Raw genomic sequence first — 57,671 nt, 5'->3', positions numbered from 1 at the left:
TCTTTTGCTACGACCATTGACCTAACATCAGTCCAATCCACGATTCCCTTTGTCAATAGAATATCCAGAGACTCCAGATCAGTCTCTTCATAGATATCCAATAGTTCCGCAATGACAAGAAGTTCACTTTTGACTATTTCAACGGTATTTTTTGACCACTTTGAGACTAGCTTGGTAAGCATCCAGTATCTCCATACCGTATCCTCAGTTAATAAAATTGTTTTCACATAAGGAGCTACTTCCACATCATGCTTATTCAAAAATTCAACGATACGATATGCATTAGGCCAGTTGATATCTTGGATTCCTTCCAGCAATTCAGGGAGGTATGGCAGATATTCTTTTGAACTCAATATGAAATTAAGCCTTGCATCGTTTATCATAAATACTCCTTTCGAAAACAGTGATCTGATACTTATGTCGTTAAATACTTGCTACTCCTTTTTATAGTGCATCACAATCTGTTTGGTCTTTTTAAATCCGGTCTCCTCGTAAAAGCCAGCCAAATCTTCACTGCAAAATAAACTAATGACATCAATATCCTTCAATTCATCCAGAAGCCTTTCAATCATTAGTTTACCTATCCCTTTATTTCGGTAACTGCTTAATACAACAACATCTTCTATATATGCTCGGAATACTCCATCGGAAATAGCTCTAGAGAAACCAACTAAGACATCACCTTCCCAAGCTCCTACCGCTATACCAGACGAAAGTAATTTTAATATCCCGTCATTGTCCCGATCAGGCCACCAACCAGCATCGTGATAAAGACTCATTATTTCGGATGGTGAGATCGGTTTCTCTGTATGTAGTTTTACCGTTACCATAGTAAACCTCCAAAATTAAAGTTGGTATACCCCTTTACACATTTTTCTTAATATAGCTCATCGAAATGAACTCTAATTCCTTCTCTTCATACTTGCTCATAAAATGTGTTTCTTTCACAAAACCAATCCGCTCATACACCTTGATAGCTCTCTCATTAAATGCTGCAACGACTAATTGATACTCTCGACCACTAAATTGATTGTTCAAAAAGGAAAGGACCTCTGATAGAAACCCCTGACCTTTGCCGTTTCCCGTCATGTCGGGCTTCAATCCTAACCCAATATCTAACTTCCTCAGATCTGTATAGATGCCCGCTGCATATCCGCCTGGTACCCGTGCTGATCCGCCTACGCATATAAAACCGATTAGATCATCGTGTTCGTCTAACGCGTAATAATATTCTCCATTCATCAACTCCAAAATGCTGTCCTCACTACTATCCATGTCATACAGCGAGTACGGATATTCGTACTGCCACTTTGAAATCTGTATGGCTCTATCCTTGGTCATGGGGTAAAAATGGTAACGTGACACTTTTCAACTCACCTTCCTTTAGTAAATATTTAATACAATTCTGAAAAATCACTTCAATTCCTTAGCAAATACGAATTCATCCTCCCGGTCATAACCTGCTTTTTCATATGTTTTTATCGCCTTAGCATTCTTATTTCCTGTCAAAATTTTGATGTGCTTCACTCCCGAATGATTAAAAATCCCTTCCAGTCGTTCAATCATCATTCCGGCCAATCCATTCCTGCGTGCGGATTCTTGTATGTACATTTCAGTGATCTCAGCCTGATGCTCTGCATAGCAAAACGATTTATAGATCTGTCCGCATGCAAATCCAACGACTTGCTCTTCCATTACAGCTACTATAATAACTTCTCTTCCATTTAAAAGGTCCGTTTCCACCTCTCCCCGGCTTCGACGAACTCTATTAAATTGATCATTCAATTCGATCAAAAATGGTACATCTTCCTTCACAGCTTCACGAACGAGTAAATTAGGAATGGACAATGTAATACCTCCTTAATTGGGGCTAAACCTCAAACTCGAAGCACAAACTCGAATCATCTCAATCTGTACTTATCGTTATTAATAATTTCATGAACGATCTCAGGTAGCTGTTCTTCCGTATAATTGCTCGTATATAATTTATTCTCTTCTTTTAGATTGGAGTTGTTTTCAAATTCATTGAGCAGTATTATGCTTCTTTCTTTCATTTGATTTGCAGCTGCTCTTAAACTGTCTCTATACATAATCGTTTGACGATCTACCATTAGTACCACATAGACTATTCTCACATCATAATTTGCTAATTCTTTTATCAATCCATCGATGTCTTCTGGAAAAGCCACATAGTCAACAACTACATCATAACCATAATCTATTAAATTCGTTGTCAAAGAGGATATGTTTTTCCATGTTAAGTCGTTTGTTTCTTTGTCTAACCAGGGTTTACCCCGTCCTTTCACTGGGATATGACTAACCTCATCTCCAGAAATATACGCACTTTTAATTAAAGTTTGAACTAGCATTTTTGACGTTGTGGATTTCCCAACTCCTGCGGGTCCAGATATGATGTATAGACTTTTACTCATTTTTTAATCTCCCAATTTTTCAGCTTAATGTCTTTCGTTATTCTTTATCTCATTTTAAGTCAGAACACGAACGACTTCACCGTCAATTAACTCTTCACTTACTCTTTTAAATCCCAGAGATTCATATAAATGACCTGCAACAGCATTTTCAGCTCTATGTCCTATCATAATTTTCTGGCAGTTCAATGATTCTCTCATTAATGCGATCAATTGTTTCATCGATTCTTTTCCATAACCTTTTCCCTGATATTGCCCATCAATCATTAGAGCTGGTATCCAGTAGTCTCCTTCATGATCCGGTATTGTACAATACACAAGAAATCCAATGATACTTGCACCGAGATATATCGCCATGGGTTGAAATTCAGGGACAAACTTGGATTCAGCAATCCAGTATACGACCGGGGCCGGGAATACTCGTTTTTGATCCTCCGCTACTTCCAATTGGGTGCAACTATACCAGTTGTGAACGGTTACAGGCTTCAGACTAATTTCCATATTAGATTCCTCCTACCCAAATTACGCAGAGGAATCACTTCATCATTCCCCTGTGTTAAATCCAAACACCTCTTAGATCACTGTCCATGCTGCTCGAATTCATGTTTTTCATACCACATCACTCCTTTCGAATCATTTGACCATAATACTGATTATCTAAGTACTCCCTGGCTAAGATCGGATCAGGAACATTCAAACACTTGAAAATAGGTGCCTTCCCCATACCCGTCCTTCACTTCATGCAAATGAATATGTTGAAATCCATTTGCTCTAAGAATGTCTTCAAACTCCTTCATATCATACAAACGAAGAGGGAAGTTCATGACTTCTGTCTTTTCAATTTTGTCGTCTTTGACTAACTCATATTTCAGCTCCGTTACGAGCATGGATTGCTCTTTGCGATACTGAACTTTTTTGGATAAAACAATTAATTCATCGTTTACAACCTTCCGATCCGTTTCTCTCCATTCTGGAATCTCTTCCACGTCGTTCCCTTTTAACATAATCGTCAATAGAAATTTCCCATCAGCCTTAAGCGCAGATTGCAGATTGGCCAGGCTTTGGTTCACTAATTCACTGGGAAGCAGCGAGAACGATCCAAATGGAATCATAATCAAATCGAATTGGTCGGAGCTTACGAAATCTTCAATCTTTTGATAATATACATGAGGCTTCAGATTTAATCGGTCACCTTTTTCTCTACATACCTTCAGCATATCTTCGGATATATCGAAACCCTCTATCTGTATTCCACGCTGCATAAAAGGGATCAGCATTCTTCCGTTTCCACACATGGGTTCAAGCACACGCATATCTTTTCTGTCAGCAAACAAAAGGTAAAAATCAAGCTCTCTGCCTTCGGCTAACGATTTATCGCTTTCATATATCTTCGTACAAAGTTCTCCATAATAACTGTTCACTGGTGTTCCTCCTTCATTAGATCATCCATCGCCTGGACAGCCAGTTCCAATGCTTGGATTCTCCTTATTAGAAGAGTTCTCTGAGGACTGCCTTCCTTAGCCTTAGCAAGTGAGTTGTCAATGGATGGCATTAAACCCGTAAGAACACTGCGAGCTTCAATCACATCTCCCCGAGTATATGGATGAGGTTTGTGATTCCACACATTCTCCAGCATAGATAAGCCAATACGAAGAGCCTTGAGTCTCTTTTCTATTAAAGTCGTATTTGCCCCTTTCTTAGTCATCTGAGCCAGGGCATTTTCGAGTTTAAGGATGGTTGATTTGAGGGATTGTATGGATTGCAATTGAATTCGTTCTGATACGTTTTCCATAATAGGGCTGTCCTCCTTTCGCCACTGTCTATACCCTTGTATGATTCTGTAGATCAACTTTCAGAATTATAGATCTCGGGCGCATTTGTTAACTAGATTTCCAAATGTTTTGATATCCTCTAGATAATCATATCCTGCTGGATTGGATCCGGTTTGATTATACATTCTAACCGCTACTGTTCTATACTTCGGAATGACAAGGCAGGCACAGCCGGTGATGCCCAAGGATTGAAAAGAACCGGATGGAAGCTCATTCCCGAGTTCCGTCATAGCACGCGGCTCATCCTGCACAAACCAAAAGAAACCGTTTCTCGGTAATTGGTGTTCGAGATCTGGAGGACTAATGATTGTTGTCGCTTGCTCAAAAACTTCTCTCGGCAGTATTTGCTGCCCATGCATGGCGCCCCTTTTCAAATGCAAATAACCCCAGTAGGCCAATTCCTTGGTACTCACAAATAAGTTGGCTTCATCGCCTTGATTATCGTTATATTGTTCATTGAGCCAAACTAACTTTTCATTCGGTTCCTTTCTCCAACCGGTATGACTAAAACCCATGGGCGTAAATACACGTTCTTCAAGTAGTTGAGATAGTGGCATCTGATATAATTTTCGGATGATCCTAATGAGCAGATTGACTCCAACATTATTGTATTTCCAGTCCGTCCCTGGCAAAAACAATCGATGATGGAGATCACCCAAACCATGGGTGTGTGTTAGCAGATGTCTTATCGTTGTGTTTCCCACTACCACTGTATCCATATCATCCAAATAGTCGGCAACATCAACATCTATGCTGCAAATCTTCCCTTCATATAAGGCAAGACTGATGGCAAGTCCTAAATATGTCTTTCGAACCGATGCCACATGAAATTGAGATTCCTCATCAACTAATCGACTGCCTGTGGATTCGGTATGTACTCCTGAGTACCATTCATTCACGATTCGGTCATGATGAATAATGCAGGTTGCAGCTGCTGTAGCAGATAGCTCGTTTTTAACCCGTAAAACATAATCATTCAGTTCATTGAATGATTTATCCTCCGTTTTCTGTAAGTTGAGCAAGGAGACTCACACCACCATTCTTCACTTTTATCTATTAGTTAGCTAGGTATGATTATGATGTTGGTCTATCTTCCTCAATATGATATCTACAACCTCACTAGTCTCAAGATGATCCGTTATCAGGTGTATTCCAAACTTATCATCCTTCAGAGCATCAACAACCTTCGGCGCTTGTTGATACTGCCAGCCTCCAAATTCATCTCCGCGTTTAGCTAACCGCTTGTATATCGTTTCTTCAGTAGCCACAAGCGAAAAATGATATAACTCTTCGTCAATGGCTTTGAATCCGTTATAGATGTGGTTAAAGTTCTCTTCTTTATAAATAGTCATGGGAACGATTAGGTGCTTGTTATATTTCCGCCTTACTTCTACGGCCGTCTTCACGGTTAGAACTCTCCATAGTTCAATATCCTGAAAATCATCCGTACGCTCATTCTCTTCCCGGTATTCCTCCGGAATGAGTTTTCTGATCATATAACCTATTTCTTCAGGGTCGTATATCATACTATTGTTGATTAAGGGTTGGAGCATCTTTGCTGCCGACGTTTTGCCGGAACCGAACGCTCCATTAATCATAACGATCATAGGATCACTCCGTTTCTAGAAGAGTTTAACTGCATTACTTTCTCCCTTGGTCATAATAAGGAATCTCATTTCCTTCGACTAGACTCCGTATGCCATCCTTATAATACGGCATTAGCTCACCAGCCTTGTCCACATCCATCCAGGCAATTTCGGATATTTCATGAGGCCTTACAAGCTCTAAGCTTCCTCCAATAACCTCAGCTCTAAACGTGAAGAAGATGGCATGCTCCTGCTTTTTCTCAAATATACATTCATTGATGGCAATGATCCCTTGGACTTTTACATCAAGACCAGTTTCTTCTTTGGCTTCTCTGATGGCTGCTTGATCCAACGTTTCCTCCTTTTCCACCGCGCCACCAGGCAGCGACCAACTGGCATTGCCTTTGTTCTTGACCATTAGAATTTTGGATGAGGTATCATCCAGGATTAATGCATAGGCTACGTCAACTCGTCTCATTGAGCTATCTCCTTCCGAGATTTATTCAATCGCAGTAGCTGGTCTAGTATGACGGCTTCTGCTTCTTCAAAAACACTTAATAACGCTCTTCAAATCTCTTCATCCACCAATCCCTGTTCAATAAATAATCAATTTTAACTGGCATGATCATATATTGTTCATTCACTTCAATGGGTTCTCTTAAACCTGTGTACACTAGATCAATATCTAACTTAAAAGGTTTGATTTTTCTTCCAATCTGACTTTCAAATTCCTGTACATAAGACAAAAGATTCGGCGCACCTTCCCAGTAGTTCATCGCCGCTTGGCCGCCTGCAGGCATGTTCCACCATTTAATAAAAGATGGCCACATATTGATTAGAACAGCCCTCACGTTCTTGTCTGTAATCATTGAAAATTCAGGGGGATCCAAAATCAAACTTCGCTCGATTCCACTTTTAATTAGTCCTTTTTTATAGATACATTGTTCCCATAACTCATTCCACTGCCCTTTGAACTTTTCATTACTTCGTCCACCATTAGAAAATTGACTCCAAGGCCACGTACCTTCTCCGAATTCATCCGTCAACAGTCCATGTGAACTTGCCACAAACATAAGAAAATTCAAATCATAATCTCCTGATATGCAAATGGTCCATGTATTGTTCATTCTGGTTTTTCCTCTCATTCAAAGTTTTCTGGCCTTAATAACAAAAGTTACGGGAAACACCTTCGCCCTGTTTGCGAGATTAATATACAAGCTGTTTGTCTCATAAACACTATGCTTGTTCATTCGGTGACCTCCTCTAATATCATGATACCTGGTAGTTCATTGACTATTCGTTGTGCACGAGGTTGTCCGTAACATAACAAATCATTGGTAGTAAAAAAGAGAAACCATAAATTGTAATGACTACGCTTACAAATTTCAGGAACTGCACAACGAATGTAACTTTTCGCTCAAATATGTGTGCAGCTGCTCGGTTTAGGTTTAATTCTTGATTGAAGCGTATACTTTTTTAATTTGGGATGAGAATTTAGCTGCGCCTGGAATTCGCGTACGTTTGAAATATCCGGTTAACAGTTTGGGATGATTTTTGACCAGATCATATTCAATAACGGTGTCAGCGATGACTGATCTTGTAAAACCCAAAATCTCGACTACTTCAGATTTATCCCCCTCATTAAGCTCCTCGCCTTCCCGAAATTCCCCGTCCGGGTCATCTTCCAGCTGCTCACTGAATGTTAGACGAGCAACAACATAAGACATAATATTTTCCTTGTCCTGGGCCAATTGCTCCATGATCCACTGAACGCATTCTTCCTCTGTTGGAGACGAGATACCGAAGCCGTGCAGAGTATACATCCGTTCTCTATAGGAATCCATTAATAACTCTGCTTCATAATTGGCATGTTCAACAAACTTGATATCTGGTTTAAGCTGAACAAGTTCAGCCGTAACCTTTTTGTACCAATCGCTTGTTAGGAATTCTTCTATTGTTTTCATTACTTCATTCTCCTTTCCTGTCCCCAGCTCGTATTTAACTCTTCAATACACCGGAGATTCAAAAATCCTCCAACACTTTGGACTTATCCCCGTACACCTTGTCCAGATGCTCTTCCCCCCAGTAACACAAATGGTCCAGAGCGGGTTTTAATCCCCAACCGTAGTCTGTTAACTCATATTCCACTCTAGGGGGAACCTCCGAATAGACTTTTCTTTGCACAATTTCGTCTTTTTCCAAGCCTCTTAGCTGCGTCGTCAGCATCTTTTGCGTAATTTCAGGTATCAGCTTCCTAAGCTCTGACGAACGTTTTCTCCCTGTCATCAAATGGTAAATAATCAGAGGCTTCCATTTTCCGCCCATTACTTCCAAGGCCGCCTCCACACCTACTTTATACTTTTTGGGAGCGCCAGTTTTATGGTCTTCTGTCAACGTATATCTCTCCTTCATCAAACTATATCCAAAGACTACATCCAAGATAAAAACATAGCCAGTTCCTTCTTTTACGTGTATTATTTCAGCCCACAATAAGGCACAATTTCAGGGTCTATTTAGGGTACTTTCAAGTTCCTATAGCACTCTAATCTTCCTATAGAACTTCAAAGTACGTTCTTCCAGAATATATCATCCCTGTTTATAATAGCATCAGCCATGAAGTGTGGCTACCAAACAAGCGCTGTAGAAAGGTAGTGAAATATAATCATGAACGTATTAGTTGTTGTGTCTCATCCAAGAAAAGATTCCCTTACATTTCAGGCCGCTGATCGGTTTATGCAAGGTCTTACTGAGGCTGGTCATGATGTTGAGATATTGGATTTACACGGGATTGGCTTCGATCCTATTCTGCGAGGCATGGATGAACCTGATTACACTCAACCGAATCAAATATTTTCCCCTGAGGTTAAAACGGAGATGGAGCGATTGAAGAAGCATGATGCTGTGGCTTTTGTGTTTCCTCTGTGGTGGTGGCATCTGCCAGCCATGCTGAAAGGGTATGTGGATCGTGTCATGAACAACGGATTTGCCTACGGTTCGAACAAGCTTCACCATCAGAAGATCATGTGGATCGCGCTTGCAGGCGTGACCGAAGAACAGATGACGAAGCGAAACTACGATGAATCGATCACGAACCTGCTCAACGTGGGGATTGCAGATTACTGCGGCGTTTCTAACTCCAGTGTTGAATTTCTATACGAGACGTTGGATGCCAAGCCCGAGCACTATGAGAACCTGCTTAACCACGCGTATCAATTGGGACTGAAATATGACAAGGACATACGCTAACCATACGCAAGTCGGGTAATCGAAATGAGACGCACACGCATAATCAACCCAAAAAGGTCGCTCCGAAGAGCGACCTTTTCTGTTCCAAGACTTATTTTACTGTCGAAAGAAGAAACTTCTCCAGCATGGTGACGTCAGTGATGCTATGGTTGCAAGCCGTGCTATCCATGCATACGTACTGGCCAATGGAAGCCAAGTTATCTGGCGAATGGCCCTTCGTCTTCACGTTGAAGAATCCGAGCTCCTGATGCCGATTACAGAACATGCAGTACCCTTTTTTGTTCGTAGCTGTAATCCGTCCCTCGATGCCGAGAAACTTCTCTTCGTACGGGTACACTACGAACAGGCGATTGGTAGCAATATCCGTCCATCTCAGATAGGTCGTACGTGCGTTATCGACCGTTTCCAGATCAGGCAGCTTGAGCTTCTTCGCCTTCGGAAACAGCTTCTGAATCTGCTTCGCCGACACTTGCGGGAATGGAATCAGGAATCCTTCCAACCGGTCCAGATAATCCTGCAGCTCGTGCGCAGCCTCGTAGGTAGATAACTGCTCCAACAGCTGCTTCTGTTCGGCAGTCAGCTCATCGAAGACTTCTATAGCATTCGTTACGGCCGTATAACGGACGGTTTCCAGGACTTTTCGATCCGCGACTGTACGCAGCGCTTTGAGCAGGAAATTGGCTTGTTTTGTAATCACATTGAATTGATGATTTTGAATAAATGGTGTTTGCATGGCTTTCAGCCCCTTATTTTTATTGGTAAAACAAATAAGGTGCAAAGCCTGCGGGATGATACGTTATGCTTCACTCAGGGCGATCGATGTTCTTCTCGTCGCGCCCTACACAAAGTCCGCCCCTAACAGGCTTTGCGTAAGGCCTTTCTAGCGAACGAGCAATCCGGCGCTGCCAATATTGCCACGGTATAACCCCCAATGCAATAGATATACCGGAATTATAACAGGACTGGGACTGTATGGGCAACGGAGTTTGCGCCGATTCTTCGCAATTTGTATCGCTCACTGCTGATTTTTCGTAGTTATTCGGATCCCACTCTGACCGTTACTGGATTCCCAATGGATCTCTTTGCCATATGCTTCACTAACGGCTCTTAACGGTAAATAAACTCTCCCCTTCACCATTACGATTTTACTCTTTAATTTAATTTGCTTGTCAAACTCGGTAAAATGGCTTTCTCCCACCTTGAAGGTTAACCTTGGCTTGGGGTAATCATCTATGTCTACATATGCAAAAGTTACACTTTTAGCTTTGTTATCCCACCAGATCCCTTTACCAGGGACAGTGAAATCCAGCACACTAATGATATAGACTGGCGAAACTAGGATATGACCCTCAGAGATGATATAATCAGTTCCTTCTACTAACTGGAATGCCTGTTCGTCAATCTTTACCTCGATTGATTTTTGGTGAGCTTCGGCACCTGCTTGAGTCTTTATTTCTTTTTCATTAAGTATAATATCGATCTTTTTTGGTGCACTTGTAGCTGTAAAAGCCATGGATCCGCTTAATAATACACAAGCAAGAGTAACAACCAGCATCTTCTTCACTTTCTTACTCATCCCCTCATGGTCAAAATGCTAACGCTCAGAACCCCACATATAATACCATTTAATTCAAATTAAGGTAATTAAATCTTTTTCACAGTAAAAAAGAGCCACCTCCCTGGCTTCAGGCCAGTTCAGCAACTCCTTTTCACAACCCTATTCCATCCGCTCCACGCGGCTACTCCTTCACAGCCCCCACCACAATCCCCGTTACAAAGTACCGTTGCAGGAACGGATATACGAGCAGGATTGGCAGCGCGCTAATAAAAATCTGGGACGCCCGAATCGTTCGCTGCGACAGGTTCGCAATTGCTTCCGGATCAAGCTTCGTCATGTCGGCCTGCACGATAATCGTCTGCATAAACGTCGCGAGTGGCAGCTTTTCTGAATCGCGGATATAGATGATGCCGTCAAAATATGCGTTCCAATGACCAACCATCATGAACAGAGACACGGTGGCGATCACGGGCACGGAGACGGGCAGATAGATTTTGATAAACGACTGAAAGTGCCCTGCACCATCGATAAAAGCCGCCTCCTCCAGATCCTTCGGCACCGTGCGGAAGAAATTCAGCAGCAGGATAATATTGAACACGGCGACGAGTCCTGGCAGAATGAGTGCCCATAATGTGTTCATCAGCCCGAGCTTCAGAATCAGGATATACCCCGGAATGAGGCCCCCGCTGAAAAGCATCGTGACAACAAAATACCACAGATAAAGGTTGCGTGCGCGGAACACACGTGTCTCCTTGGAGAGCGCATAGGCAGCAATCGTATTCACGATGAGTGCAAGCCCGGTTCCCAGCACCGTCCGCTCCACGGACACCCACAGGGAGGACAGGAAATTGGCGTTATCGAACGTCTTCGCATATGCTTCGAGCGTAAAACCAATCGGCCAGAACGTCACCAGACCGGCATTCGCAGGTGCGGACGCGCTAAGCGATACCATCAGTAAGTGATACAGAGGCAGCAGGCAGAGCAGCGAAAGGATGGTCAGGAACACATTATTGAAGATGCTGAATATGCGATAGGGTAGCGTTTTATGATACATGGCTCGTCATCATCCTTTCTAGAAAATTCGGTATCCGGCGAACCGGTAGGCCAGTCGGTAGGAGATCACAATGAGGATCAGACTGATGACCGATTTGAACAGATTCACCGCGGTAGCGAAACTGAACTGCCCACTCAGCAGACCTTCACGATACACGAACGTATCGATAATATCCGCTTGCTGGTAGATTAATGGACTATATAAGTTGAAGATTTGGTCGAAGTTGGCGTTGAGCACATTCCCCAGTGCCAGGGTGGCGATTACGATTCCGATAGGAATCAGCGCCGGGATGGTGATATAGATCGTCTGCTTCCAGCGTCCCGCCCCATCCACTTCAGCTGCTTCGTACAGTGACGGGTTAATGCCGGACAATGCCGCAAGGAAGATAATCGTGTTAAAACCAAACTCTTTCCAGACATCACTTGCAATGATCGTAAATCGGAACCAGTTACCGTCCCCCAGGAAGAAAATCGGCTTGATGCCGAACACCGAGACAAGGAACTGATTGAGAATGCCCGTCTGTGCCAGAATGTCAATCAGGATACCGGACAGCGTTACCCAGGACAAGAAGTGTGGCAGATATACGAGTGTCTGAATGGTTCTTTTGAGCGCCATCTTCCGTACCTCATTCAGCAATAGCGCGAAGACAAACGGTATGATCAGATTCATGATGATTTTGGAGCAGGCAAAGAACAACGTGTTCCACGTAATCTGCAGGAAATAATCATTTTCCCACATATACCTGAAGTGCTTCAGTCCCACCCATTCCGAACCCGCGAACCCAAGTGCAGGCTTGTAATCCTGAAATGCCATCAATATACCCGACATCGGAATATACGAAAAAATAAAAACCATAATGGCCGCCGGCAGCACCATGAAGTGCAGTACCCACGGCTGTTTGTAGCGTTTCTTTCTCTTCTGTTCTAGCTTGTTCCCCACATTCGCCTGTGGGACCCGTTGACCCTCCATTTTAGCCTCCATAGTGCCCTTCTCCTGTTCCCAAAAAAAGTTTTGTGTGTTAATGGGGTTCTCTGCTATAAATAGTATCAGGCCATTCTGAGCTCTGACTATATAACATTGTTAGGCCGGATAGGGTTTTGTTAGGAATCTGGTGAATACCAGCCTCTACGAACACGAATACGAAGGAGACTTTTTATGCATATATGGAAGCGCTTTATATTATTCGAAAAAAGGACCCGTTCCCGCTTCAGCCTCTTTGCCAAAATCAACTGCTTGATCGTGTTGCTGTTCATCCCGATTATTATCATGTACACCTACTCGAACAACGTCACCTATAACGTGGTCAGCAAAGAACTGCAGATTTCGAATACGAAACAGCTCACGTTTCTGGCCAGTCAGATCGATTCCCGCATTAATCAGATGATGGATTTCAGTCTGATCCTTTCAAGAGATCCCAATGTCCGCGCATTTAACGGTCTGAACATATGGGCTGATCGGTATGATCAGATGCAGACCCGCTATGCCATTCAGGAGAAGATGGTGCTCCAATCTGGCGTCACGGATATATGGAACACCCGATATGCCGTATACTCGCAACAGAATCAGGATTTTATCGCCAACTACAATCGTTCATCCGGGTATGATGAGGATTACTTGAAACGCAATATGAGCGGACAATGGACATACGGGGATCAAGGGGCAGAATCGCAGGAGGGCATGCAGTCCTTTTACTGGTTTTACACCGATTCCTTGGCCCAACCGGGCATGTTGACCGGCAGCAATCTTGTCATTGAAGCCAGCTTCAGTTACGAGAACATTCAGAACATGCTCGATACGTACAAGGCAGGTGGGCAGGGAGATCCCTTCCTTTATCATAAGGGCAATGACCCCATTCTGAATCGCAGTGCAGACAAGCAGTTATCGGAGGAACTTATTCAATATCTGGATACACACTCCCTGGAGGATACTACACAGGACGTTGTGCAACTGAATGGGAAAAAGTATCTGGTTAGCGCAGTCAAATCTTCCTATCTGGATTGGCATTTGGTCGACGTGGTCCCGCTGTATCAGATTTTGCAGCCGATCTCGCTCAGCCGAAATTTGTTCTATCTCTTTATGACGCTGCTGTTTGTCGTGGGCATATCTGCTTCGATTCTGCTGTACAGAAACATTCAATCTCCGATCAAAAAGTTGATCCAGGGCCTTCGCCGCGTGCAGCGCGGTGACTATTCCGTACGGCTGCATAGCAAGGATCAGAATGAGTTCTCCTTCCTGTTTCATCGATTCAATGATATGTCTCACCAGATTCAAGACCTGATCGAGAATGTATTCCAGGAGAAAATCAGAGCCAAAGAAGCAACGCTGAAGCAGCTGCAGGCGCAGATTAACCCCCATTTTCTATATAACTGTCTTGGCTACATCATCAACATGGCCCAGATGAAGGACGAGCAGGCTGTCGTGTCCATGGCGCATAATCTGAGTGCATATTATCGGTACACCACCCGCATGGAACGGGAGACGTCCTCGCTTCGGGACGAGATCAAGCTGCTCATCAACTATCTGGATATTCAGAAGCTGCGCAATGGACGAATTGAGTATCATATCGATATCCCTGAGGACATGCTCGCCCAGTCTGTACCGCGCTTAATGCTTCAGCCGATGGTCGAGAACTCCGTCATACACGGCGTGGCGAAGTCCTATTCATCCGGGGAGATTCGCATTACCGGCGAGAGCGTGGATGGTTTCGGCAAGATCTATATCGACGACGACGGCCCCGGCTTAAGCCCGGAACAGTACGATGCGCTGAACCTGAAAATGCAGGAGCCACTACAGGAAGAAATGGGCTGCGGCCTCTGGAATACGAACCAACGAATTATGCATCTGTTCGGCAGCCAGTCCCACCTTCAATTCGGCCCATCCCCACTTGGCGGATTCCGCACCGAGATCGTCTGGGAGATGCCGAAGGAGGATACAGATTCTGAGTGAGATACCGACATTAATTTAAGTTGAGTCATTTTATTTGAAACGAAATATCTACACGTGAACGTAGAGGACAGAAAAAAACTGAAGAAGCGAAGCAAAAAGTTTTCTACAGAAAAGCCTCATTGGAAGGAAGCTACGCTGCACTTTTAATACAATTCCATCTTTATATAAAGCCTGGTTTAAAATAAAGGGTTAGCCGTTATGTGAACCAAAGCGAAGGATTGAAGGGATTCTGTAGAAACGAAGTGTTCGCCTTTCAAGCCCCATTTCAACCTTACCATCATCTAATCCGGAAATGGGGCTTGAACAGCGATCGAAAGAACCCTTCGAATCCGCAGCGACTTCGTTCACAAGAAGTATCCATTTTTTCATTCTAGGCCTTATATTTACACCACCAAGGGAGACGAAAGAATATGCAGATGATCATCGTAGACGACGAAGCACACTGGGTGGATAACCTGTCCATGACCAAGCCCTGGCACACATTGGGGATCGAGCAGGTTCATAGAGCGTACTCCGCGCATGAAGCCTTACAACTGATCGACACCCACCCCATCGATATCGTGATCTCGGACATTCAGATGCCGGAAATGACAGGCATAGAACTGATCGAACGCATCCGGATCCGGGACAAAAAAATAAAATGCATTCTGTTATCGGGTTATTCCGAATTCGATTACGCCAAAAAAGCCATCCAGTACGAGGCCGTGGACTACCTGCTCAAACCGCCGACAGACGATGAATTAATGGGCGCCGTGCAGAAGGCCATCGATCAATTAAATCATGAATGGGAACTCGTCAGTTCACTTAGTCGAACTCAGTTTACTTTACGGGAGAATTTGCCACACTTGCGCGGACGACTGCTTTTGGAGGCATTGCAGGGGCACCGGTTTTCATCCGGCGAATGGGAGCGGAAACTCACCAATTATGATCTGCCCTTTCACGCCGGGGACGCCGCACTCATGCTCGTTCGGTTGGATGAAGAATTCGGACACTATGACAGTCATGATCAGACCCTGATCGAATATGCCATCATCAACATGGCCGAGGAAATTATGGGCGAGTTTATGCACGTGTGGGGTGTGAAGGAGGAGCACGGATATGTGGTGTTTTTGCTGCAGCTGAAGGAACGAAATGACGATATTGGAAAAGAGACCATTCTGGAGAAACTGTCCATTCAGCTTCAATCCAAAGTAAAACAGTTTCTCAAAGGCTCCCTCTCCATTGTCATGACCGAGTGGTTCATCTTTCCGGATCAGCTCTACGATCGCTTCCGTCAGGCCTCCGCATATTTCCGGCAGATCGTCGGAGACGAGCGCGAATTTGTCATGCGCGTCAGCGATGTGGAGACACCTTCAGCTCAAGGTCCGCTGGACGTGCTGTACACTCCGCCCACCTTCATCCATCTGCTGGAAAGCGGACAATGGGATGCCGCCGAAGAGAAAATACTCGCCGTCTGCGCAGAGCTGGATGAGAAATGGTCCGAATCGTGGGAGCATTGCATGGAGGCTGGTTTTCTCATTACCGCTTCATTCACCAACCTCGCCCACCGGAACAAGCTGACCCTGACGAGCCTCATGGGCAGTGATATTGAATATCTTCAGAGCGGGGAGGCCTTCTCCACCATCGGCAAACTGCGCAAATGGTCGCTCGGCGTCCTCGCCAAGCTGAAGGAAGGTACATCCAACGAAATCAAGGATATCCGGTCCGAGTATGTGAAGAAGGTTCAAGAGTTTACGGATAAAAATCTGCATCTGGATGTCTCTTTGCGTGTGCTCGCCGATCATGTCAATCTGCATCCGACCCATTTGTCCAAGATTTACAAGATCGAAACGGGCGAAGGCATCAGTGAATATATCTCGCGCCTGCGCATGGATCGGGCCTGCCACAAGCTGGTCACGACCACCAAAAAAGTATATGAAATCAGCATGGAGATTGGCTATATGGACCCGGCGTATTTTATCAAAGTGTTCAAGCGCCAGTTCGGCGTCACCCCGCAGGAATATCGAGACCAGCATTAAACAGCATATAGAGGTTGTTCAAAAAGTCCGCTTTTGATTACGAATCATGCCTAACGGCATCATCTGCATCGAATATGGAATTCAGCCGAAATGTCCGTTGCTCACGTAGCTTCCTACGCTCCGCTACTCCATTTCTAGCTTTATCCCATCTTCTCGGTACTGAAAACCGATCTTTTTGAACTTTCACTAATAGAGTCCTATCGAAACTAACAAACTCATATAGATGCCCTCCCGCCCGACTTGGTACAGTTACACTTGTAAAGATCATACACCGTAGGGGGATTGAACAATGATCAAATTCAAAACATGGTGGTCCTTGCTCATGGTCATCGCACTCATCACCATCACTGCGTGCGGCAGTGGCGATTCAGCCAGCGAGAATGGTACAGACGATACAACGGCGACGGTCGGCTCAGCCGAAGCTGAAGCTGCTTTTGCCAAAGGAAAATACGACCCACCCATTGAGTTCAGTTCGGTTCGTATGCCGAAGAAATATGTGCAAGGTGACACCAAAGAGAACAACGTTCACGATCGCTGGATGCTCGAAACGCTGGGCATGAAGCATAAGGATTCATGGTATCCGGCTAATGACGATCAATACAGACAGAAGCTGCAGCTGGCTATCGCTTCAGGCGAGAAATTGCCTGATTTCGTATCCGTTCCAACGAACGCGGTACTCACCAATCAGCTGATCGACTCCGGTCAATTCATCGCCATCGATGAACTGTTCGACAAGTACGCCAACCAAATCCTGAAGGATCACGTTGCAGCGCATCCCGAGCTGTGGTACCCGTTCACCAAGGATGGCAAGAGATACAACATGCCGATCCTGGAGTACACCGATAACGACGATACCCTGCTCTGGCTCAGAGAAGACTGGATGGAGAAGCTGAACCTGAAAGCACCTAAGACCATCGCAGATCTTGAGAACATCATGGACAAATTCAAAAACGAGAACCCGGACGGCCTGTCTCCGGATAAAGTATTCCCACTGGCGATCTCGCTGAAAAATAACACCAACACCTGGATGGGCTCGCTCGACTGGTTATTCGGCGCTTACGGCACGATCCAGGAACAATGGAACAAGGACGCGAACGGCAATCTGGAGTACGGCTCCATTAATCCCGGTGCCAAACAAGCCCTTGCGAAGCTGAATGAATGGATGAACAAAGGGTATATCCATACCGACTCCGCGCTGTGGGACGAAGGCAAGTCTGCTGAAAGCTGGACTGCTGGTACGGCAGGCATCCTGCCTGGCGCAAACTGGGTACCCGACTGGCCAGCACCGGACCTGCTCAAGAATGTACCTGGCGCGAAATACAAAGCCTACCCTATTCCGGCTGGACCAGACGGCAAGATCGGCACGAAGTGGCAGAACTCTGGCGTCAACGCCAGTATCATGATCAACAAGGATGCCAAGCATCCGGAAGCCATTTTCCTATACTACAACTACCTGCTCGATAACCTGGCCAACCCGGCAGCGGGCAGTCCATATGAGTACGGCTTTGCCAAAGGTTACGACTGGGATATCGTAGACGGTCAACCGACCAGTGACAAAGAGAAGATCAAAGACTTCTCCAACGAGTTCCCGTTCCTGACGGGTCCGGCTCGTATTCCAGATCTGTATATGAAAACCCTCGTGAAGCTGGCTGACGGCGAGAAACCAGAAACCCCATACGAGAAACAAATGGCCGAGTTCCGCAAACCCGAAAACTGGGCCGCTGCCAAAGTCGTGATGTCGCAGCTCGACATTCGTAAACAAAACTACTTCACCGGCGCAGCCACACCAACCATGGTCTCCAAATGGAACCTGCTTCGCCAGTCCGAGATGGAAACCTTCAACAAAATCATCTACGGCAAACTGCCGATCGATGCCTTTGATCAATTCGTCGCCAACTGGAAATCCAATGGCGGAGATCAGATCACGCAAGAAGTGAATGATTGGTTTAAGTCGGTGAGTGCGAAGTAAGATTTGGATTTTTTGAAAAATAAAGAGTAAACAAAACAAGCCGAAGCGGTAAGATACACGCTTCGGCTTGTTTTTCTATATCTAGTTAACCCAGCTTTATTCTAAGCTTCGTTTTGGAAAGCTTTCCTTTGAGCATTTATAGCTCCTGAATCCTCTTCATTTAAGGATTGCACCTTGTTTAAGAGTTCTTTCAATTTCATTATTTTGATCGTATGTTTCTCAATAATAGCCTGATCCTCTTCCTGGAGAACTTCGTTAGTTGAGAAGGCTTCTACAATTTTTGAACTTCTTTCCAAGCTTTGATTTATTTCTTGAATTAAATCAGTTTTAGACGACGAAGTGGCCGCAAGCTCAGGTTGGCTTACTTCATATTCCTTAAAATCATGTGCGTAATAAAAAACGTCTTCATCTGAATTCGTAAATTCCTCAATACTTCTGGAAGAGATATTCAGTTCCTTTGCTCTTTTATCAAACTGCTCTCTTGGAATTTCTTCAATTCCATACTCTTCTTTTTCCGTAGCCGACATCATTCCCGGGTTCCATTCCTCATTCGTTTTAGCTGCTAAACTCCTTCCTGCACTACCAGCTTCAAGATTCCGGTATCTTACACCCGCAGATAAGAGTTCATAACCCGGACCAAAAATCATATATTCAGTTGATATTTGGGCGGTCTGGTTAGGCTCCACATCAGCGATGAACCAGAAGTACTGACCGGTATCTGAAATATCCGATGACCAATCCCACTTCCTCCATAAACGATTATCTGTCGAAATAACGTCATCCACTGTACTACGCATTGCATCAATTAATCCAACAACTGACCATGCATATCCAGCACTTAAATTGTTAATAGCTGTAATTGCAAAACCAATAACAGCGCCTGCAAGAGAGCTATAGCCTGGTTTTGAACCTGAAGATTCTGGCGCAGAGCCAATATACTTACTGTCTGCGCTAGACCATAAAGCTAATTTGCTTGTATTCGAGGTTCCTTCTATTTCAAATGCTGCTATTCTTATTCTACTCGTCGCTTTATCGTTGTATCTGCTTGCTCCTGTTCCAACCAATCTATAGTTGAATCCCCACGCTCGGCGAGCACTTGACCATTCCGCACCCATAAACCCAATCGAATAAGCGCTGTAGATATCATAATGATTATTTCCAGCTTACTTCCAAGTCAGAGAATTACTTGCCTATGTATGATTGACAGGTTGATCCGCTGCAAAAGCATAGTTTCCAAACAATATTGTCGAAAAAATACTTGTAATTAGCAGTGCGCTTACTGCTTTTTTAAAAGGCTTTCTTAATAATGAATTCATTTAGGTCAACTCCCTTTGTATTCGTTTCTCAAAACAAAAGAATCACAATTAAGTACTTTAAAATACAGGAACTTCAACAGAATCTGTACCCATAACTCTTTTTCCATTTTTCTCTTCTGACCCAACCTCAATACCAATTTTTAATGACTCAGAGGGGGACATACCCTTTTGATCCGGACTTAAATCGATCACAATCGTTCCAGTTCCTCCGCCATTTGCTGTAAAATTCCGTTCTCTCCCAATTTCGATCATCGTGCGCCAAGAAGAGTCATCAGAAGAATTCATCCAGGTTGATACATACTCAGCGGGCTTTAACTTTGGTTGATGTTCAGGATAACTACTGGTGATGCTGGAGACACTCCATTGATCAGGGATATAAAATGCAACACCACCCCAGTCAACGGGGTCAATCTCTACATGTGCTACTATTTTGATATGATCAATATGCTCCTTTTCACCCTCAACGAATATCGACCCTTCTGTCATTGTCTTTAAATTTGTTGATTTAGCATCCAGATCAAAGTTTTTAACTTGAATAATATTTCCATTCACAACTGGCTCATTGGCTTCCTTTTTGTTAAAATTCAAAAAAAACAGAATAGATACAATCACAATAAACATAAAAAGCAAGATTAAGTATTTAGATCTTTTTTTCATCATATATCCATACCTCACTTCTGCCTTTGTTTCTTTAAGCTTAACACATAATTAACGCCCTCCTTTCCTTATCAGCTCCTCCCAAGCCTTCGCAGAATTAAATTCATGGTGTAAAGGTGCATACATATATAACGTTACAATCTGCATTATCTAACGAAAAAAGTATGAATATGTAAAATTTAAAAGTCAATTGAATTATTAGTGATATGAATCAACGAAATTAAATAACTTATTATTCCATATAAGATGTATAATTAACAATGAAGAGATTGTTCTGTTTCGTGTTAATTACATAAAAATTTATGGAGGACACGTATGGTTCAATGGTTTGATTTTTTTAGAGACCCACTAGACAGTGTTGATTCAACAATTCAGGAAAAGGTGTATAGCTCTTTTTACAAGTTCGTATATCCGAGCGTTTATTCCATGATACTTGATCATTCTTTAACAGAAGATATTATTCAGGATGCTTTCATTAAAGCAATCACAAAGGGTCCATATATTAGATCAGATGCAAATATCCCAGCCTGGATTAAACGATTGACCTATAATACTACTTTAGATTACTTAAGAAAATTGAATAGAGAACGCCGCTTTTTGGCACACCCCTGCAGTTACAATACTGAAACTCTCAGTGATGCACTTACTGTGGAACGAGAAGTAGAGAGAACAGAGACTAATGAAGAACTTTACAGGGCAATTGGCGAGTTGAAATTAGACTATCAAGTAGCTCTTCTATTATTTTATGTGGAGGGAAAAACGTATCGTGATATCTGTCAAGAACTTCATTTAACAGAGTCTGTATTTACACAAAGATTAGCTAGAGCCCGAAAAAAAATTACTTCACAATCTCCAAAAAAACTGATTTGATAACGTCGACCTATGCCGGGCACGCGGGCATCCTGCCAGGCTTCAACTGGGTTCTAGACTTGCCTGCATCCGATCTGATCAAGAACGTACCTGGCGCGAAAATCAAAGCCTATCCCGTTCCAGCAGGTCCTGACGGCAAGATCGGTACGAAGTGGCAGAACTCTGGTGTCAACGCAAGTATCATGATCAACAAGGATGCCAAGCATCCAGAAGCCATCTTCCTGTACTACAATTACTTGCTCGATAACCTGGCTAACCCGGCTGCTGGCAGTAAGTATGAATACGGCTTCGCCAAAGGATACGACTGGGATATCGTAGACGGTCAACCGACCAGTGACAAAGAGAAGATCAAAGACTTCTCCAACGAGTTCCCGTTCCTGACGGGTCCGGCTCGTATTCCAGATCTGTACATGAAAACCCTCGTGAAGCTGGCTGACGGTGAGAAACCCGAAACCCCTTACGAGAAACAAATGGCCGAGTTCCGCAAACCTGAAAACTGGGCCGCTGCCAAAGTCGTGATGTCGCAGCTCGACATTCGCAAACAGAACTACTTCTCCGGCGCAGCCACACCAACCATGGTCTCCAAATGGAACCTGCTTCGCCAGTCCGAGATGGAAACCTTCAACAAAATCATCTACGGCAAACTGCCGATTGATGCCTTTGACCAATTCGTCGCCAATTGGAAATCCAATGGCGGTGATCAGATCACGCAAGAAGTGAATGATTGGTTTGAGTCGGTAAGTGCGAAGTAAGATTGGGTTAGATTTGAGTTGAACAGTAAACAAACCAAAACAAGCCGAAGCGTATATTTCTGCCGCTTCGGCTTGTTTTTCGCTCAAGATTAGGATAACCACCCCTTGTTTATGAGAACCTCTGAGTGGTTTTAAAAAGGATACATACCCAATTCTATTCTTCGGTCAACTCATACCACGTCTCGTACCCCTCAATGTTTGTATCTGAGTGGTCACTGGCGTCGGATGTCTTGAAATACCTAGCATAATATGCATGTTCAATTGTCTCTTTATTTTGATCCGTGTTGATATCCAGATAGATATTGGATATTTCCAAGCCCCATTTGACACTTTGAGCAATTTCGTTGATGTTATCTACAGTTGAAAATTCGTCCATTTCCATAAGAATGAATTCCAGTTCCTCTTTACTCGGTACCTCGCTCATATCTATTCTGCAAGAAAGGTTTGGACGAGTAAATGTAAATTGGACTTTTTCGATTGACGGAGAAAGTTCTTTCAATTTTTTTGTTAATTCTTTCGTTGTATCGGTGTTGATTCTGTATGTAGTACTGCAACCTGTTGCAAATAGAAGGAAACAAATTAAGAGTACGATCCATTTATTCATTTCGCACCTTCTCAAAGATTTCATACAACGTTCTTGTACTGACGACGCTCAAGCGACTTATACGACAATGGATATGATTTTAGTATATGTCCCCTGCAATCCAGATTAACTTTCAGCAGTTCTTTACCTGCTCCGTTATATACAATCCTTCTTGGAAAATTAAACAATTCAGCTGCATTCCATATGCACACCCGCCATCAATTCCGATCTTATCATCACTAAACCAAATATCGGATGTGCCATGGATATCCATCGTTCGTGTATGTCCAAAGATAACTTTTTTGTTTAGATTCTCAAAAGTATGTCGAATGAATTCATCTTTAATATACATAAAATCATGCTCTGACTGGTTCTTCCAGTCCATAACACTCGGATTCAACCCCGCATGAACATAAATGTGATGATCGTCTTCGTGATATAAAGGCAATTTACTTAAAAAATCGATGTGGTGACCATAAGAAGTCATCATTGTAGCCTTCAATTGATTAAATATCTCATTAGACACTTCGCTATCTATGATATTCATATCACAATAACTTTGAAGGGTTGGTATTCCCCCATGTTCAATAAATTTAGATCTAACCAATTCGCTATCATTATTTATTAAATCAACCAATCGTTGGTCATGATTACCCCGTAAAGCAATGGCATGATGCTCAGTTACTAATTCGATGACTTTATCAACTACTGCTTTGATGTTTGGCCCTCTATCTACATAATCCCCCAGCAAAATCAACTGATCATCTATCGAATTAAATTGGTTCAGATGCAGCATTTGATTCAATTGATCAATGCATCCATGTATATCGCTAATCATAATTGTTCGCTTCATAGAGGCTCCTAACTGTAATTTTATGATTATTTATCGTTTTGAAATAAGGATGTAATAATAATTTTCGCACATTCTTCTGGCGTATTTAAACTTGTATCGACTGAGCAGCTATAGCGAATGTTATGCGACATTATTTTGTTTTGCTCATCAGATTGATCTTCTCTTCTGTCACCACGTTCTACATTTCTCTTACGACAGATATCCAAAGGACAATACACTTCAACAATATCCAAAGGATACCCATTAAAAATTTCTATGACCTTATCGTAATGTGGCTTTAACTCAGGTCTTTCAACAAGGATCCCATCGATTAAAATATTCTTTCCATGATCCGAAAATAATGTTGCTGTGTGATACATCATCATTATGGCTTCACTTAGATGCTTCCAGTAATTATCCTGTAGATGCTTATCACCAATCGTATTTTCAAAAAGATCATTGGCCACAACATAAAAAAACGGTTCAGAGTAAGTTTGCATAGCCTCTACTATTGAGGTTTTACCTGAACTTGTTACACCATTCAAAAATATAATTCTCCCTTTTTCCATGTTTCTCATCTTCCTTTGCATCGGTTATTTTTTATAAGATTTGGGGCTTGACAGTCTCCTATAACGTTAGCCATAGCTTGAATATGTTGTTATGCCTTGTTACCGTCATCTTTGAATTCCTTACAATTCCCCTCATCCTTATATCTCTTTCCAATTCTCTCTTCTTATTAGATTTTCGATTTGAGCTGCATGGTGTTTGTTGTGCCAAATAAACCTTTGTAGAGCTGTCTCTAAAGTAATTCTTCCTAACACTTCGGTTTGTATGGTCCGTTTATATTCTTCAATACTAATCTCTTTGAGCAGCACAAAAAAGCGATGATGCAATATTTCAAGAAGTGATAGCGAATTCTCTACGGGCAACTTCTTGTAATCCATTAATTCTCCCCACGAATCTTCCCGATATGAGTTTGCTAATGGATTATTTTCAGTTAATCCTCTTTTAAATCTGAGGTACGCATTCATGTCATTATCAGCCAAGTGATGTACGACCTGCCTTACTGTCCAACCGTTCTGCCGATACGGAGTCTCCAATTGGTATTGTTCGAGACCAAACAGCAATGTATTTAATCGCTTCGTTAGTTCAGGAATCTGTTTAATCAGATTTATTATTTCATCATTTGAAAGATTATTCTGGGGTTGAAATTGACCAATCGGATATCTGATCTGATCCATCAAATTTATCCTCACTTCTTTAGAATTGCAGTCTCTCTTTGAATAGCTTTCAGAATCTTTTTGACGCTTCAATAATTGTAATCATCTCTTTCCAATGCATCTAAATATTTCGCCTACATTCAGGCATTTACGAATTTAAGCAGCAGACTGATCCAGTGTAGGGTTACCCGCTGATTCCGCTACTTTATAACCTACTATTCTAGGACCTAGGGGTATTCTAGCTCTAAATCATGGATATCAAGTTAGATCAAGCTCCTGAATCCATTGAAATGCTAGAACTTATATCTTAATTATTCTCTTCGAATAGAGAACTGAACAAGAATTAAAGATCATATGTAATCCCAGTGCAAACACAATTGATTCTGTCATCAATGTCATGGATCCCAAAACAATCCCCCCTATACATGCAAAAATCATAAAGCGGATGCTTTCGGAGGATAAGTTGTAGTACTGTAAATGACAGATTGCAAACAGAACGGCAGTAATAATGACGGGGATTGTAACAGGCATATAAAAAATATCCATTAATTTAGAAGAGCCAAACAGAGGCTCAATGTTCGGTAATATCAATCCTCTGTAAATTATTTCTTCTACGATCGGATAGATAAGCACAAAATTTATTATGTTGTATGAGCCAATAGGGTTATAACCCGAAAAGCGTGCTGCTATAACATTTGCAATAACAAGAAAACCGAAGATGGGCAAAGCTTCACCGAAATGAATTGGTATTTTAAAAACATATTCATTATGAAAAAAAGGGATGAGTAATCCAATCATGACTGCCCAAAGTAGCACAGCATGTTTATCAAGATTTCTAAAAGGTAGCTTTCTAATCACTACTTCAACAAGCTTGTGTGAAAACGCTAATAATAGCGATAAGCAAAAATAAATCATTACGGCCCCCCTGGATGTAGCTCTAATCTATAGATTTCATCTAACGTTCCTCATTTGCGCGGAACCTCCCGACTTAAGTCACGAAACGCCGAAGCGACATGTGCTTATGCGGTGTGCACCGTTGTTGCCTGATTCCGCCTCCTCGGTGTCTATAAATGGCGTCAGGGAGTTAGTTAGGCCCGCAGCGTCAATATGATGTTATAAGGCTCCCAGTTTAGTAGCTATTAAACTTTCAATATCATTTCTATTGTGTCTTTAAACCCGAATTGTTTATAAATCTCTTCTGCTTCTGGAGTTGCAAGTAATTTAATCATTTTTACGTCATGACACTTTAACCATTCAATAACTTTTTCGGTTAATAGTGCTGCGTATCCTTTTCGTCTAAACTCTTTTTTAATATAAACATCACCGATAAATCCATAGAATGGTGTTTTGTAAAAACAATACGGTATATCATCTTTAATAAACGCTCCTGCCATTCCAATGATTTCGTCATTGACGTCTATAATAAAATGCTTCATTTTGTTCTGGTTCTGTAATTCCAGATATGCTTTTTCAATTAACTCTTTTGCATTTTCATGTAGTAGATGAATTAAGTTAGCGTCTTCAAACATTTGAATTTTTAAATCTATGATCGATTTTAAATCAGAGTGATCTGATTCTCTTATCAATATACTTTATTATCTTGTGGTTTACCGATTATGAACTGAATCAGCATCTCTAGTTACCTTAACTTGCGAATTAAAGAACGAATGGCCCACAGCGTAGAAACTTTGTTTTCAGATGTCTTCATCTCCCTAAATTACACTTAAATATCTTGGTATTCATTCATTATTCTCGTAATAAATTCAGTCTTTCCAGCATTATAGGCTTGGCGATTGTTACTGTATTTATTAGCTAGTTGGAACTTTAAATTCGCATACTCAGATACTAATAAGGGATGCTTTCTTAGTATATCTCTGAACATTATATGTCTTTTTAATTCTTCACTTTCCCTATTGCATACGTATAGATGATGTTCGTGCTTCTCACTGCCTTTACTAGTGTAGGGTACATAAACGTCCCTTCTTGCAAATGCTTCTCTGTTTTTAATCCCCAAATCACCTTCATGAATATATCCCAATTCTTCTAGCTTTTTGATCGCCTGTGGTAGGCAGTCCATAGATTCAATTACTACATCTATATCAATAATTGGTTTGGCTGAAAGACTCGGGATTGATGTACTTCCGACGTGTTCCATTCGTAATACCAGACCATTTAATTTGTTGGATATAATCGATTCTATTATATTGAACGCTTTTGGCCATTCATTATTGTATCCTTCAATAATTACTGGTTTTTGAATCTTCATTGGATGCTCCTTGCGTATTATTTACGAAGATTTCTGATAGTTTTCTTGTATTCACGAAACGACCCAGCTATAGATACTCTTATCTTCGGCTGGGTCGTATGTTGTCTGACTGTTCTTCCATGATTATACATCTAGAAACCAAAGGGTGGTATCCAGCAGCTTGAATACAGAGATATATGCCGTTACTGCCTTCGAAGTATTACCTAAAAAAACTTTGATCATGATTCCAACATTATTTTTCACTTTGGTATACAAACTCAACTTCACCATCTAGCAAATATCGATATTCAAATAATTGCATTGTTCTTTCCCTAATTCTCTCCCGTATAACCGTGGTTAAGCTTACTGGTCCTCTTGATCCAAGATAACCATTATAAATAAATGTCTCCTCTACAAATTTTGATTCCCTTAAGTGATACTGTAACCATTCTTTCTGCGATTCAATTAGTGCTTCTCTTGGTTCTCTATCCAACTTAGAAAGAAGCGTTTTATATATTTGATTCAACTCTTTATCCCAGATCTCTGTATATTTGCTTTCAAATGCCCCCCATTCCAATGTTGTAATAATCTCTTTGGAATTTTGAAATTCATTAAATTCCACTTCATAATCATGATCTATAGGATTTTGAAGCATTTCATCATAAAATTCTCCTTTCAAATCAAGCTTCCCAATGCTCATGAGTAATATTTTATTGTTAGCAGGATCTGATCGACCTTCCGTTTTTTCTTTTGATTCTGTTCCATCACCTGTACTCACTACATCAGAAGGCAGTTCTGAATTCTTTATTGAATTAGTTTCGCTGTTTAGAGTAGTCAGTTGACTACTCTCTTGACAAGATGAACACATTATCGCCATAAAAAATAATAAGAGTATCTTACCTTTCATAATTTATCTCCTTCAATATTATCTTTAATATTTTCAGGTAATGGCGCATAACGTTCCCGTATTCACAAGCCAGCGCATGCTACGTGTCCGACGAATCTCCACAGTGTTAATATATTGTTATAGGCATTGCCCACTTCTACGAACAAGCTATTAGCTATCTATTTTTTAGCTTTTCCAATAATTCTATCTCCTCTTCCCTTGAAAGTTGTTCTTCCTCTCTTATTCTCGTCTCATCTATCTTCCGTACTTTTAATCCTCTTTTTATGAGCCATTCTTCACCAGGTTTCATTGTAGTTGCTGGATGTGGGTATACATCCTCACTTATAATCTCCTCATCAATTATGTAAATATAGCCACATAACTTACCATTATGAAATCTTGCACCATCCTCGTCATAAGCAACAATAGATGGTTTGTGTGAAAAGATTCTTGCTAACTCTCGATCCTGAGTTATTGTGCTTCCTACCAGTAGTTCATTTAATAATATTGGAGAACCATGAAACCAAGGCTTACTGTAGTCCCAATCCTTCATAAGTATCACCTTCAATTAAGTTAGATAATGGTTCTTCTTTCTATTGTTCTTAGGTTTATTCGTATTGACTTTAGGGATTGCGTCTAACGTCTGATAGTGTAGAAATTAGTTCTTCGTTTCTTACTTCATAGATATATTCCTTAGCTATATGATCTCTTCCCCCGTGAAGTTCATACCAGTCAATGATCTTCTTATAATGTTCTTTGTCACTTCTGATATTCGTTTCAATCTCTTCATATTTTTCAATACTATCATATTCCCAGATTGCAAAAATCTCAGTTGTTTTCTCTGAATGTGGGGCCATCCATCTACCTACTAGACGAGCTCCATTCTTCAACTGATTAGGTAGATTGGTTTCAATGAAGTGTCTGTTAAAGATGTAAACGAATTCATTATTGACGATATAATGCTTTCTTCGATAAAACACAGTAATCATCTCCATTAAGTTATATTAAGTACTCTTCGTCTTACACACTTCGGATGTTTCGGCTAACTTTCCTGTATTCACGACACAGCGTATGCTGGATGTCGGCGAATGCCGGGACTAGGATCTACATCGCTTAATGATGATCGAAATATCAGATGTTATGCCAATAGAAAGTATAATGTGAATGCTGTTGAAATCCTAATGACTTATAAAAATAGCTATTAGAAATAACATATGCTTTTTCAGCACCCAAGGAACGGCTTCTTCTTAAGGCTTCTATGACCACTGCTTTACCAAGCCCCTTACGTCGATACTCCGGAATTGTACATACAGGTTCAACATAAACATAATCAGTTTTCTGACTATACCACAAGCCACAGTATGCAACATAATCACCATCTTCATTTTCAGCAACAATATGTAGAAATGTATTCAAATTTTTCGCTGATAACATTTCTTTTTGCTTACTCATCGTAGTTTCATCAACTGGTACAGGCCCTTCGTTATCAAATGCCTTCCAAAGCATATGATGAAGTTTATATATGTCATTTTTTATATCAATATTTTTTATTGTTATGCCTTCAGAGATTATAAATTCAGAGCTAATATTCTCTAGTTCGAGCTCAAGTATGTTTTCTGTCAAATCATTCTTCACAAAATCATTACTCCGTAATAAATCTAAAATATGAGTATCCTTGTCATTCACCGCAATCCCAAGGCCATTTTCATTACTGAAATTAGCAATAGCATATTCTAATATATCTTTTTCTAACTCTTTAAATCCCTGTTTTGTAGCAAAAAATGCTTCGCCGAAATAATGGTCATAAGTTGCTATAGCTACTAACTCATCATCGAGATACCATAATCCAATTTTATTTTTTAAGTCACGATTAAAATCAGGATGAAAAAACATCCATTCCCATCTTGCCCAATTCCAATTTATATGTTTACGGTCATCTTTTGATAATTCAATCAAAAAATCACAAACTTTATCATAACAAGAATCATCGAAATTTCTAAAAACAATCTTCATTTTAATCCCCCTTATAATAAAAATCCTGAGTCTATTTGTTATTTTCCGTATCTACCTCAGAGTTACTTACAAATTCCTCTTTATAAACAAATATATCCTCCCTCATCCTTTAGTCATAAGTTTTAAACAAGTGTTATATATTGTCTTATAGCAATTTCAGTTGACATCTAATTTAAGTACTTCGTAGATACAACATATTCCTTCCATTATCTGAACTAGGTATATGATAACCCATATTGTTACATTTGCAAGAAAATATTGGAGAAAAAAGAGGCGTCGAGTATCTCTAATCTCCCAAAGCCAAGAGATCCAGTGACTTTGAATGCGCTGGGTAGTTTTCGTACTACCAAGTTGTTCGCGCAATTGTATGACCCAAGTAGCTCCTTAATGTAGCGAAGGTCTGTTCCGTTTCCTAACAAAAAAGAGCCTCACACAAGTTATATCAACTCATGTGAAGCTCTCTTCTACTTCATGTTTCCTACGACCTTCACTCGAAGCCTTGTCGCATTTCCCGGATGATAAGCGAGCGGGGTTTCTTCCACTTCGACCAGTTCAACCGTCGCCGAATCGGCGCCAGCAAGTACCGCCTGTTTCACGGCTTTTTCCCGAGCATCTCTTAATGCTGCCTCACGGGGCTCTGTAGAATAGATGTAAATCTGCTCATATTGGCCGCTGATTTGGGCAATACACGCACCAATGGCGTTAGCCACGCCCCCGTTCTCAGGCTTAATCATATGGGATACCCCGCGAATGGTGTCCGGAATCACGACACTGCCTCCGCCTACCAACACAAGCTCAACATCACCTGAAGATGTCTTCATTTTATCAATGGTCTGTTCTATGATGGCTGCAATTTCGCCCTGCACCTGTTTAGCAAAGTCTTCATCCAGATGCGCTACCAGGCTCTGATCCCCGACATCTGCAAGACCCAGCCGAACGGCAATGTCCGTTGTCGTAAGTGTATTCCCGCCAAAGACAAGTGCCTCTTGTCCGATCCTGTATCCTACGCTGTCCGGGCCAACTGTAATTTTGCCATTCTCCGAGCGCACGATGCTACCGCCGCCCAGTCCCACTGAGATAATATCCGGCATGCGGAAATTCGTGCGGATATCGCCAACCTCGACTGCAACCGACGATTCCCTCGGGAATCCATCCTGCAAAACGCCGATGTCCGATGTCGTGCCGCCCACGTCGAGAACCATCGTATCTTTGATTTTTGCCAAATAAGAGGCACCACGTATGCTGTTCGTAGGTCCACAGGCAATGGTCAGGATCGGAAACTGTTTAGCGTAATCTACTGACATTAAGGTACCGTCATTTTGGCATAAAAACACCGCTGCATCCAATATACCTTCTTCTTCTAAAGCCTGCACAAACCCCTCGGTTGTCGTTTTAATGATCTTGCACAATGCCGCATTGAGGATGGTCGCATTTTCCCGTTCAATTAAACCAACCGAACCAATCAATGAAGAACAGGAAACAGGAAATTCGGATCCGTACTTTTGATGGATGAGATCGCGAACGTGGAACTCCTGATCATTTTTAAGGGATGAAAATACGCCGATGACCGCTATGGATTCAACACTACCGCGCCACTCCTCCAGAAGAGCTGTGATTTCGCCTTCGTCAACTTCTCCGAGCAATTGGCCATCATATTCGTATCCGCCCTTCACGAGAGCATATTTACCCGACAGCTTCTGAACCATATCCTCAGGCCAGGACGTGTACGGAGCAACGGAAGCCGTTGCCGGGTACCCCAGACGAATGACACCGACTTGAGCCAGCTTTTTTCTTTCAACGATGGCATTGGTGCATTGTGTTGTGCCTAACATGGCATGTGTGATTTGATTTTTATCAATATTCGCCCCCTGCAGCAGCTGCCGGAGCGAGGTTTCAATCCCTGTGCGAATATCCAAGGTTGTTGGGGATTTCACCGCATGGATCAACTGATGATTCTCGTTCAAAATGATGGCATCTGTGTTGGTGCCGCCTACATCGATCCCGATTCTATACATTGTCAGCCACCGCCTTTTTCACCATTTCCTCAAGAGGTACATAATCGTAATCATAGCCGAAGTATCTTGGACCTGCCGTCTGGATTCCCTTATCCGTTCTCCACTTTTCATGAGCGGGCAATCCAATAACCCGTACGCGTTTACCGTATTTCAGGCTCTCTGTGGTCACAGGCAACAAGGTTTCGTAATCAACCAGACAGATCAAATCAGGCGTCATCGCTATCACCTGACCGTTCTTTTCAGCAATCAGGTTTTCATTTTGAAAATGAACCTTCATCTCTCCGGCTTTAAACGCCTCGATGCCTTCAAGATGCATGCAGCCGAGATTAAATCCGCCCTTGGTTTCACGGATGACATCCACAATTTTTCCTTGGAATAGCTCATAGCCGGATACCCGTTTCAACAGTTCCTCAAGCTTGTCCTTGGCATCTCGGTTCTTCGATGTAATGATTGCTCCAATCTGTTCGGACAGGGTTACGATATGATGAACGCCACTTTGCTTTATTTGCGCACCCGTTGCCGGATACAGGCTGACTAAAGAACTGGCCCCCATTTCGACTGTAGCTACCCTGGCGAGCCGTTCTGTCCATTTGTTGTCAATGGTCTCGAAGATGCCAATATTCCCTTTCTCATCCGTTATGGCCATCGGCGTCGCTGGAATGCCGTCCAGGTTAAACGTCACCATCTGAAGCTCCGGGAACGCCCGGCCCATACCGTCACAGTCGATCAGAGGCAATCCCAGCTGTGCCGCAACAACAATCGGAATCATGGAATTGACGCCCCCCGCTTCCATCGGAAACGTACCCGCAATCTTGTCTTTTCCTAAATAATTCGCTAATTTCTGAAAAACCTTCACAAACTCGTCCCCGCGAGGGAATTTCTCCACTAATACGGAAGGCGCCCCCATCATTGCAGCTGGAATGAAAAAGTCCTCATCCCCAATCTCGTCCACGGAATATAGTTTGACAGGTCCAAACTTCTTAATGGCCGAGAGAGCCATCAATTTTCCGATATAAGGGTCTCCCCCTCCACCCGTTCCCAGAAATGCTGCTCCGACGGCAATATGTTCAACAGCTGTTTCATCTAAATATCTCATTTATGATTCCTCCAATATAACAGTCTTCTGAGCAAATAAACGATAGCCGATATAATATACGACAAAAGAAATGACAATTCCGGTCAAAGGCTGATTTGGTACCTGCGGAAGGCTTGGGAACAAGGATAACACGACAGGCATGCAGGCTATGATCGCACCAACGAGCCATGAGACAACGCCCAACACGTTCACGCCCTCAACCTCTTGCCAGCGTCTCTTATCCCCTTTGCCAAGCACCCAATACGAAGCAATCATCACGCCTGCCACCGGCGGAATCATAGCCGACAGAATGGACATGATCGGAGTAAAATAGTTAAGTATGCCAACGACAGCGAGTACGGTCCCAAGGGTTCCCGCAATGGCGACAGCCCACTTTTCCTTCTCCTTCGAAACGTTGAACACGTTAATTAAGGCAAAACCACCTGAAATCACATTCACAAGATTCGTTTTCCATGTAGCCAAGATCAAAATCATACCGCCAACAAACGGCGTCATGATGCTCAAAAAGGTGGCTGTGATATCGCTGGCTTGGTAAGCAATCGTCAGGACAGCTCCTGCACCAATCATCAGCAAGCCTGCGGGAACAATCCCGAATAGAGCGGCTTTCAGGACATCAGACCGTTTTTTTCGAAAATTGCGAATAATCTCCCGCGATGACTGCCCCCAGCGCAAATGAACCCAGGGTTACGGCCAGTCCGTCGGTAAAATTCATAACGGCCGCAGGCTTATAGTTTTGGATGATCTGCAGAGACTCCCCAGTCAATGCTTCGATCAGACCGTACACGCTGATTCCGATCAATAAAGGGACGGCAATATAACTGATCACCCGCAGCACTTTAACGCCGTACATGGCCGAAACGACCATCACGAGACCGCAGATGAGTGATGCCAGCGGTACAGGAACATATATACCGATCTCGGCGAGCAGATTGGCCAAAGCTTCCCCGCATACATTCGCCTGAATCCCGAACCAGCCAAGACACGCAATAGCGAGGATAATGGACAAAATCGTTCGAGACCCTGTTTTGCCAAACACCTGACCTGCGACCTGAACCGTCGGCTTTCCCAAATCCGTGCTTTGAATCCCCTGCAAAATCATGAGCAGCACAATAATGGAGTAACCTACTAACGTGACAAGTAATACCTTCGATACTCCCATGCCAGCAATCAGCGCATTCCCTACCAACAAACTCGGGATGCTGATGACTGCCCCAGCCCAGATGATCCCGAGACTGAACCAGGATTGATCCTCTTTAATGGCCTTCATATGATCCCCCCCAATCCTGTTCGTTCGAATATTGTTTTCTTATTGTAAAAGATGAAGGAGGTCAGCGTCTTTTTCAGAAAACAAAAAAAAATCCGATGTTTTTGTCTTATTGGACAAAACATCGGAACTTTTAGTCATGAATGAGACGGTAGACCATGCAGGCGATATAAACATCGTACGATTCGGAATTGATGGTCACATCATATCCGATGAGCTCGCAAATTTTTTTAATGCGATATTTCACCGTATTTTTGTGGACGAACAACAGCTTGCTGCAATCATCCATATTCCCCTTCGCATCCAGCAGAAAAGTCATCAGAGTTTTCAACGCGTCAGGGTCGTCCATAATTGGCTCCATCACGGACAAGCATTCTTCAGTGATTTCTTCCCCTTGCTTACTGAGGTCTATGGCTCGTTGCATAGAACGAACTTCAGCCGCGGTGTACAATTTGCGGTGATGATAAATGCGGTGAACTTCTTTAGAGACTCCGTTAACGAGCTGATACATTCGGCGTACGTCCTGTGTGTTACGCATTCTCGGAGAATAAACGATGCTTGATATGTCATCGATGAGACTCGTCGTTTCGATATATTCCGCTGCGATTTCAAACTCATTGTATTTAGAGGAACAATTCCCTAGCAACACGACAACACAGTGATCGATCGTTTGAATGACCGCGGTTTTATAATATTGCAGGAGATGCGCTTTTAAGTCTTCCCTTACCCTTCTTTCCTCCGACAAATCCCGAACGTACACGAGCCACATCATTTGAATCCCGGAAACGTCAATATGGAGCAAACTGGCCAATCTGCGCATTTTTTCGCTTTCATCATTTACGATGGCTTTAACCAAAGCGTACTCGCTTACCTCGTTATGCTTATCTCCCCACAAATTGATGGCCACCTGCACCACTTCGCTGATTTGATCCATCGTCTTCGGAGGCAGCTTCGTATTCTCTTTAATGAGAAACAGGTAAAGGACCTCCCCGTTTTTTTGATGAACACGTTTATATTCAACAAAGCAGGACGAATCCAGCTCGCCTTCTCCCATTCTGCCGTTCAAAATGGAAGGCGCCATGGACCGGATCAGACTCGTTACATCAAGCGATGAATTGCGCGGCCACATGACACGATTGATGATATCCAGGTTGCTGTTTGTCAGAACGATGTTCGCTTTCATTCGGTCCGACAGCAGTTTAAGGGTAATTTCCACGCTCCGCAAATGTTCCGGCAGCAGCGAGACCTTTTCCAGTGATTCATTCACGAAATGCTCATTCACCTTCTGATTGCTTACGATTGCCTCCATGGCTTCATAAATGACTTCATTATACCTAAGCGAGTAATCGTTTCTCGGCATGCAAATGATAATAAAATTCAGCGATTCTGCTAGCTCAAGCACTTCATCGGCGATATCAGGCAACACAATGCCAACATAGTACAAAATCAATCCCATTTCACCAAGGTCATGCAAGTATTGAACCGTCTGACATTGCTGCTCCACGCTGTCCTTAATGGAATAAAAAGAGCTGATGACCAGCTCTTCAGCGTACCATTCTTCTTGAACGGTTTGAATAATTTGCGAAAAGAAATTGACATCCGCCACTTCTAACACGGATAAAGAGGAAACGGTCTGATGAAGCCTGCTTGTTCCAGTGACCACCTGTGCTCCTCTAAATGAAGGAAGCTGCAGTAAATTTTTAACGGTTACCCCAATTCAACCACCACTTTTTGTTCGATTCATGATGCGCGGCATAACGAAGCAGCCTAAGATAGCTAACATTATATATTAATATAACCCTCGTTATGATAAGTAACCAAGTAAGTTCCCTGGCCAACTATGAAATATAGTCATTTATATTCTAAATATTTATCTAATTATTTTATTAGTTCATCTAATTCAAAAAGTCTACATGTATCTAGATTGCAATTTGTAAATTGCTTTACGATTTTCTCATTGCATTTAAAGCGTTCTCAAAATAGCTATATACTTCATCTGCAATTCCCAGAAACTCTTCAACAAGTACATCACTATCCAAGTAACAAGCATACAGATACTCAACTAAAGCGGAGTCAATCTCGCAATACTTTATTATGGCATTCTTCATCTCAATAATGTCATCTTGCCATACACCTGTATCTACTATAACCAAAGAGTATAATGCACGAATTAATCTCTTCGAATACCCTTTAATATATCTAGTTTTCAACGTGTCATCACTAGCAGTAGAAAGTGAACGACGTATACGATTTACTTCTTCCTTGGTCTCTATATTTAAGTCTAGAATGAACTCTGGAGAAATAACGATCGGTGGTACTTTTTCACCAATATCATCACCATATACGCAAACACAGATGATCTTAACCCAAAAACCCCACTCATTCGGTTTACTTAATACATCGTCAATCGAGCAAATGATCGTATCAATTTTAGTGATGAATGGATATTCTTTCAAAAGCCTGTCTTTAATATTTGTCAATCTTTCGTAATCAATATCTTTTGGATTTGCACAGACTATAGTAAAGTCCGCATCTGACTTATTAGGTGTAGCCGTTCCTTTGGGAATTGAGCCACACACATAAACGCTATGAATCTTACCTTTAAATTCGGTAAGGATCTGATCTATATACTTATCAACAAGCTCCTTATATTCACTTTGTATTGCAATTCTATTTATAATTTTTTCTAGTATCATATAGACTCCTCCTAAATGAAGAAATTCTTTCGGGCTAACGTTCCCGCATTCACGACGCTTGGCGTATGCCAAGTATGTCCGGCAGCCTCTGCTTTATCTCCTGCGAAAGTATGTTCTTTATTACTTGATGCCTTTGAGAAAATACCTGAATTGACTGCTCTGCTAATGTGCGAAATCCCTGAATCCCCTTAGTTTCCGAATTCACTTCACCTTTAGAAATGTTTCGAAAATGAATATTTCCATTCAAAACTCCTATCATTCCATCAATGTTAAACGTGTTATATGCGCTCAGGTATTTTCCAATAAGATCTTTTAAATTTGAGTTCTCCAAGTCGAATCACACTCCTGGATTTTGATATTACATATTTGTCCTGATTTCAGATAACGTTGCTGTATTCACGAATCCGAAGGGTTAAAGGAGCGTAGCGACCGGGTCCGTCAGGACTTGCCTCTCAGTGGTTGTCGCCTGATTCCGCTCTTATCTTAGGCTGAGGCGTTTGTTGACTGATATTTCTTCCATGATTATACATCTGTCAATCAAGGGGCGATAGCCCCGCAGCTTGAATACTGTGTTAAACGCAGTTTCTGACTTCAACAAAATTATCAAATACTAGCTTTCAGTTTGTTATATATGATGCAGTGCAGCATATGGTTTATACCCTATAAAATTGTCTATCCCACCAACGGAGGCGTTTAGTTAAGCAGGACTTCGAAAAGTACACTGTATCTCGCGGCAATAATGAATGAGTGAAATTAGCTTGAATATATTCTCCCAATTATCCATCGAAATACTCCAATCATCAGGAATCCCATTGAAATAGATAACATTCATCCTGTGATGCATTTATGACCCGAAATGGCCTTCTTTATCCATAACCATTCGCAACACGCTTTGCTTTCCTCGAGTCACAAAAAAAAGACAAGGCGATCTAAATGGTATCGATCATAAAAAGTACTGGATAAGGAGAGAACCATATTAGGAATAAGTAAATGGCATACAGGAAAACATAAATCCGGGAACTTCATTAACTAACGGATCTAGGAGGTTGGCAAATGGCAAAGTTTTTCGTTTTAACAATATTAATATTGGTGGCAGGATGTTCGTCCCATAACAATATGATGCAAAAACAAGTGACTCCTGAGCAAAAACAAATTTCAATTCATGATCATGCTGCTGCACCAAACTCTGTCCTCACACAGGCATCATCAACAGCTACATCTTGGCAAGAGAGATCTATTACAACAAAAGAAGCCCAAAATGGAATTCCATTGGATTTGTTGGATCTGATTCAAACACCGGATGGAAATCCAGTAAACCAGGCACCTGCAGAAAATCCTGAAAATAAGGAGCCAACAGGACAAGTACAGGAAGGTAAAAAAAATACTACGGATAAAACAGATTTTGAGCAGCAGGTTCTGGATTTGGTCAATCAAGAAAGGGCCAAAACGGGATTAAGTTCCTTGAGTAGGAATGAAGAATTGTCAAATGTGGCTATGGTCAAGGCACAGGACATGTACAACAACAGTTACTTTGATCATAATTCGCCAACACATGGATCCCCCTTCGATATGATGAAGGAATTCGGGATCACATATAATACCGCTGGAGAAAACATCGCAAAAGGGCAAACCACCCCTGCCCAGGTTATGAAAGAGTGGATGAACAGTCCCGGCCACAAAGCAAATATACTGAATAATAGTTATACTCATATCGGTATTGCTTATTATAACAACACATGGGTCCAGGAATTTACTGGGTAGCGCCTTTCATCTCCCAACAATAAAGTATCAAAAACCCGCAATTTATGTCGGGTTTTTGATACTTACAGATCCTGCATACGCCACAGTTTTGTTTCCTCGAACCGAATAAAAGTAAAGATGAGCACAGCCAGTTCAATAAGAAATTGCCACTCCATATAGCTTTACCAAAGCACACACTACTGATCAATCATGGATAACAGTAGACGATTGAACCGGCTGGTACTTCTTCTGGGGAAATTTCTTTCCCCAAACATATACCGATATTCTTTTTGCCGGCTACAGAATGATTAATTTGAATAGAAACGACTCCATACACTTGCTCTTCCCCGTCCATTTTTTTGATGATAATCTGGTCACCGATCATCTCTTTGATTTTTGACGGAAGTTTTTCATCCAACTCTTCATTGGCCCCCATAACGATGGTTCCGAATTCAGGTGTTTCAAAGACTAAACCAACGCCAAACAACATTGTAGCTTCCATTCTTTGACCACCTTATCCCTGATCTATGAATAACTCACCTTTGAAATCTCACACTCTGAGGGTGGCATTACGAAGTCTAACCTTGGCATCTCTCAATTATGCTTAAGTCATCCTTTTATCTCTTCCCGCTTTTTCTAAACATACAAATTCCAACCCACAACAAAAGCAGCCAAGATAAATGCCGAGATGCCAGACATAATGTACATCACCTTTAGCTTTTTGGCGTAACTCCTCTTCCGCAGTTTGTAAATGAGCAAACCAAGATAAGCCACTGCCAGAACTACATAAAGTAGGTTAAATCCTAAATGAATGCGTAATGAAGAATAAGCAGGATAACTTGGAAGTCTGGTAAGGATGATAAAAAGATTGAGTAGGAGCAACCCACCTGCAAAATTAATAGCAAAATAATATTTATCGAAATGGGTTGAAAGATTTCCTCGTTTTTTAAGTTTGTAAAGAAGCATCCGGATTATGTAACCGATCAAAGCAACTAAGCTGTAAATAATAGCTAGCGTAACGGGAATAAGAGATATTGCAATCAAGTTCACCTTTAGATTCGATACAGGTAAGTAATCCTTGTAAGGTGTGTAGGGAATTTTCTCAACCACGCCATGATGCTCGACCACATTATAAAGACTACTTAACTCTGCTTTTGAAAATTTGCTTATATCAAGCAGCCTAAATAAATCGGTAAATCTAGAGGCGGGCCGTCTTGCAGATTGAAAATATCCTCCTCCCTCAGAAGTAACCGAATTAACGTATGTGCTGTTACCGAAAATCTTGCTAATAAGTCCATAATAATAGACTTCCTCAAACGCAATGTTTGTCATGACCACCATTCCAAATTTGGATTCTGGATCAAAGACAACTTTGCTTGAAAACCCTTTTAAATTCCCCTCATGAAGCAGTGTAGGTACCCAATATTCCATCTCAGCGAACCCATGCGCAAATCGCGGAATCGAAGTCCCGTCATAATACAGACTGGTTGACAACATTTCGTCTAACGTATCTCTCTTGGCAAATAATACACTGTTATCATCAACAGGCATCAGCGCTGCAAGGAATTTCCCTAAATCTTCGGCTGTCCCCATGGCTGCCCCTGTAGGATAGAACGTTACGTATACTCTGTTCTCACGGATCAGTTTCAAATCTTTCGTGTACCCTTCAATCTCATTCCTTCTCTGCACGAGGTCTGGACGATCCTGCCCCGTTGGATGAACCGTAGTGTCGTTCATATGAAGCGGTTCAAAAATATGTTGATTAACATATTCATAATAAGGTTGGCCACTTACCAATTCCACGATGTAACCGCCTAGACCAACGCCATAGTTCGAATAACCGACGACGCTATTCGGTTTGTAAATCTGTTTCGGCTCATTTTTACGCAGCGTTTCTCCTAAATCATAATCTTCATTCTCGTCGTAATAATACACTTCGGTCACTGTTTGATCTTCCCAACCCGCATTGTGATGCATCAGGTTCAATAGGGTAATCGGTTCATCGTATTTGAGCTTTTTGAAAAATCCTTCTGGCAGATATTCTCTAATATCCGTTTCCAGATCAAGCTTCCCTTGTTCAACAAGCTGCATCACACTCGTATAGACCAACAGTTTAGAGACAGAAGCCCATTCAAAAACAGTGGAGGTATCCGCCTTCAGCTGACTCTCGATATCCGCAAAGCCATATGCTTTATTTACTATGAATTCGCCATCTTTGATCGCCACAACCGAAACGGCAGCGGTATACTTCTCATACGACTCAACATAAGAATCAATGGTTTTCTCTAACTCTGTTAAAGGAATCCTGGATGGTGTAGTCTGAATCTGTTTTTCTTCCGCGTTGACAGGTACCGCACATGCGATAAGGACGAATATGAATGACAGTACACAAGCGATTACTTTGTTTACCGTAAGATACCTTCGATTTTTTTGCATTAACTTCTCCTTATATTGAAAATAACTGCATTAATCTTATTATGATTTAGAAGTATTAGAGGAGAGCGACTTTATAATCCTGAATTGCTCCTTTCCTCATAGTCGTACGAGTTCTTTACATAGGATTTACTGCTAACTGGCCGATTAGATGACAACACGGGAAAAATGATCGTGAATGCAAATGTAATAAGTACAAACAACACACTCGCTGCATTCAAGGTCAACATCATAAGAAGGATGTAACAGATCGGCGCGAACAGCAGAAATGCTGGTACGGCAAACAGTGTAGCAGCCCATCTCCAATGTCCTGCGTGTAAATAAAATGACAGGTTAAATCCAATGATGCTGAACAGCAGCGGCCATACAAACAAATAGCTTCCTCCGGGCAAAAAGATAGATGATGCGATTGCGAACAGCAGCCACAGGCACAAAATCCCTGCCCACAGATTAAAGGCCTGAACCCGACGTAATACCCATTGATTAAGGAGATAAATGACCAGTGCCATGATCAAGAATAACCCGATCAGGTAAGGAAAGCTTGCCGACAAGTCCATCACGATATGTTCATATTGCTTCTGTGAAACGACAGATTGGAAACCCCACCATACAAGAGTAATGACTATCCCAACCACGGCGATGCTAAGCAAGGATACCAGGAAGCCTCCGATCATGCCTTTCAAACGTAATTGATTGCGACGCATACCGTGCCATATCGTTATGATAAAAGACAAAATCCCGATAAGTGCAAGCCCGATAGCCCACGATTGCGGATAGTGGACCATCCAGCTGCGTACAGCATTGAAATATATATAATCCTCTTCCACAATATCTATTAAGTTCAAGTTGCCAAAATGCCGAGTCAAGCTCAGCATATATTCCCCATGGTGTTGAAGACTACGTTGATCCAAGTTCTCCGGAGTGTCGAGCTCCGTGTGATACGCATCCAGACCCATACCAAAGGCGAAATTCAACCCTGCCATCCCACCGTCTCGAAAAACTGTAAAGTCCGTATCGTTGGGGAGCAGCTTGTAGGCATCCGAAAGAAGCGAGTTAGCCAGCGGGTACGGAGTAGCATCAATAAATTCTTTAATCAACCATCCATTACCGTCGCTTGTTTCAAACATCAAAGAAGGACCTTGATTACCGCGGGCTTCAAAGTTCAGAACAACCCCCACATCCTTCGCCCACGGGTGCTCTTGAATGAATTCCTGCGCACCCAGCAAGCCCATCTCCTCGCCGTCCGTCATGAGCACTATTAGATCATTTTGAAGCGGGCCTGATTCACGTATCGCGCGTATCGTTTCCAACATGGCGGCGATGCCCGAAGCATCGTCAGCCGCACCAGGACTGGTGACAACCGAATCGTAGTGAGCGGCAATCATTACTGCTTTGCTGTTATTCGCTCCCGGAATTCGTGCAATGATATTCTCGACAACTCCTTTTGAAGAATAATACTTGGAGTTGACCATACCCCATTGAACCTCGGGCGTTAATTCAAGGCTTTCAAGCTCGGCTATGAGGTAATCACGTACCTGATCATGTTCCTCCGTCATAATAGGGTGAGGCTCCTGCGCGATTTGTTTCACCTTTGTCATGGCACGATCAGCAGAGAAAGCATCTAAGGGTGCGTGCAGACCTGTGGTATTAGGCGCCTGAACTTGTGATAATCCGAGAAGAATCGAACAAACTATCATAATTAGGACAGTTCCAGTCGTGACCCACTTCATATATTTCATGCTTCATAATCCCCCTATTGATTCTTGATGGCTTACTTCGATAAGCTTACGGTTTTCTTGTATACGTTCTCAAAAAAGTTGCATGTATCTATTACGACCTTTTTATTTCACAACTCTCTAATTCTATGTAAGTCTATGAATACACACTTTTTTGTGAATTTCATCACGATCATTGAGTTAGCTAATACATTTCTAGTAATATGTATTACATCAATCTTTCATTTAGTATAACAGTAATTTTATTACAAAATAAAGCGTTTTCGTAATGGATCTCGAATAAGGAATATACAAACTTAAAGGGGAGATTATCGCTGATTGTTTTCGGATTTCTGGAGGGATGTTGTTCTAAATGGTTCAATGCTCTGATCATATGGTTCTTCGAATCTGCGGAAAAGTGGGACAAGATTGGCATGACGATTTCTGCTATAAGCCCTCTACCACTCCTCAGGCATGATCACTGTATTTTAAAAGAGTACGGGACAATGCCCTCTTCCACGGCTCATATCATAGAACCACGTTTGACCGAGGTCATTATCCCAAAGCGTCAGTACGTTGTTATTTCCAAGCCTCTTATCCATGTTCCCCAATGCTTTAAATAACCCAATATTCCAGTGTTATTTCCCCTTACGCTCATACCAATAACCAGGAATACCATGCGCAAGACGCATTAACGCTTCCAGGTAAAAATAGTCGCCCCAGATCATATAATCATCAGGGGATAAGCCGCCGTGGATATGGTACGAGCCATGCTTAAGAAAGCCTTCGGCTTCATCGTCACCGATCGTGGCATAATTGTTGATTAGCGATTCCATGCTTGTTGCCAGCATCTGCTCGAAATATAGACGATCTGGATCACCAACAGCCAAAAGGGAGATGAGCTCCGCCAGTCCGGCAGCGACGATTGCTGAGGCTGAACTGTCCCGGTAAGTATCCGCATCTACAGGAGCATTGAAGTCCCAATAAGCAACACTGTCCTCGGGCAAATGTTCAAGGAAGTAGCGGGCCATACGTTTGGAAGTCTCCAGAAACGATTTATTTCCAGTATAACGATAGGATAGCGCGAACCCATATACTCCCCATGCTTGCCCCCGCGTCCAGGTCGAACCATTGTTGTAGCCCTGATGTGTCGCACCGCCGATGGGAACACCCGACTTCGCATCGAAGAAAAACGTATGATACGAACTATCATCCCCTCTAACGATATAACGCCGTGTTTTCTCTGCCTGGATCTGTGCTATTTCACCATACGTTGAATCACCCGTCTGTTCACTTGCCCAATACAATAACGGCAGATTAAGCAGGCAATCAATAATAATCCTCCCCGCTTCTTGCTCGTTCTCTGGTGCCCCCCAAGCTTGAATATAACCGCTTCCGTCGCTCGTAGTCCGCCACCGTTTCATTAATACATCAGCTGCATCAAGAGCCAGCTCCCGAGCGCCTTCATCGCCAGTGATGATCCACTGGGCTTTGGCCGATAAGCTGTACAGGAATCCGATATCATGGTGATCCAGGGAGACATGCTGCTCAAGCCGCTGACGTAAACTTGCTACAGCCCCTTCTGCTGCCTTCCGATAGCGTTCATCGTGTGAATATTCATAGCACAACCACAATATCCCCGGCCAGAAGCCATCTGTCCAGTCATCGTTATCATTCAAAATATAGGTTCCATTCAGACTGACATGGGGAAAACGAGTCTCGAACTTATCCATATTATTTAGCGTTTTCGATAGAATGTCCTCGATGGCTTGGTTATAACGTTGTTTTCCTTGTAATTCCGTTGTTTGCATTCCCTCGGTAGACATCGCACTTCAGTCCTCTCTTCATCTATTAGGAGAAATGATCCAGACAATGACAGCAAAAAAGGATCATGAACCGAGCTCGGTCAATTGGCCTGCAGCAAGCTCTACGACGTCCGTTTCCACGCTTACCCATACACTTTGTGCAGATGGATTATGGACGATCCGGTAATCTGCTGAGAATCGGAGCTGCCGCAATGCATGCATATATGAAACAATTTCAGCATTTGTAGCAAACCAGATATTTTCGTTTCCAGCAACGAGTTCTCCAAACCGATCAATCAGCTCCCAGTTGTTGTCGTTCTCAAATTCATAGCTGTGCCCCCACACATACAGCAAAGCCATCTTGGTATGCCTCTGTTTTAAAGCGAGTAACTGCTGCGCATACTCCACCATTTGCCGATAATGGCAGGTCGGATGCCATCTCAGGAAGTCTGAAGGCATGTTGAACCCGAACTCGTTTGCTGCTGTCCGAGCATATTCAATCCCGAGTGAAGGCAGCAGCGAGACAAGCTGGTCGTTATATGTACCAAAAGGATAGCTCATCCCTCGCACAGGATAACCAACCAGAGCCTCCAGTCCCTTTCGATCCTCCGTGATTTCCTGAACCATTTGTTCGACCGGCGACTGTTCGAGAAAAGGATGGCTGACGGTATGTGCAGATACTTCATGCCCTGTGAACAGGGGACGTATCTCCTCCCTTGTAAGAAATCCCTCTTTTCCGAGCGTACCGCTGTTTAAGTGAAACGTGCCTTTGAGACCATATTCATTAAACTTCCCGACCAGTCTCCTGTCATGAATCTGCCCATCATCAAAACTCAGAGTGATGGCCTTATGCACCCCACCCGGAAAGCGATCATATCGAATTCTCATGCCAATTCCTCCTAACGATGGTTCAAACAAGCGTATACGAGATTTCTCAAGCGTGGATGCACATAGGGCTCTTGATTGTTCAACATATGCTGCGCATACATGACGGTCAGCTGAGAAGACGGGTCCATGATCGCCAGGGCACCGGCTGCGCCACTCCAGCCAAATTCACCAAGTGGACTGAGCGACCCGCTGGTCTGCTTGGAACAATGGGTGCGAACACCAAGCCCGTAACCATACCCCGCAAGCTGTGACCACGAGAAATGACTGCGAGTGGCCTCGGTCAGATGATCTGTTCTCATGAGATTCACCGTGTCGGCTGCGAGGATTCGAATGCCTTCGGGGCTTGTTCCTTGATGAGTAAGTGCATTCAGAAAGACGGCGTAATCATTCACCGTGGAGAATAACCCGGCACCGCCGCTCTCATATTCCGTACCGATCCGGTAATCGTTCCCCTCCTTGGGAATAGGTTTGCCTAAGAACTCGCTATATTCATACTGTGGAGCCAAACGGTTTTGCTTCTCTTCCGATACATCGAAGCTGGTATCACACATCCCGAGCGGGCCGGTAATTTCATCCCAAACATAGGCGCCGAACCGTCTTCCGTCCACGACTTCGACCAAGGCGGCAAGAACATCATGGCTTAAACTGTAGCTCCACCTCGCCCCCGGTTCGAACAACAGCGGTTCTTCGGCGATGGCCGCCGCTACTTCGCGGGTTGGCGCTCTTCCGCTTGTGCGTCTTACGACTTCCAGGATTGAAGGGGAACGGATATCATAAGAGAGCCCCGCCGACATGGTAAAGAGATCCCGTACCCGAATCGCCCTCTGGGCTTTTTCCAATACCATTTCACCGCTCGGCAAGGTCACCTTCACCGCCATCTCGCCATATTCCGGAAGATAGTCCGCCAGCGGGTCATTTAACAGGAGCGCTCCCTTTTCTACCAGCTGAAGGGCTGCCGTGCAGGTCAGAATTTTGGTCAGTGAATACAGCCGAATGATGTGCCTGTCGTGGATGGGAATACGTTGTTCCAAGTCGGCATAACCGCTGCGGTAGCGGAAGACCTCTTGATTCCGGTACAAAACTAAAACCTCTGCCCATGGAATACGCCAATCCGTTAAGCGGTCGATAAATAGGGATAGCGGTTTGAAGTCCATCGCTTTGCTTCCTTCCTGTCTCAATATCACTCGTAATCGATAACCACCATCTGATGGCATTCCAGCTTCGGAACGGTGTAGCTAACCGAACCCTTCTCCCACTTAAAGGGAATGGACTGCACTTGCGGCGCCAAATACACATTCTTCACTTGATGGGGAGTCCGGATGGACACCTCAACATCATATAGGGGGATGATATCCTCAATTACTTCGATATGTTTGCCGCGGCGGACCGGGGACGCATACAGCAGATGATGGACCAGCCTTTTCTCTTGCTTTTGCTCCTGCAGGGTAGTTACGCCCTGGGCAGGCAGATCGGTGTTCATCGTTTTATTAGGCAGCAGGCGGTTCAACGCATACAGGATCGTCTCCTTCAGGATCAGACTTCCTTGGTTCGCATAATCCTCGAACACGTTCCAGGCCATATAGATGCCGCTGGCGCTCTCTACCATGCCCGGTCCTCCATAAACATCGCTGCTTGGCGTGTGCTGGTGCGAACAGAAGGTAAAGACATCGCGGTTAAAGTACGGATCTTTCCTGCTTCCAAGCTCCGTTCCGCCGGCAAGTTCAAGCTTCTGGCCTTCCGTATACATGACAAAGGAAGCTTCCCCCAGACTCGCAGGCTTGAACAACGGATGAAAAAAGTCCGGACGGTATGGATTCACTCCCACATATCTCACTCCGAAATCAATGGCGAAGGACGTGCCGTCCTGATCCAGACCCGACCAGCCTGTGCCGAGGACCTTACCTCCCTGCTGCAAAAACAAATCCAGCTTACCCTTCAGCTCGTCATTCACCGCCACATAATCCGGTAAAATCAGCACCTGATAATTCGTAAAATCATGCTCCGTATCAATCACATCAAATAGGATATTGCCCTCCAACAGCATGCGTACAGCCCCTGCATCCGAATCGTTACGACTTGTGTCTTCTTGGGCTCTAGGGTGCACGCCCGCTGCTTCCAAGGACAACAACGCTACATCCGCAACGTTCGCAGCATTCACGCACCATGCTTCCTTACTTTCGACTTCACGGTAAGCCGTACCGATCAATTCATAGGTTGCAGGATCCATGCGGCCATCAGGCTGAAGCTGATCCCCAATCGAACATTTTGCACCATTCGCAAGGCTGAGAGCGGTTTCATAGCGAAGTGCGTTTGGATGTTTATATCCGCCGAATTCTCCCCACGCGGTATGGAATTTGCCGGTCATACCAAGAAATTCGAATCCGAGCATCTGTACGTACCTCGCCGAAAGAGGGAAATGGTCATAACCCCATCCGCCGGTAGGCAGCGACTCCAGTTCCAAATGGGTATTCATTGCAGCCAAATCGCGACGACCGCGCTTGATATGTCCGCCGTTATGGAAAATGGGCAGACCTGGTTTTATCGATTCCACCGTTTCCTTCACCCTGGCTGTGTAATTGGCATATGTGCTCTCCCATAGGCTCTTCATTGATTCTTCGTTGCGAGGGTCATTCCCCTTACGCCGTATGGTGTTTACACAGTTATGACAGTAACATTTGCGTACACCCACAATATCGAGAAACAATCCGTCTACATCATATCGGAGCAACACTTCCCGAATCTGTTCGATCAGGATATCGAGATAAGGAGAGTTCATGCAAAACTGATGATAACCTGGCTGCATGAAGCCTTCAGCCCAATTCGTTCGATCATTGATGTCACGGATCAGCCACTCGGGATGACGCCGGGCTAGCTTTTCATCCAAACCGGCAGAAAGGTACACTGGTGTTTTTACGTTGATTTCATGAGCTGCCTCAATCTGTGCCGCAAGCAAATCGAAGCTTAAACCCGGATGAATCTCATTGGCCTCCGAAGGATGATACGCCCAGCCATGATGGCACTTGGAGAACACCGTAATTGAGTCGACATGCCCAAGCTTCAACATGTCTTGAAACTGCCTTTTGTCAAAACGGTCCCCAATGGGAAGTATGGCTTCCGAGGTGTGAAAATCCAGATGGACTTGACGGAATCGCATGATTTCGCTTCCTTTCTCGTTCATATACCCCTAATATAGGCCTTCCAACATTGAACGAATAGATGTAAAGACGACTTTTTATAGCACAATTCCGACCATTCGCAATTCAGTGCATGATACAATAGGTGCACCAAGAAGTAATGGAAAGGGCTGGCTTTATGAATTGTCTTGAGCTAACCATCCCCCCACTTCCGCAGTTAGTGACGATCGGTCACTCCATCTGGGATCCGGGGCAGCAGCACCTGAGTCGTTCGTTTAACTTGTATGACATGCTCTTTGTAATGAAGGGCACCTTGTACATGACGGAAGATGAAGTGCCATTCGAAATTACAGCAGGCTCCTTGCTTGTGCTTGAGCCGAACCGTCTGCATGTCGGGCATCGCCCTTGCGAGGAAGAAACGGAAATATACTGGCTCCACTTGGCCCACCCTGAGCCTGTCCGAACAATGGACAGCGGACATATTCCATGGTCGACCCCCTTCACGAAAGGCTCCAACCTGGATGTCACTCCGCACCGGCAGGTCATGTACATTCCCAAATTCACAAGCCTGCACACCCCAAGCATTCTTCCCTACCTGCAGCGAATGATGGAGCTTCACCTAAGCTTGTCGCCCGCAACGTCCTTGCCGCTGCAGGGGCAGCTCGCTGGCTTGTTGACCGAACTGCAGTCGGTTATGCGTCTGCAATATGCTCCCCGCTCGAGAATACTGTGCGATCAAACGATAAGCTATCTCGAAGAGCATATCACCCGTCCCTTCGATGCGAAGCATATGGAAGAAACGCTCCATTTCCATGTGGACTATCTCTCCCGCTGCCTGAAGAAATACACAGGACTGAGTCCGCTTCAATACCTGCACGAGCTGCAGATGAATAAAGCTAAATCTCTCTTGGAAAATACGAGCCTTCCCGTATCTGAGATCGGTGTGCTGATCGGGATTGAGAACGCCAATTATTTTATTCGCTTATTCCGAAAAAAGCTGGGAATGACACCCGGTCAATATCGCAGTACCCGCTTGGGCCGCACATGACAAAAACAGCAGGAACGTAATCGTTCCTGCTGTTTTCTTATAGTTTCCTATTGTTTTGTTTTGTTATGAATTCCTATTGTTTTGTTATGAGTTCCTATTGTTTTCCTATAAGTTCCTGTTGTCTTCTTATCAAAACGTTTAGGTGTATTTCTCCCGATATTCCGTAGGCGTACACAGGTAAATCTTCTTGAACTGGCGGGCGTAATAATTCTGGTCCCGGAATCCGCTCTCTTGAGCCACTTGCAAAATGGACAGATTGGGATTACGCAGAAGCGTACAGGAATAATCCAACCTCCGCCGGATCAGATAGTCCATAGGTGTCGTTTGGAAGTTCCTTGCGAACTCGCGTAGAAACTGTCTTTTGGACAAATACGCCCTTTCCGCGAGCATATCCAGATTGAGAGGCTCCTGAAAGTGTTCCTCCAAGTACGTAATGGACTCGGCGATTCGCAGCGCTTTATTCTGAGGCCACCCGTTGTTCGCCACATAATAACGAGAGAGCACACCCATGAGTGCCGTAAAATAGGAGCGGATCAGCATTCGGTAACCTTCTGGCCGCTGCTCATACTCATCCAGAATGACATCCAGCAGACCGGTGACCTGCCGCAGCTGTTCATCATTCAGGGTAAGCATTCCTTTGAAGTTCATTTCCTTCCGGTAGAACGGCTCGAAATAAAATAATGCCTGGAAGCCAGCCATCAGCTTCAGTTCCTGCAGCTGAGTCATCTGGTCAGGATGAAACATGACGTTGACGTATTCAATATGATCCACGTCTTTATAGCCGTGGGACACATTGCCATGGATGAAGAACACCTGCCCGGCAGAGATCGGATACTCCCTTCCTTCGATAATGTGAGTTGCAGTACCTCCAAGAATGACAACGAGCTCGGAATAGTCATGCTGGTGCACATCAAAGTCATGAGTTAAAGGGCATTTTTCGATGCGAAAAATAAAATCCGTTTCCAGCCCCAGGTCGAGATAATGGCTTTTTCTATTCATGTCGCTATTATGCTAAAGAAGGTCACTATCGTCAAGGAATTCTGAAGCCAATTACAGTAACATGGGGATAAACGACATGAAACTGAGGTGGCTTATGTACCGCTATCATTTCCGTGCACAGTGCCGCGAGAATATGTACCTGAAGCAAGTGTTCCACGAAGCCTTACCAGAACTCCAAATCCAGATGCAGGAACTCGGCGCCAGTCAACTTAGTCTGTTCCATTTCGGAACACAGCTTTTTCTTTATTATGAAAGTCCAGCCCCTTCGGTTGATCCTCATGAACTCTTCGCTCACTGCGAAGACGCTTTGGAAATCTGGCCCGGAACGAGCAGTGCTAGAAGGTGGGTACCGATGATCGATATTTTCCACTATCACAAGCCGGTCAGCGAGAAACAATGGTTAAGAAAAAACGCTTCGGCCCGGCCTTATGCCAGAATCGCCCATCTCAAGCCGGATCAAGTCGCCAGTTATGTGTTTTACCATTACCAGTATCAGGAGGAGAATCCGGGGGATGGCGATAAGTACGGGATAATTGCCCTGCATGAGAATCTGATGTTCTTCTACTCGGAAGATCCGGCAACCATCGAGAAGCCGTCCTATTCAGGCAAGCTCTCCACATCCCATACGCCGCCTGATTGGGCGGGAACGATGGAGCCTCACTTCATACCCTGGGATTCGTCCGATGGGAACTCCCGGATCTGGCTGGAAATTCCGCTCGTGATCCGGGCATAACGATTGTTAAACGAAAGGAGTATTCCTACCATGCGAACTCAATTTTGCTTAAACGGTGAATGGAATTTCCTGCCTTTGTATGAGCAGGGTACTGGCTTCTGCCTTCCTGGAGAGCTGGTTTATGAAGAGCAGAAGGTTCAAGTTCCCTCCAGCTGGAGAAGCTCCTACGAAAGGCCTCAGGGAAAGAACTTCGGGAGCATTCCTGAGTACGAATATGCGCCATATGATGTATTTCAATATCCGAAGGAGTGGGCGCAAGCCGAAGCGGGAGTTCTTCACCGTTCATTCCGGGTGCCTCCATCCATGAATGAACCAGGGACACGCATCTTCCTCCGTATGGACGGGATCATGCAAAAGGCTGCCGTGTATCTCGACCATCATCTCGTAGCCATGTGGGAGGATGGTTACCTGCCTCTTCTCGTGGAGATTACTGAACTGGTCAGTAAGGATACGGAGCACGAAATTCATGTAGTCTGCGGCAGCTTTGACAAGGTGGAGATTCCTTCTGGTCAACAGAAGATCACGGGCCTTGCAGGCTCGTGGTTCGGTTCGATTGCCAGAGGGATATGGCAGGACGTATATCTGGAAAGTCGGCCGGATGTCTCGCTTGCCGATGTAGCGATCCGAACGTCGGTACGGGAGAATTGGCTGGACGTAGATGCTGCGGTAATCCATCCCTTGGCTTCCTCCTTAAAGACATCCCACAAGGCTATTCTTCATGTACGCGAAAACGGTGATTCGGCGTCCTCCCCCATTCTTCAGGCTGAAGCTAATGTGTTAGCCGTGAGCGGCCAAGGGGATTCAAGCCGGCTCACGTTCCGACTGGATTGGGAGGACGCCAAGTACTGGAATCCGGAGCAGCCTTTCTTGTACAGCTTGGAGCTTTGGCTTCTGGACGGTGAGCGGGTTATCGACCGGGTGGAACAGCCATTCGGCTTCCGTGAGATCTGGACCGAGGGTTCGCAGTTTATCCTTAACGGTACGCCCATAAACTTGCGCGGTGACTCCTGGCATTTCCAGGGTGCCATTCAACAAACGCAGGAGTACGTACGCACCTGGTATGGCATGTGCAAGGAGGCCGGAGTGAACTGTGTTCGTCTGCATGCCGCTCCTCATCCGACCTATTATCTGGATATCGCCGATGAGATGGGCATGCTGATTGTGGATGAAACGGCCATCTACGGTTCGAGCAAATCCATGCCTGCCGATCATCCCGCTTATATCGCGAACTGCACAGCCCATGTCCGCAGACTGGTAGAGCGTGACCGTAATCATCCATCCATTATCCTGTGGAGCTTGCAGAACGAGATGCGCTGGGTGGACGGCCGCGATATATTCAAGCAGCATATGCCTTCCATGATGAACCTCATTCGCGAGTTAGATCCTACCCGCCCGATTATTGCAGAAGGCGATAACCGTCTCCTCCCCCAAGAACTTACGGAGGTAGAGAGCAGGCACTATAACATAGACGGCACCATCGACGCATGGGATCGGAAGGCACCTCTCGTATTCGGCGAGCATGGCGGCTGGTGGTATGTCTGTCCCCAGAACAGCAGCATGTACGTAGGCTTGGCCGCGTATCGAAACACGGATGAATGTATCCGGGGTCTGGCCGAGAAGGAGCGGCTGTTCATCGAATATGCGAGGCGGCAAGGCGTTTCCGGAATCTCCACCTTCAACTTCGCCCATTATTTCATGCGGGCCATGCCGGAACGCGATATTGTGCTTCCTCCATCTGCTCCAGATACGCCGGGGCCGAAACCAAAAGTCATTCCGAAATACGCGCTAACGCTAAATAACGGTCTTCTTCCGAAGGAATATCCGCTTTATATGAAGAACCCGTCCTTCCCAATCATGGAAGCCTCTTTTAAGCCCGCTACCATGATACCGGCAGAATACAATCATTCCTTCTTTGATGATGGGCCGATTTCCAGAAGCTTCGATGTCTATAACGATACCTTCCATTCAAGCCAAACTCGGATTGAATGCGAAGTACGTCAGGAAGACAGACTCCTTCACCAGGAGCTCTTCCTATTCAACCAAGAACCGGCGGATCATGAGATCGTGACCGTAACCTGGAAACCTGAGCCTGTTAAGGATGTAACCGCTATACACGTGCATGCCGTAATGTTTCACGATGACAAGCTCGTTCATGAGCTGGATTTGCAGTACAAACTGTATCCCTCACATTATAAAACCACCCCTGTCTCTATAGGCCGACCTGTGGCCTTCATAGGTCGGGACGAAGACTTCGATCGGATAAACGTGCTTGTCCCGGAATGCAGACGAATCCGGCTTGAACAGCTTGGTGAGCTTTCCCCCAATCACCTCGTCGTTGCAGGCAGCGGGCTGGAGGATGAGGGCGGTCAACTGGAGATGGCGCTCCAAAATTATGTACGGAGGGGCGGGCGTCTTCTGCTGTTGGAGCAGCTTCATCTGTCTCTGGGTCATTTGACAATTTCGCGGCAGGATTTCATCCGTGCCCACGCGGGCAGCTATACCCATCCCATCCTTCAGGGCTTGGACGATGAGGATTTGATGTATTGGGACGAAAAGATACGTGAGGATGGTCCCCCTCCTATCATCAACGCCGCTTTCGAGAAACCGGTCAAGGGCAATTTCAATATGATCCTGGAGTGCAGCGCAGGGGACTTTGGAGATGGCGGGGATCTGTGGTCACCTCTACTGGAATACCGGAACGGCAGCGGCCTCTTCATCGCTAATCAACTGCAGCTTATGATGCACTTCGATACCGTCCCTGCGGCCTGCTGCTTGCTGCGCAACATGCTCACTTATGCAGGAAACGTCGAAGCGATATCGATCCGAACGGGGACATGGGTTGAACCGGGAGGAGCAGCAGAGCATTTCCTGCGGTCCCTTGGCCTTTCCTTCGACGTGCTTGAGAATATCACGAGCAGCCTTCTCGGGACATATCAACTTGTTGTCGTGGAGCCAGACCTCCTGTTGGATCGGGATTCCGTAGCCCTGTTACATGAATATGTTCGGCAGGGCGGTCAACTCGTCATCCTGCCGGCTGCCCCAGGTCATGAAGCCGCCCTGTCTGCTCTATTGAAGCGCCCTGTCTCGATCCTGAAGCATGAAACGTATCACTTGGAGGCGAATTACGATAGGCCTGTGGTCCAAGGATTAAGTCCGGTTGACCTGTTCGGCTTCGACAAGGTTTTTCTCTCCCCCAGAGAAGTTGTTAATCGTCCCTTGGCCTCTTACAGTCTGGATACGACCGGTGCAGCGGTACTATGTGCAAGCGTAGAAGGAACAGCATGGAAGGATTATTTTGTGCATGGGCATACGTCGGAATACAGCAGGCTGGCATTGGTGGAGCTAAACCGGGATCATCAGCGTCCTGCCAGGAGTTTCGTACTGCAAGTGGAACCAGAACAAGGATGTATCATTTTATCTCAACTTCTCCTTGAACCGGATTCCGCCAAGTCCATACGCTTATACAGCCGACTTTTGGCCAATCTGGGGGCTACCATAGACGACGGTCTTCTTCACAGCTCCAAAACAGACGCGCACTGGTCGATTGAAAAGGTCATGGCACTGCCTTGCAAGCCTTGGGTCAATTACGAGGCAATGAAGGCCTACTATACAGATCCGGAATTCTCGCTGAACAATCTGGGTGAGGGGCTCTACGGCTGGATGCTCAAGAAAGAGCGAAGCTCATCAGACGGTGCCTTTCTTATCCAGGATCCTGGGGAGGTGCGCTGGTTCCTGAGCTGTTTCGTTCATGGTTTGGACCCTTCATGCAATGCGGTCGATGGTATCCTTCAAGGTAAGCTTCAAGTCAACACAAACTGCGAATATGAGATTTATCTAAACGGGAGTCATGTTCCCGAACCGGAGAGACATATCGAGCTGCGTGCGGGTATTAATCGTCTGATCGCCATCGTGCAAGGAGCCGGTGAGGACATCCGGTTTGGTATGGTATTTAGGAACTCAGCCGGTTCATATATGAGGCATCTTCAATATCGTCTGACCCTGGATGATGTAGAGCCCAAGTAAGTTTACTTTTCCGTATCTGATACTGCGACAAGAATATTAATGAATCATTCCATTTCAAAAGAGGTGGGCTGCATGCATATGAAACATCCGACTGCACTTGAAGTTCTTATTGAGCAAGCAAACGAGAGTCTATCTGCGAACAGCCATGCGATTGCCACTTGGGGGATTCCCGGCTTTTACCAGGATACGGAGGGGCACACGCTCGCGAAGCGGCGGATGGAGATGGACGCCCAGACGGCCTATACGACTGCACTGGCCTACCGGCTGACAGGAACAGCTGCTTATGCAGACAAAGCGAAGGAAATCATCATGGGCTGGGCAGTGGTTAATCGGGAGATTACAGGTGCGGACGGACCATTGGTATCGGCCTATCTGGGGGTTGGACTCCTTCTGGCGGCGAATGAAATCAAAGAATACGTGGACTGGAGCGAAAAGGAGCGAGAAATGTTCACCCAATGGATGACCCAGGTATGTCTGCCGGAGTGGGATCGAATCCCTCTCCGCAACAACTGGTGGAACTGGAGTCTGTATGCCCAGTTAGCGCTGTATCGTTTTATGGATGATAAGCTTCGTTTGGCAGAAGAGGTGACCGCGCTCAAAGAACATCTCGACCACTCCCTCTCCATCGAAGGATTCATTCCGGAAGAAACGTCCAGAGGCAAGCATTCCCTGTGGTATCATTATTTCGCTCTCGCTCCGGTAACGGCTGCCGCCAAGCTCGTCTTGGACACAACGGGAGAGGATTTGTTCCGCTGGGTCTCACCGGGCGGCAAAAGCCTCCAGTGTGCCGTCGAACAATTCTTCCATTATGTCAACGGACATCTGAAGGAATGGCCATATGACGATAATCCGATCTTCCCGGCACAGCTCTCTGGCGGCACATGGCCCCTCGATCTGGTTGAGGCGATGGCGAACATCTATAAGAATCCGGACTTTGAACGTTTTGTCGCCCCTTACCGCCCGATCACAGGCAATATTAATATCAATAGCGGCCATTATCATGCTTATGCCTGGATCTATCCTGAGCTGCAATTCCAACGTTAGCTATAAGAAAAGAGCCTTTCCGAATATGATCGGAAAGGCTTCTTTCTGTCATCTATTCTGTTGTTACCGCCTGCCCATCTCGAAGCAGGAAGGCCGCCGCTTCCTCCGTAATATGTTTGCCGCTCTGGGCTTGAACCTCATGGAGGAACGCTTCCGTATTCCCATTATCCAGTTTCTTAAGCAGGCTATTGGCGATCCCGCCATTATCAATCCAGGACTTCTCCCGAAAGAGGGTTACCAGCGCTTTCAGTGAGCTGACATTTGCATAAGTGGAGAACGTCACAACCGCTTCCTGTTCATTCCCCGCTTCGTCTGTGGCGGTTACGGTGAAGGTGTGAGCTCCCAGGGGCAGCGTATAGAGGAGCACTGCCGCCCCCTGCTCCATCTGCTGATCATCGAGCCTTGCTGTACTCTTCAATTCATTAACCCCGGACACCTCATCGACAGCAGTCCATGACAGATTCAGGGACTCTGCACTTGTAAAGTCTTTGGCTAACGGCTCTGCCACCGAAATCATGGGTGCCGAAGCATCCAGATTAAACTCGAGCGATTTCGCTTCCTCCGCGTTTCCGGATGAATCCAGTGAACGGTATAGAATAGAATAACGGCCATCCTGACTGAAGGTCAGGGAGTCCTGATAGGCCAGCCAGGTATCCCCTCCATCCAGACTATATTCTGTCGATGCGGATGCAGAAGAGTATTCAGAAGAATACAGGGCAAGGGTTACAGGCTGTGTATACCATCCATTCATGCCGTCCGGTTCTGCCGGACTCATGACGGCCGTGGTCTCTGGAGCAGTCCGATCGGTATCGATCAGGGAAAACTTGATGTCATCGAACCACATTTCGCTGAACCCGCCAACATAGAAACCTACCGTTCCAGATGGATTGTGCTTGGTATCCGACCCTTCAAGCCTAAGTTCCCCGTTTACGTACACGCGGATGTCAGCACCTTCGACCCGGATGCGGATGGTGTACTCGGTATTAGGCCGCAGGTCCTCATCAGGTAGATTCGTCGTTTTCAGAG

Annotated in this window: 55 protein-coding genes and 1 pseudogene (2 of these 56 only partly in view); 11 read left to right on the top strand and 45 right to left on the bottom strand. The window is 44.3% G+C overall.

Translation table 11 applies throughout. The features are described 5' to 3' along the window. From F4V51_RS07765 to F4V51_RS07700, 14 genes are all read right to left on the bottom strand, one after another. On the bottom strand, nt 1–383 hold the 5' portion of the coding sequence (locus F4V51_RS07765) for a DUF5071 domain-containing protein (protein ID WP_153977536.1). Its footprint begins 226 nt before the window's first position; the window shows 383 of its 609 coding nt (coding positions 1–383); its start codon is at nt 381–383; its stop codon lies off the left edge, out of view. Between the two features lie 51 nt (nt 384–434). Then, nucleotides 435–830, bottom strand: coding sequence for a GNAT family N-acetyltransferase (locus F4V51_RS07760; protein ID WP_153977535.1), 396 nt, complete (start codon nt 828–830; stop codon nt 435–437). Between the two features lie 34 nt (nt 831–864). Then, on the bottom strand, nt 865–1,365 hold the full coding sequence (locus tag F4V51_RS07755; protein ID WP_153977534.1) for a GNAT family N-acetyltransferase: 501 nt from the start codon (nt 1,363–1,365) through the stop codon (nt 865–867). 48 nt (nt 1,366–1,413) lie between these two features. Next, complete coding sequence (locus tag F4V51_RS07750; RefSeq protein WP_162009916.1) at nt 1,414–1,848, bottom strand: GNAT family N-acetyltransferase; 435 nt, start codon at nt 1,846–1,848, stop codon at nt 1,414–1,416. Nucleotides 1,849–1,901: 53 nt separating this feature from the next. Further along, on the bottom strand, nt 1,902–2,432 hold the full coding sequence (locus tag F4V51_RS07745; RefSeq protein WP_153977532.1) for a P-loop nucleotide/nucleoside kinase family protein: 531 nt from the start codon (nt 2,430–2,432) through the stop codon (nt 1,902–1,904). Between the two features lie 54 nt (nt 2,433–2,486). Further along, nucleotides 2,487–2,930, bottom strand: a complete 444-nt coding sequence (locus F4V51_RS07740) for a GNAT family N-acetyltransferase (RefSeq protein WP_153977531.1) — start codon at nt 2,928–2,930, stop codon at nt 2,487–2,489. Nucleotides 2,931–3,112: 182 nt separating this feature from the next. Beyond that, a complete protein-coding gene (locus tag F4V51_RS07735; RefSeq protein ID WP_153977530.1) occupies nt 3,113–3,850 on the bottom strand; it encodes a class I SAM-dependent methyltransferase in 738 nt (245 codons plus the stop codon). Beyond that, on the bottom strand, nt 3,847–4,221 hold the full coding sequence (locus F4V51_RS07730; protein ID WP_153977529.1) for a hypothetical protein: 375 nt from the start codon (nt 4,219–4,221) through the stop codon (nt 3,847–3,849). Before F4V51_RS07730 ends, F4V51_RS07735 begins: the two co-directional genes overlap by 4 nt. A gap of 66 nt (nt 4,222–4,287) precedes the next feature. Continuing rightward, nucleotides 4,288–5,283: a serine hydrolase domain-containing protein gene (locus F4V51_RS07725; RefSeq protein ID WP_153977528.1), complete on the bottom strand. Its 996-nt coding sequence runs from the start codon at nt 5,281–5,283 to the stop codon at nt 4,288–4,290. A gap of 42 nt (nt 5,284–5,325) precedes the next feature. Next, on the bottom strand, nt 5,326–5,868 hold the full coding sequence (locus F4V51_RS07720; protein ID WP_153977527.1) for an AAA family ATPase: 543 nt from the start codon (nt 5,866–5,868) through the stop codon (nt 5,326–5,328). A gap of 34 nt (nt 5,869–5,902) precedes the next feature. Further along, a complete protein-coding gene (locus tag F4V51_RS07715; protein WP_153977526.1) occupies nt 5,903–6,325 on the bottom strand; it encodes an NUDIX hydrolase in 423 nt (140 codons plus the stop codon). A 76-nt stretch (nt 6,326–6,401) separates the two neighbouring features. Then, nucleotides 6,402–6,974: a hypothetical protein gene (locus F4V51_RS07710; RefSeq protein WP_153977525.1), complete on the bottom strand. Its 573-nt coding sequence runs from the start codon at nt 6,972–6,974 to the stop codon at nt 6,402–6,404. Nucleotides 6,975–7,295: 321 nt separating this feature from the next. Next, a complete protein-coding gene (locus F4V51_RS07705; RefSeq protein WP_153977524.1) occupies nt 7,296–7,811 on the bottom strand; it encodes a hypothetical protein in 516 nt (171 codons plus the stop codon). A 58-nt stretch (nt 7,812–7,869) separates the two neighbouring features. Next, nucleotides 7,870–8,172, bottom strand: coding sequence for a winged helix-turn-helix transcriptional regulator (locus tag F4V51_RS07700; RefSeq protein WP_176476118.1), 303 nt, complete (start codon nt 8,170–8,172; stop codon nt 7,870–7,872). A 339-nt stretch (nt 8,173–8,511) separates the two neighbouring features. On the opposite strand from F4V51_RS07700, the gene F4V51_RS07695 reads away from it, so the two are divergent. Next, a complete protein-coding gene (locus F4V51_RS07695) occupies nt 8,512–9,093 on the top strand; it encodes an NAD(P)H oxidoreductase (protein ID WP_153977522.1) in 582 nt (193 codons plus the stop codon). 91 nt (nt 9,094–9,184) lie between these two features. Here F4V51_RS07695 and F4V51_RS07690 read toward each other — a convergent pair whose 3' ends face one another. The 4 genes from F4V51_RS07690 to F4V51_RS07675 all read right to left on the bottom strand — a co-directional run bounded on the left by F4V51_RS07690 (nt 9,185) and on the right by F4V51_RS07675 (nt 12,674). Next, nucleotides 9,185–9,826 carry a FusB/FusC family EF-G-binding protein gene (locus F4V51_RS07690; RefSeq protein ID WP_153977521.1) on the bottom strand — a complete coding sequence of 214 codons (642 nt, stop codon included), beginning with the start codon at nt 9,824–9,826 and terminating at the stop codon, nt 9,185–9,187. A 282-nt stretch (nt 9,827–10,108) separates the two neighbouring features. Continuing rightward, nucleotides 10,109–10,648 (bottom strand): stalk domain-containing protein, encoded by a 540-nt coding sequence (locus tag F4V51_RS07685; RefSeq protein ID WP_236146792.1) that lies wholly within the window; start codon nt 10,646–10,648, stop codon nt 10,109–10,111. A 184-nt stretch (nt 10,649–10,832) separates the two neighbouring features. Beyond that, entirely contained in the window at nt 10,833–11,705 is an 873-nt protein-coding gene (locus F4V51_RS07680) for a carbohydrate ABC transporter permease (protein ID WP_095289392.1), read from the bottom strand. 18 nt (nt 11,706–11,723) lie between these two features. After that, nucleotides 11,724–12,674, bottom strand: coding sequence for an ABC transporter permease (locus F4V51_RS07675; protein WP_095289458.1), 951 nt, complete (start codon nt 12,672–12,674; stop codon nt 11,724–11,726). Nucleotides 12,675–12,860: 186 nt separating this feature from the next. Between F4V51_RS07675 and F4V51_RS07670 the strand changes: the two genes are divergently transcribed. The 3 genes from F4V51_RS07670 (at nt 12,861) to F4V51_RS07660 (ending at nt 18,638) form a co-directional block, all read left to right on the top strand. Beyond that, nucleotides 12,861–14,651, top strand: a complete 1,791-nt coding sequence (locus tag F4V51_RS07670) for a cache domain-containing sensor histidine kinase (RefSeq protein WP_153977519.1) — start codon at nt 12,861–12,863, stop codon at nt 14,649–14,651. 410 nt (nt 14,652–15,061) lie between these two features. Further along, complete coding sequence (locus F4V51_RS07665; protein ID WP_153977518.1) at nt 15,062–16,669, top strand: response regulator transcription factor; 1,608 nt, start codon at nt 15,062–15,064, stop codon at nt 16,667–16,669. A gap of 289 nt (nt 16,670–16,958) precedes the next feature. Beyond that, complete coding sequence (locus F4V51_RS07660; protein ID WP_153977517.1) at nt 16,959–18,638, top strand: type 2 periplasmic-binding domain-containing protein; 1,680 nt, start codon at nt 16,959–16,961, stop codon at nt 18,636–18,638. A gap of 101 nt (nt 18,639–18,739) precedes the next feature. Here the strand turns inward: F4V51_RS07660 and F4V51_RS07655 are convergent, their stop codons facing one another. Next, on the bottom strand, nt 18,740–19,702 hold the full coding sequence (locus F4V51_RS07655; protein WP_153977516.1) for a hypothetical protein: 963 nt from the start codon (nt 19,700–19,702) through the stop codon (nt 18,740–18,742). Nucleotides 19,703–20,011: 309 nt separating this feature from the next. Further along, nucleotides 20,012–20,614, bottom strand: a complete 603-nt coding sequence (locus F4V51_RS07650; protein WP_153977515.1) for a hypothetical protein — start codon at nt 20,612–20,614, stop codon at nt 20,012–20,014. 312 nt (nt 20,615–20,926) lie between these two features. Here F4V51_RS07650 and F4V51_RS07645 point away from each other — a divergent pair, with 312 nt between their 5' ends. Both F4V51_RS07645 and F4V51_RS07640 read left to right on the top strand, forming a co-directional pair. Further along, on the top strand, nt 20,927–21,481 hold the full coding sequence (locus tag F4V51_RS07645) for an RNA polymerase sigma factor (RefSeq protein WP_153977514.1): 555 nt from the start codon (nt 20,927–20,929) through the stop codon (nt 21,479–21,481). Next, nucleotides 21,478–22,233: a type 2 periplasmic-binding domain-containing protein gene (locus F4V51_RS07640; RefSeq protein WP_236146717.1), complete on the top strand. Its 756-nt coding sequence runs from the start codon at nt 21,478–21,480 to the stop codon at nt 22,231–22,233. The genes F4V51_RS07645 and F4V51_RS07640 overlap by 4 nt, the downstream gene beginning before the upstream one ends. A gap of 154 nt (nt 22,234–22,387) precedes the next feature. Here the strand turns inward: F4V51_RS07640 and F4V51_RS07635 are convergent, their stop codons facing one another. The 16 genes and pseudogenes from F4V51_RS07635 to F4V51_RS07560 form a co-directional block, all read right to left on the bottom strand. Further along, complete coding sequence (locus F4V51_RS07635) at nt 22,388–22,837, bottom strand: hypothetical protein (protein WP_153977513.1); 450 nt, start codon at nt 22,835–22,837, stop codon at nt 22,388–22,390. Between the two features lie 112 nt (nt 22,838–22,949). Beyond that, nucleotides 22,950–23,669, bottom strand: coding sequence for a metallophosphoesterase family protein (locus tag F4V51_RS07630; protein ID WP_153977512.1), 720 nt, complete (start codon nt 23,667–23,669; stop codon nt 22,950–22,952). Nucleotides 23,670–23,695: 26 nt separating this feature from the next. After that, a complete protein-coding gene (locus F4V51_RS07625; RefSeq protein WP_153977511.1) occupies nt 23,696–24,217 on the bottom strand; it encodes a phosphotransferase-like protein in 522 nt (173 codons plus the stop codon). Nucleotides 24,218–24,355: 138 nt separating this feature from the next. After that, the gene (locus tag F4V51_RS07620) at nt 24,356–24,889 is read right to left on the bottom strand and encodes a YfiT family bacillithiol transferase (RefSeq protein ID WP_153977510.1); all 534 of its coding nucleotides are present in this window, start codon (nt 24,887–24,889) and stop codon (nt 24,356–24,358) included. Between the two features lie 279 nt (nt 24,890–25,168). Further along, nucleotides 25,169–25,783 carry a CPBP family intramembrane glutamic endopeptidase gene (locus F4V51_RS07615; protein ID WP_153977509.1) on the bottom strand — a complete coding sequence of 205 codons (615 nt, stop codon included), beginning with the start codon at nt 25,781–25,783 and terminating at the stop codon, nt 25,169–25,171. 224 nt (nt 25,784–26,007) lie between these two features. Next, nucleotides 26,008–26,454: a GNAT family N-acetyltransferase gene (locus tag F4V51_RS07610; RefSeq protein ID WP_153977508.1), complete on the bottom strand. Its 447-nt coding sequence runs from the start codon at nt 26,452–26,454 to the stop codon at nt 26,008–26,010. A gap of 137 nt (nt 26,455–26,591) precedes the next feature. Next, a complete protein-coding gene (locus tag F4V51_RS07605) occupies nt 26,592–27,134 on the bottom strand; it encodes a GrpB family protein (RefSeq protein WP_153977507.1) in 543 nt (180 codons plus the stop codon). 232 nt (nt 27,135–27,366) lie between these two features. Next, nucleotides 27,367–28,020 carry a lysozyme inhibitor LprI family protein gene (locus tag F4V51_RS07600; RefSeq protein ID WP_153977506.1) on the bottom strand — a complete coding sequence of 218 codons (654 nt, stop codon included), beginning with the start codon at nt 28,018–28,020 and terminating at the stop codon, nt 27,367–27,369. Between the two features lie 154 nt (nt 28,021–28,174). Next, complete coding sequence (locus F4V51_RS07595; protein WP_153977505.1) at nt 28,175–28,552, bottom strand: hypothetical protein; 378 nt, start codon at nt 28,550–28,552, stop codon at nt 28,175–28,177. A 70-nt stretch (nt 28,553–28,622) separates the two neighbouring features. Next, nucleotides 28,623–28,979 (bottom strand): NIPSNAP family protein, encoded by a 357-nt coding sequence (locus tag F4V51_RS07590; RefSeq protein WP_153977504.1) that lies wholly within the window; start codon nt 28,977–28,979, stop codon nt 28,623–28,625. A gap of 151 nt (nt 28,980–29,130) precedes the next feature. Next, the gene (locus F4V51_RS07585; RefSeq protein WP_153977503.1) at nt 29,131–30,012 is read right to left on the bottom strand and encodes a GNAT family N-acetyltransferase; all 882 of its coding nucleotides are present in this window, start codon (nt 30,010–30,012) and stop codon (nt 29,131–29,133) included. A 464-nt stretch (nt 30,013–30,476) separates the two neighbouring features. After that, nucleotides 30,477–32,027, bottom strand: coding sequence for a hydantoinase/oxoprolinase family protein (locus F4V51_RS07580; protein WP_153977502.1), 1,551 nt, complete (start codon nt 32,025–32,027; stop codon nt 30,477–30,479). Next, nucleotides 32,020–33,123, bottom strand: a complete 1,104-nt coding sequence (locus F4V51_RS07575; protein WP_153977501.1) for an S-methyl thiohydantoin desulfurase family protein — start codon at nt 33,121–33,123, stop codon at nt 32,020–32,022. Before F4V51_RS07575 ends, F4V51_RS07580 begins: the two co-directional genes overlap by 8 nt. Continuing rightward, nucleotides 33,124–34,390, bottom strand: a pseudogene (locus F4V51_RS07570) (cytosine permease). Nucleotides 34,391–34,520: 130 nt separating this feature from the next. Continuing rightward, a complete protein-coding gene (locus F4V51_RS07565) occupies nt 34,521–36,050 on the bottom strand; it encodes a PucR family transcriptional regulator (protein WP_236146716.1) in 1,530 nt (509 codons plus the stop codon). Between the two features lie 280 nt (nt 36,051–36,330). Beyond that, nucleotides 36,331–37,083, bottom strand: coding sequence for a nucleotidyltransferase domain-containing protein (locus tag F4V51_RS07560; protein ID WP_153977499.1), 753 nt, complete (start codon nt 37,081–37,083; stop codon nt 36,331–36,333). A gap of 1,053 nt (nt 37,084–38,136) precedes the next feature. Here F4V51_RS07560 and F4V51_RS07555 point away from each other — a divergent pair. Beyond that, nucleotides 38,137–38,844: a CAP domain-containing protein gene (locus F4V51_RS07555; protein ID WP_153977498.1), complete on the top strand. Its 708-nt coding sequence runs from the start codon at nt 38,137–38,139 to the stop codon at nt 38,842–38,844. A gap of 187 nt (nt 38,845–39,031) precedes the next feature. Here F4V51_RS07555 and F4V51_RS07550 read toward each other — a convergent pair whose 3' ends face one another. The 7 genes from F4V51_RS07550 to F4V51_RS07520 all read right to left on the bottom strand — a co-directional run bounded on the left by F4V51_RS07550 (nt 39,032) and on the right by F4V51_RS07520 (nt 48,818). After that, a complete protein-coding gene (locus F4V51_RS07550) occupies nt 39,032–39,325 on the bottom strand; it encodes a hypothetical protein (protein WP_153977497.1) in 294 nt (97 codons plus the stop codon). Between the two features lie 134 nt (nt 39,326–39,459). Further along, entirely contained in the window at nt 39,460–41,259 is a 1,800-nt protein-coding gene (locus tag F4V51_RS07545; protein ID WP_153977496.1) for a serine hydrolase domain-containing protein, read from the bottom strand. Nucleotides 41,260–41,330: 71 nt separating this feature from the next. Then, entirely contained in the window at nt 41,331–42,995 is a 1,665-nt protein-coding gene (locus F4V51_RS07540) for a M20/M25/M40 family metallo-hydrolase (protein ID WP_153977495.1), read from the bottom strand. A gap of 614 nt (nt 42,996–43,609) precedes the next feature. Further along, nucleotides 43,610–44,797 carry a glycoside hydrolase family 88 protein gene (locus F4V51_RS07535; RefSeq protein WP_236146715.1) on the bottom strand — a complete coding sequence of 396 codons (1,188 nt, stop codon included), beginning with the start codon at nt 44,795–44,797 and terminating at the stop codon, nt 43,610–43,612. A gap of 63 nt (nt 44,798–44,860) precedes the next feature. After that, nucleotides 44,861–45,664: a polysaccharide deacetylase family protein gene (locus F4V51_RS07530; protein WP_153977494.1), complete on the bottom strand. Its 804-nt coding sequence runs from the start codon at nt 45,662–45,664 to the stop codon at nt 44,861–44,863. A gap of 11 nt (nt 45,665–45,675) precedes the next feature. After that, nucleotides 45,676–46,818: a serine hydrolase domain-containing protein gene (locus F4V51_RS07525; protein WP_153977493.1), complete on the bottom strand. Its 1,143-nt coding sequence runs from the start codon at nt 46,816–46,818 to the stop codon at nt 45,676–45,678. Nucleotides 46,819–46,844: 26 nt separating this feature from the next. Next, entirely contained in the window at nt 46,845–48,818 is a 1,974-nt protein-coding gene (locus F4V51_RS07520; RefSeq protein WP_153977492.1) for a beta-galactosidase trimerization domain-containing protein, read from the bottom strand. 158 nt (nt 48,819–48,976) lie between these two features. On the opposite strand from F4V51_RS07520, the gene F4V51_RS07515 reads away from it, so the two are divergent. Continuing rightward, on the top strand, nt 48,977–49,846 hold the full coding sequence (locus tag F4V51_RS07515) for a helix-turn-helix transcriptional regulator (protein ID WP_153977491.1): 870 nt from the start codon (nt 48,977–48,979) through the stop codon (nt 49,844–49,846). A gap of 138 nt (nt 49,847–49,984) precedes the next feature. Here the strand turns inward: F4V51_RS07515 and F4V51_RS07510 are convergent, their stop codons facing one another. Then, on the bottom strand, nt 49,985–50,845 hold the full coding sequence (locus tag F4V51_RS07510; RefSeq protein ID WP_153977490.1) for a helix-turn-helix domain-containing protein: 861 nt from the start codon (nt 50,843–50,845) through the stop codon (nt 49,985–49,987). A 76-nt stretch (nt 50,846–50,921) separates the two neighbouring features. Between F4V51_RS07510 and F4V51_RS07505 the strand changes: the two genes are divergently transcribed. The 3 genes from F4V51_RS07505 to F4V51_RS07495 all read left to right on the top strand — a co-directional run bounded on the left by F4V51_RS07505 (nt 50,922) and on the right by F4V51_RS07495 (nt 56,645). Beyond that, a complete protein-coding gene (locus tag F4V51_RS07505) occupies nt 50,922–51,578 on the top strand; it encodes a hypothetical protein (RefSeq protein WP_236146714.1) in 657 nt (218 codons plus the stop codon). Between the two features lie 30 nt (nt 51,579–51,608). After that, nucleotides 51,609–55,601, top strand: a complete 3,993-nt coding sequence (locus tag F4V51_RS07500; protein ID WP_153977489.1) for a glycoside hydrolase family 2 TIM barrel-domain containing protein — start codon at nt 51,609–51,611, stop codon at nt 55,599–55,601. A gap of 72 nt (nt 55,602–55,673) precedes the next feature. Continuing rightward, on the top strand, nt 55,674–56,645 hold the full coding sequence (locus tag F4V51_RS07495; protein ID WP_162009914.1) for an alginate lyase family protein: 972 nt from the start codon (nt 55,674–55,676) through the stop codon (nt 56,643–56,645). A 52-nt stretch (nt 56,646–56,697) separates the two neighbouring features. Here the strand turns inward: F4V51_RS07495 and F4V51_RS07490 are convergent, their stop codons facing one another. After that, on the bottom strand, nt 56,698–57,671 hold the final stretch of the coding sequence (locus tag F4V51_RS07490) for an Ig-like domain-containing protein (RefSeq protein WP_153977487.1). The gene runs 3,541 nt beyond the window's last position; the window shows 974 of its 4,515 coding nt (coding positions 3,542–4,515); its start codon lies beyond the right edge, outside the window; the stop codon is at nt 56,698–56,700.

Source organism: Paenibacillus xylanilyticus (assembly GCF_009664365.1).
Lineage (GTDB): Bacteria > Bacillota > Bacilli > Paenibacillales > Paenibacillaceae > Paenibacillus > Paenibacillus xylanilyticus_A.
The sequence above is the reverse complement of the archived record's forward strand: the minus strand, read 5'-3'. Positions and strand labels throughout refer to the sequence as shown.

What these genes read in the sequence shown, in the direction of transcription:
- F4V51_RS07560 (WP_153977499.1), bottom strand. Translation starts at nt 37,083, where the DNA reads ATGATACTAGAAAAAATTATAAATAGAATTGCAATACAAAGTGAATAT.
- F4V51_RS07740 (WP_153977531.1), bottom strand. Translation starts at nt 2,930, where the DNA reads ATGGAAATTAGTCTGAAGCCTGTAACCGTTCACAACTGGTATAGTTGC.
- F4V51_RS07500 (WP_153977489.1), top strand. Translation starts at nt 51,609, where the DNA reads ATGCGAACTCAATTTTGCTTAAACGGTGAATGGAATTTCCTGCCTTTG.
- F4V51_RS07515 (WP_153977491.1), top strand. Translation starts at nt 48,977, where the DNA reads ATGAATTGTCTTGAGCTAACCATCCCCCCACTTCCGCAGTTAGTGACG.
- F4V51_RS07675 (WP_095289458.1), bottom strand. Translation starts at nt 12,674, where the DNA reads ATGGAGGGTCAACGGGTCCCACAGGCGAATGTGGGGAACAAGCTAGAA.
- F4V51_RS07710 (WP_153977525.1), bottom strand. Translation starts at nt 6,974, where the DNA reads ATGAACAATACATGGACCATTTGCATATCAGGAGATTATGATTTGAAT.
- F4V51_RS07550 (WP_153977497.1), bottom strand. Translation starts at nt 39,325, where the DNA reads ATGGAAGCTACAATGTTGTTTGGCGTTGGTTTAGTCTTTGAAACACCT.
- F4V51_RS07530 (WP_153977494.1), bottom strand. Translation starts at nt 45,664, where the DNA reads ATGAGAATTCGATATGATCGCTTTCCGGGTGGGGTGCATAAGGCCATC.
- F4V51_RS07540 (WP_153977495.1), bottom strand. Translation starts at nt 42,995, where the DNA reads ATGAAATATATGAAGTGGGTCACGACTGGAACTGTCCTAATTATGATA.
- F4V51_RS07555 (WP_153977498.1), top strand. Translation starts at nt 38,137, where the DNA reads ATGGCAAAGTTTTTCGTTTTAACAATATTAATATTGGTGGCAGGATGT.
- F4V51_RS07695 (WP_153977522.1), top strand. Translation starts at nt 8,512, where the DNA reads ATGAACGTATTAGTTGTTGTGTCTCATCCAAGAAAAGATTCCCTTACA.
- F4V51_RS07495 (WP_162009914.1), top strand. Translation starts at nt 55,674, where the DNA reads ATGCATATGAAACATCCGACTGCACTTGAAGTTCTTATTGAGCAAGCA.
- F4V51_RS07520 (WP_153977492.1), bottom strand. Translation starts at nt 48,818, where the DNA reads ATGCGATTCCGTCAAGTCCATCTGGATTTTCACACCTCGGAAGCCATA.
- F4V51_RS07665 (WP_153977518.1), top strand. Translation starts at nt 15,062, where the DNA reads ATGCAGATGATCATCGTAGACGACGAAGCACACTGGGTGGATAACCTG.
- F4V51_RS07580 (WP_153977502.1), bottom strand. Translation starts at nt 32,027, where the DNA reads ATGTATAGAATCGGGATCGATGTAGGCGGCACCAACACAGATGCCATC.
- F4V51_RS07615 (WP_153977509.1), bottom strand. Translation starts at nt 25,783, where the DNA reads ATGATTTATTTTTGCTTATCGCTATTATTAGCGTTTTCACACAAGCTT.
- F4V51_RS07660 (WP_153977517.1), top strand. Translation starts at nt 16,959, where the DNA reads ATGATCAAATTCAAAACATGGTGGTCCTTGCTCATGGTCATCGCACTC.
- F4V51_RS07510 (WP_153977490.1), bottom strand. Translation starts at nt 50,845, where the DNA reads ATGAATAGAAAAAGCCATTATCTCGACCTGGGGCTGGAAACGGATTTT.
- F4V51_RS07730 (WP_153977529.1), bottom strand. Translation starts at nt 4,221, where the DNA reads ATGGAAAACGTATCAGAACGAATTCAATTGCAATCCATACAATCCCTC.
- F4V51_RS07545 (WP_153977496.1), bottom strand. Translation starts at nt 41,259, where the DNA reads ATGCAAAAAAATCGAAGGTATCTTACGGTAAACAAAGTAATCGCTTGT.
- F4V51_RS07605 (WP_153977507.1), bottom strand. Translation starts at nt 27,134, where the DNA reads ATGAAGATTCAAAAACCAGTAATTATTGAAGGATACAATAATGAATGG.
- F4V51_RS07670 (WP_153977519.1), top strand. Translation starts at nt 12,861, where the DNA reads ATGCATATATGGAAGCGCTTTATATTATTCGAAAAAAGGACCCGTTCC.
- F4V51_RS07650 (WP_153977515.1), bottom strand. Translation starts at nt 20,614, where the DNA reads ATGATGAAAAAAAGATCTAAATACTTAATCTTGCTTTTTATGTTTATT.
- F4V51_RS07645 (WP_153977514.1), top strand. Translation starts at nt 20,927, where the DNA reads ATGGTTCAATGGTTTGATTTTTTTAGAGACCCACTAGACAGTGTTGAT.
- F4V51_RS07630 (WP_153977512.1), bottom strand. Translation starts at nt 23,669, where the DNA reads ATGAAGCGAACAATTATGATTAGCGATATACATGGATGCATTGATCAA.
- F4V51_RS07600 (WP_153977506.1), bottom strand. Translation starts at nt 28,020, where the DNA reads ATGAAAGGTAAGATACTCTTATTATTTTTTATGGCGATAATGTGTTCA.
- F4V51_RS07635 (WP_153977513.1), bottom strand. Translation starts at nt 22,837, where the DNA reads ATGAATAAATGGATCGTACTCTTAATTTGTTTCCTTCTATTTGCAACA.
- F4V51_RS07685 (WP_236146792.1), bottom strand. Translation starts at nt 10,648, where the DNA reads ATGCTGGTTGTTACTCTTGCTTGTGTATTATTAAGCGGATCCATGGCT.
- F4V51_RS07715 (WP_153977526.1), bottom strand. Translation starts at nt 6,325, where the DNA reads ATGAGACGAGTTGACGTAGCCTATGCATTAATCCTGGATGATACCTCA.
- F4V51_RS07595 (WP_153977505.1), bottom strand. Translation starts at nt 28,552, where the DNA reads ATGAAGGATTGGGACTACAGTAAGCCTTGGTTTCATGGTTCTCCAATA.
- F4V51_RS07700 (WP_176476118.1), bottom strand. Translation starts at nt 8,172, where the DNA reads ATGGGCGGAAAATGGAAGCCTCTGATTATTTACCATTTGATGACAGGG.
- F4V51_RS07760 (WP_153977535.1), bottom strand. Translation starts at nt 830, where the DNA reads ATGGTAACGGTAAAACTACATACAGAGAAACCGATCTCACCATCCGAA.
- F4V51_RS07575 (WP_153977501.1), bottom strand. Translation starts at nt 33,123, where the DNA reads ATGAGATATTTAGATGAAACAGCTGTTGAACATATTGCCGTCGGAGCA.
- F4V51_RS07680 (WP_095289392.1), bottom strand. Translation starts at nt 11,705, where the DNA reads ATGTATCATAAAACGCTACCCTATCGCATATTCAGCATCTTCAATAAT.
- F4V51_RS07505 (WP_236146714.1), top strand. Translation starts at nt 50,922, where the DNA reads ATGAAACTGAGGTGGCTTATGTACCGCTATCATTTCCGTGCACAGTGC.
- F4V51_RS07705 (WP_153977524.1), bottom strand. Translation starts at nt 7,811, where the DNA reads ATGAAAACAATAGAAGAATTCCTAACAAGCGATTGGTACAAAAAGGTT.
- F4V51_RS07745 (WP_153977532.1), bottom strand. Translation starts at nt 2,432, where the DNA reads ATGAGTAAAAGTCTATACATCATATCTGGACCCGCAGGAGTTGGGAAA.
- F4V51_RS07620 (WP_153977510.1), bottom strand. Translation starts at nt 24,889, where the DNA reads ATGGATCAGATCAGATATCCGATTGGTCAATTTCAACCCCAGAATAAT.
- F4V51_RS07585 (WP_153977503.1), bottom strand. Translation starts at nt 30,012, where the DNA reads ATGAAGATTGTTTTTAGAAATTTCGATGATTCTTGTTATGATAAAGTT.
- F4V51_RS07690 (WP_153977521.1), bottom strand. Translation starts at nt 9,826, where the DNA reads ATGCAAACACCATTTATTCAAAATCATCAATTCAATGTGATTACAAAA.
- F4V51_RS07525 (WP_153977493.1), bottom strand. Translation starts at nt 46,818, where the DNA reads ATGGACTTCAAACCGCTATCCCTATTTATCGACCGCTTAACGGATTGG.
- F4V51_RS07720 (WP_153977527.1), bottom strand. Translation starts at nt 5,868, where the DNA reads ATGATCGTTATGATTAATGGAGCGTTCGGTTCCGGCAAAACGTCGGCA.
- F4V51_RS07535 (WP_236146715.1), bottom strand. Translation starts at nt 44,797, where the DNA reads ATGTCTACCGAGGGAATGCAAACAACGGAATTACAAGGAAAACAACGT.
- F4V51_RS07625 (WP_153977511.1), bottom strand. Translation starts at nt 24,217, where the DNA reads ATGGAAAAAGGGAGAATTATATTTTTGAATGGTGTAACAAGTTCAGGT.